Raw genomic sequence first — 57671 nt, 5'->3', positions numbered from 1 at the left:
GACTGGCTGGTGGAAGAGGCGGGGATTTTTCGCAGCCTGCACCCGCTGGCGGAGCGACAGATGTGACCAATTATGACAAAAGAGAGGGTCGACCCAACTCCCGACCTTAACAGCGCTTTTGCTCCCTGTCCGGCTTTTTTTGCGAATGAAAAATTATCTTTTTTTAGGGGTTGAATTGTTCTGCGTGCAGACCGATTGTGTAAGTAAGAGGTCACGGTGATGACGCCCAAGGGCTAGCCGAACGGCCTCTCGCGAGCTAGCTGAAATAAGGGATGAACTATGCAAATCCAAGTCAACAGTGATAACCATATTCAAAGCAGCATCCGACTGGAGGAGTGGGTACGTACTACCATTGAGAGCACGCTCGAACGTTATGAAGAGGACCTGACCCGGGTCGAGGTTCACCTGCGGGACGAGAATGGCGACAAGCCCGGTCCCCACGATATGCGCTGCCAGCTGGAGGCGCGGCCAAAAGGCCATCAACCGATTTCCGTCACCCACAAAGCCGACACCCTGGAGCAAGCGATCGACGGTGCGGCCGAAAAACTCGAACATGCACTGGAGCATTTGTTCGGCAAACTGCGGGGCAAACCACGTGCCGCTATCGTGCCGTTCGAAAGGGTTGCTGCGGACGCATTGCTGGAAGACGAGTTTCTCGAGAACGAACAGGCTGCGCAAAACGGCTGAAGCTTTATTTGATTTTTATTTTTCCAATGACAGCGGGCCTGCTTATGCAGGCCCGTTTTTGTTTGTGCATTCCACGATCCATGCCCCAAGACCCTCCATGTAGCAGCTGGCGTAGCCTGCCTCCGGCTGCTACAAAAGTGCGTTACGCGGTTCCCGGCAGTCAGTTCTCGCCGGACTCTTTTGCGTATGAGAATATTTATCATTAATATTGCGGCCTGCTTGGCTTCGTGACGTTCACGCAGCTCCACCTGTTTCAAGGCCGAAACATGAAAGTCAAAACCCGCTCGCTTCCCGTTTCCTACCGACTTGCCGTCACTTCGCGGGTGCTTGCCGCCGTGTTGGGCGGGTATGTCGTCGCGGCGTTGGCCAGTGTCAGCCTGACAATGTGGCTGCCCATGCCCCGCGCCGAAGCGGTAGTGACCGGCATGATGACTTCTTTTCTGGCGTACCTGTGCGCCGTGTTGTGGTGCTTCGCCTGCCGCAGTGCGTGGCAGGCGTGGTTGGGGGTGATCGTGCCGAGTGGGGTGCTGGCGGCAATATCCGGCGTGGCGTACTGGTTGGGGCAATCATGAAGGACGGATTTCGTCAGGCCATGGCCTGGCTCCATACGTGGACCGGGTTGATCTTTGGCTGGTTGCTGTTTGCGATTTTCCTGACCGGCACCCTCGCGTATTTCAAGGATGAGATCAGTCACTGGATGCAGCCGGAGATTCCCGCGCGATCGGTGTCTTCCGAGGCCAGTCTGGCCCTGGCGCAGGACTACCTGCAGCAGCACGCCCCAGGTGCCTCGCGCTGGCTGATCGATTTGCCGAGTGCCCGAGAGCCAGGCCTGTCGGTGCGCTGGCAACAGTCCCCAGCCAAGCGAGGCGAGCGCGGTCAATTCACCGAAAAACGCCTCGACCCGCAAACCGGCACCGAAGTGCAGGGCCGGGAAACCAGGGGGGGCGAGTTCTTTTATCGCTTTCATTTCCAGCTGCAAATGCCCTACCCCTGGGGCCGCTGGTTATCCACGATTGCGGCCATGGTGATGTTCATCGGCCTGATCACCGGGATCATCACGCACAAGAAAATCTTCAAGGACTTCTTTACCTTCCGCCCGCGCAAGGGGCAGCGTTCGTGGCTGGACGGGCACAACGCGGTGGGTGTTCTGGTGTTGCCGTTCCACTTGATGATCACCTACAGCAGCCTGGTGATTTTCATGTCGATGGTCATGCCAGCGAGCATTCTTGCGTCATACGAGGGCGATGTCCGGGCATTTTTCGATGACGTCTTCCCCGCTTCCAGCGTGCCTGAGCTCGCCGGGAAACCGGGTCAGCTGGCACCGATGGCACCGCTACTGGAGCGGGCTCGGGAGCAGTGGTCGGGCGGTCGCGTACAGCGGTTGACGGTGAACAATCCGGGAGACGCAAATGCCTCGGTGGTGCTGGTGCGTGACGGTGCGGACCGGGTGGTTCATGACGTGAGCAGTGCCGTGACGTTCAACGGCGTTACCGGGCAACTGCTCAGCTCCACCCCGCAGCAGCCGGTCGCGATGGCCATCGCCGGCAGTTTCTATGGCTTGCACATGGGGCGTTTTGCCAGCCCCGTGGTGCGCTGGCTGTACTTCATTTTTGGTCTGGCGAGCACGGCCCTGATCGGCACCGGGCTGGTGATCTGGCTCGGCAAACGCCAGCTCAAACATGCGAAAAGCGCCGTGATGCCGTTTGAGCTGCGATTGGTCGAAGTGCTGAACATCGCCAGCATGTCAGGCTTGACGGTCGCCGTGGCGGCGTTCTTTTGGGCCAACCGCTTGCTACCGGTCGAGATGACGAACCGGTCGGATTGGGAAGTGAACAGCTTCTTCATCGTCTGGGGCCTGAGCGTGATTCATGCGATGGTCCGCCGGGGTCGCACTGCCTGGATCGAACAGTTGGCAGTGGCTGCGTTGCTGTTCTGTGCCGTGCCGCTGCTCAACGCATTGACCACGCCGTACCACTTGGGTGCGACGCTGCCGCAAGGTGACTGGATGATGGCCGGCTTCGATCTGGCGTGTCTGGTCAGTGGCCTGTTTCTGGCGTGGGCTGCATGGAAAATGCAGCGCTCGGGACAGGTGCCAGTCGCGACCGAACAGCGGGCCAAACCGATCACCCTTGCGCGCGAGGCGAACTGAATGCTACTGGCCCTGATGCTCTGTTACGGCGGTTTTACTGCGCTGTGTTTATCCATGGATCGGCATCACACTGAACTGCTCGGTCATAAGCCGTCGGCCCGTCGTCGGCACGGGATGAAGATCGCCGGTTGGATATTGCTTGCCCTGTCGTTGTGGGCCGCCGTCTCGAAGACGGGTTGGTCGCTCGGGCTGGTCGAGTGGTCTGCAGTGTTGATGCTTAGTGCCTTGGTGCTGGTGCTGTTGCTGCCTTATCGCCCGCGTCTGGCGTTGTCGCTGGCCGGGCTGAGTCTGCTTGCCAGCCCCGTCGCGGCTCTTGCGCAGCAGTGATTTGATGATCATCCCCCCTCCCGAATCCAGTGAAGACGACGTCCGTGGGGGACGTGCGCATTTCCTGCAGGTGTTCCTTTCCCAGCGATCACAGATGGAAGCGTTGGTGAGTCGTCGTGTGGGCTGTCGAGCGACCGCTGCGGACCTGGTGCAGGACCTGTTCTTGCGCTTCTGGCGCCGACCGCTGGTGCAGGTCGAAGAGCTCAGCACCTATCTGCTGCGGTGTGCCGGCAACATTGCCATTGACCATTTGCGCAGTGAAGGCGCGCGAGTGCGGGTAAACGAAGGATGGCTGCCGGAGCAACCGGAAAGTCGCGGCAGTGAACCGCAAGCGGCGCTGGAAGCCGGCAACGATCTGCGTCATGTCGAGGCAGCGTTGCGGGCGTTACCTGAGCGTACGCGGCAGATCTTTTTGCTCAACCGTATCCACGGCCGCAAATACGCCGAGATCGCCAAGGCAATGGGGTTGTCCCAAAGCGCCGTAGAAAAACATATGATGCGCGCCCTCGAAGCCTGCAAGGCCAGCCTGCGGGAACCCGAACCGCGCACGCCAGGGAAAGCACCGTGAATCTCAAAGAACGCGTCACTCCGACGCCCGCACAGGAACAGGCAGCATTTGCCTGGCTGAGCCTGTTGCATGACCAGCCCAGCAGTGGTGATCAAGTCACCTTCAGTCATTGGCTGCAAGCCGACCCGGCCCATGCTGAGGCGTACGCCCAGGCACAAGTGGTCTGGGAGATGAGCGAAGCGCCGGCGCGCACCCTGGCCGATGAGGACGCGTTGGCCTTGCAGGGGTATCTGAACGCCATGAACCGTTCACGCCAGACCCGCGTTCGGCGTTGGTCCGGGGCGTTGGCGATGGCCGCGTGCCTGGTGCTGATGGTCGGCATCGGTGCGGGATGGCAGCCATCGCGCTGGATGGACGATCTGGGGGCGGACTATGTCTCGGCACCGGGGGAAATTCGCACCGTGACGCTGGCCGATCAATCCCAGATCACCCTGGACGCCGACAGCGCCATTGCGGTGGATTTCAGTCGTGGCGAACGGCATGTCCAACTGCGTCGCGGTGCCGGATTTTTCAGTGTGACGCACACCGGTGAGCCGTTTGTGGTCGACGCCGAAAAGGGCGAGGTACGCGTCTTGGGCACGCAGTTTGAAGTGCGCCTGCAACCTCGCGGCGCCCAAGTGACGGTGTTGTCCGGAAGGGTAGGGGTGACCGCGCAGAAGAACGCCGAACAACAGATCCTTACCGCCGGCCAGCAGGTGGCGTATGGCGAAGGCGCTGCGGAAAAATCCCATGCGGTCGACAGCGAAGCGCAACTGGCCTGGCGTCAGGGTTGGCTCAATTACTACAAGGCGTCGCTGGCCGACGTGGTGGAGGACCTGGGACGTTATTACCCGGGCCGGATCGTACTGCTCAACGATCAGCTCGCGGCGCGCCGGGTCAGCGGCAGTTTTCCCAGCAAAGACCCGATGGCCGTGCTGAGTTCATTGCAGGGGGTGCTGGGGTTTGAGCAGCATGCGGTAATGGGGCGATTGATTATTTTGCAGTGAAAAAAAGTCAAAAGATCGCAGCTTGCGGCAGCTCCTGCAGGGGGGCGCGTTTTCAAACAGTAGAGCTGCCGCAAGCCGCGATTTTTTGATCTTCCAAAAATATTTTCAACATTCTGATGAGGTAAAACCGATCGCCATCCGTGTAGTGACTGAAACTGCGAGTCATTCGCATCCGAAACAGTTTTACACAGGTCATGAGCAATGAAGTCCAGGGCAAAATCGGTGTCGGTCAAACAATGGTTGGGTGCTTCTGCACTGAGTTTCACGGCGCTGGCGCTCTTGCCATCGAGCATTGCAATGGCCGCCGATACCGGGACAGCGCAGCAGCGAACGCAATTCAGTTTCGCAATGACCGCCAAACCGCTGCCTCAGGCCCTGAGCGACTTCAGCCGGATCACTGGCATCAGCGTGGTCTACACCGATGAAGCGCCGTACGGCATCACCGCGCCCGCCGTGAACGGGCAGATGAGTGCCGAACAGGCGATGCAGCGTTTGCTCAGCCAATCGGGTTTCACCTTCCGTCGAACCGACGCGCACACCCTGGCCCTTGAACCCGTGCCCACCGATGGCGCGTTGAACCTGGGCGCGACCACCATCACCTCGGTGATGGATCAATCCCAGAGCTATCAACCCCCGCCGACCAGTTCGGTCATGCGGTCCTCCGCCTTGCTTCAGGAAATCCCCCAGACCGTCAACGTGATCCCGGCCCAGGTCATTCGCGATCAGGCGCCGCGTAATCTGGATGACGCACTGGCCAACGTCAGCGGCATCACTCAGGGCAACACTTTGGGCAGCACCCAGGACTCGGTGATGACCCGGGGCTTTGGTGACAATCGCAATGGCTCGATCATGCGCGATGGCATGCCGGTGGTGCAGGGAAGGGGGTTGAATGCCACGGTGGATCGGGTCGAAGTGCTGAAAGGGCCGGCGTCGTTGCTCTATGGCATCCAGGACCCGGGCGGGGTGGTCAACATGGTCAGCAAGAAGCCCGAACTTGAGCAGTACAACGCGCTGACCCTGCGCGGCTCGACCTATGGCGATGGCAAGAACGGCAGCGGTGGCAGCTTCGACAGCACGGGTGCGCTGGGAGATTCCGGGCTGGCGTACCGCATGGTGCTGGACCACGAAGACGAAGATTACTGGCGCAACTATGGTGTTCATCGCGAGACGCTGGTCGCGCCATCGTTGGCCTGGTTCGGTGAAAGCACCACCCTGTTGTTCGCCTATGAGCACCGCGAATTTCTCACCCCGTTCGACCGTGGCACGGTCATCGACCCGCGGGACAATCATCCGCTGGACATCCCCCGTGACCGTCGCCTTGATGAGCCGTTCAACAACATGGAAGGTCGCTCGGACCTCTATCACTTCGAAGCTGATCACGCGCTCGACGACAACTGGAATGCTCATTTCGGCTACAGCTGGAACCGTGAAACCTACGACGCCAGCCAGGTGCGCGTCACCGCTATCGACACCACCAAAGGCACGCTGACCCGCAGCATGGACGGCACGCAGAACGCGATCAGTACTGACCGCTTCACCACCGCCAGTCTCGAAGGCAATGTCAACGTGGCCGGCATGCAGCATGACCTGGTGTTCGGTATCGATGATGAGTACCGCAAAATCTATCGCGCCGACCTGATCCGCCAGAAAAGCCTGAGTAATTTCAGCTACACCAACCCGGTCTATGGTCGCGAAGTCGAAGGCACCACTGTCAGCCCCGCGGACAGTGCGCAGACCGATCTGCTGCGCAGCGATTCGGTGTTCCTGCAGGACTCGATCCACCTCACCGATAAATGGATTCTGGTCGGCGGCGCGCGCTTTCAGGCGTACGACCAGTACGCCGGCAAAGGCGTGCCGTTCCAGGCCAACACCGACAGCAACGGGCAGAAGTGGGTGCCGCGGGCCGGCCTGGTGTATCGCTACACCGATGCGTTGTCCTTCTATGGCAGCTACACCGAATCCTTCAAACCCAACTCCACCATCGCCCCGCTGAGTGGCAGCAGCACCGTGCTCGACGGCAGTATTGCGCCGGAAGAGGCCAAGTCGTGGGAAGTGGGCGCCAAGCTGGATATGCCAGGGCGTGTCACCGGCAACATCGCGTTGTTCGACATCAAGAAGCGCAACGTGCTGGTGGCCAATTTCGAAGGCCCCGTGACGATTTACAGCGCCGCCGGCGAAGTGCGCTCCCGTGGTCTGGAACTGGACCTGAGCGGTCAGCTCAGCGATCGCTGGAGCATGATCGGCAGTTATGCGTACACCGATGCCGAAGTCACCGAGGACCCGACCTACAAAGGTAAAAAACTGCAAAACGTGGCGAAAAACAGCGGCTCGCTGTCGGCTGTGTATGACTTCGGCACGATTGCCGGTGGGGATCAATTGCGGGTGGGGGCGGGGGCACGGTACGTCGGGGAGCGGGCAGGTAACGCGGTGAATGATTTCGACTTGCCGAGCTACACCGTGGCCGATGCCTTCGCCACTTACGACACTCGGGTCGAAGGTCAGAAGGTCAAATTTCAGCTCAACGTGAAGAACCTGTTCGATCGCACCTACTACACCTCAGCGGCAAGCCGGTTCTTCGTGTCGATGGGGGATTCACGGCAGGTGACATTGTCCAGCACGCTGGAGTTCTAACATCCATTGTGGGGGCGAGCCTGCTCGCGATGACGGTCGTACATCCAGCATTGATGTTGCCTGAGAGGGCCTCATCGCGAGCAGGCTCACTCCCACATTTGATCGGCGGTGAACACCAGATCCGCGTTCTACACACAGACCCTTTGGGAGCGAGCTTGCTCGCGATGACGGCCGGGCGAACACCATGGATCTCAGGATTACCGCAAAAACGCCTGCCGATACTCCCCAGGCGTTCCACCCAAGGACTGGCGGAATCGATTGGTGAAATGACTGGCACTGGAGAACCCGCACGCCAGTGCAATCTCTCCCAATGGCTGTGACGTCGTGCGCAATAATTCCTGCGCCCGGCTCAGTCGTCGCGCCAGCACATACTGATGCGGCGGCAAACCAAAGCTCTCGCGAAACATCCGCGCAAAGTGATACTCCGACAACGCGCACAACCCCGCCAATTGCCCAAGGCTGATGGCCTCGGCCAACTGGCTGTCGATGAACTCAATGAGCTGCCGACGCTGATGCGCCGCCAGCCCGCCCTTGAGTCGCAATCCTTCGCGCTTGCCGACCTGACTCAGCAGCACATGGCTGAGCATTTCGTGCGCCAGACTGCTGGTCAGCAGGCGTTCACCGGGTTCGTCCCAATTGAGCGAGATCAGTTGCCGAAATCGCCGGGCCTGAATGGGATCATCAAGAAAGGTGTGCTCGCGCAGCAGCAGTTCACGAGGTTCGCGGTCCAGCAGCGTGACGCAACCCAGCGCGAATTGTTCGGGGCTGAAATACACATGGGCCAGGCGAATGTCGCCGTTGATCACCCAGGCGGAAGGTTGATCCGCTGGCAGAATACACAGCTTGTCCGGAGCCCCCATGACACCGGGCCGGTCGCGGCGAAACGTCCCGGTGCCGCCAGCGATGTAGCAGGACAGCGTGTGATGGCTGGGCGCCTCGTAGTCCTGGGCGTCGTGATGGTTGCTCCACAAAGCTGCAGCCATGCCGTCACCGAGCTCGGCGCTGTGCTCGAGGCGAGCATGGTGCGAGCGGTTGAGGGCTTGAAAAACTTGCAACGATTCCAATGCGGGCATGATCACTTCTCTCTAACGCCTTGCATCCTACTCCGTAGAGCGTGCCTCGCCAGCCCGTCGCTCGACAAATGCGCAAGTTTTTGCAAGTGCGACCAGCGCCGACGCAGGACACTGATGCTCTACCGAGGAGCTTGCGCCATGAACCTTTCGTTGTATTTGCTGACCGTGTTGATCTGGGGCACCACCTGGATTGCCCTCAAATGGCAGCTGGGCGTGGTCGCGATCCCGGTGTCGATCGTCTATCGCTTCGGTCTCGCCGCGTTGGTGTTGTTCGCGATTCTGTTGCTCAGCCGTCGCCTGCAAGTGATGAACCGTCGCGGACATCTGATCTGCGTGGCGCAAGGGCTGTGCCTGTTCTGCGTCAACTTCATGTGTTTCCTCACCGCCAGCCAATGGATTCCCAGCGGTTTGGTCGCCGTGGTCTTCTCCACAGCCACCTTGTGGAATGCCCTGAATGCGCGGGTGTTCTTCGGTCAGAAAATTGCTCGCAATGTGCTGATGGGGGGTGCCTTGGGTCTGCTGGGATTAGGTCTGTTGTTCTGGCCTGAGCTCGCCGGTCATACCGCCAGCCCCGAAACCTTGCTTGGCCTGGGGTTGGCGTTGATCGGCACGCTGTGTTTTTCGGCGGGCAACCTGTTGTCGAGCCTGCAGCAGAAGGCGGGCCTCAAACCCCTGACCACCAACGCCTGGGGCATGGCCTACGGCGCGGCGATGCTGTCGGTCTGGTGCCTGGTCAAGGGCACTCCGTTCGACATGGAGTGGAGCACGCGTTACATCGGCTCTTTGCTGTACCTGGTCATCCCGGGCTCGGTGATTGGCTTTACGGCCTACCTGACGCTGGTTGGGCGGATGGGGCCTGAACGCGCGGCTTATTGCACGGTGTTGTTCCCGGTCGTGGCGCTGAATGTCTCGGCATTTGCCGAAGGCTATCAGTGGACCGCTCCAGCGCTGGCGGGATTGGTGATGGTCATGCTGGGCAACGTACTGGTGTTTCGCAAACCTGGTGTGAGCGTAAAACCGGTAGAGGGAAAGTTGGCATAAGCGCACGCTGTTTAATTATCTTTAACCAGCACGAGATAAATAAGGCCGAGAAACATGAATTCAATGTTATTTCGCGCCCAGTGGAAGCCGTTGCCTTGTATCGAACTGTCCATGTCGAACCATTCATTGAGGACAATAACGTAGAACGTGAAATAGACAAAAATAGCGGTGGTAAAACCGACGATGGCAAACTTCTTTGCGTCATGAAATTCATGACGCGGGGCATTGATATTTCGGTATAGCTGATAAGTGCCCACCAGGAAGCTGAGCGTAAACATAATCTCGAGCGTAATGACCGCCCAGTAAAACCGATGATGGAACAGTGTTGAAGTGACCGCGCGATAGCGGCGTGATTCGTTGCCGACGGTGTCGCTCATGCTGATGATGCGCCCGATGTAGTCGGAGTAGGCCGTGTAATCGGTGAAGTTGTTGGTCAAGGTGACCAATCCAAAGAGTGCGGCCATTAAAACAATCAGTACTTTGCTCCGCCTGATCGTGCAAAGGGTGGTGAAGTTGCTCATGCAAGTAATCTCCGAATGTACGTATTGTGCTTTTAGCGTTGTCGGAGTTTATAGCGGATGGCGTGTAAGTTGCCGGCGACTGAGTTGCAGGTTATGTCGCTGTTACTTGATCATTTGTTATGAAAGTCGTTGGTGAAGTCGGCACGCGCTTGAGCACGTGCCGTCGCCTTTATCAGCCTTTCCAGACCTGCGGATTGACCAGATCCTGTGGTCGCTCACCCAGCAGAGCGCTGCGTAGATTGGTAATAGCGCGGTTGGCCATTGCATCACGGGTTTCGTGGGTGGCTGAGCCGATGTGCGGCAGCGTGACAGCATTTTTCAGCTGGAAAAGCGGCGATTCAGCGAGGGGCTCTTTCTCATAGACGTCCAGCCCTGCGCCACGGATGCGGTTGTTTTGCAGCGCTTCGATGAGTGCCGGTTCGTCCACTACGGGGCCGCGGGCAATGTTCACCAGAATCGCGCTCGACTTCATCAATGCCAGCTCGCGATGGCTGATCAGGTGCTTGGTCTTTTCGCTGAGCGGCACCACCAGGCACACAAAATCGGCTTCAGCCAGCAACTGGTCAAGACTGCGAAACTGAGCGCCGAGTTCTTGCTCCAGTGCGGTCTTGCGACTGTTGCCGCTGTAGATGATCGGCATGTTGAACCCCAGCCGGCCACGGCGGGCAATGGCTGCACCGATGTTGCCCATGCCGACGATGCCCAGGGTCTTGCCGTGTACATCACTGCCAAACAGCGGAGCACCGACGCTGGCTTGCCATTGACCGGCCTTGGTCCAGGCATCCAGCTCGGCCACCCGCCGCGCGCTGCTCATGATCAAAGCGAACGCCAGGTCTGCGGTGCTTTCAGTCAGGACGTCCGGGGTGTTGGTGAGCATGATGCCGCGCTCATTGAAGTAGGCAACGTCGTAGTTGTCGTAACCCACCGAGACGCTGGAGACCACTTCCAGTCTCGCCGCATTTTCCAGTTGCGCCCGCCCCAGCTTGCGACCGACGCCAATCAGGCCGTGGGCGTGAGGGAGGGCTTCATTGAACTGGGCATTGATGTCGCCGTTTTTCGGATTCGGCACGATCACGTCGAAATCCTGTTTCAGGCTTTCGATCATGTCGGGCGTGATGCGGCTGAAAGCGAGTACGGTCTTTTTCATGAGAGGAGGCTCGTCGTGCTTGGAGAATGCCAAGCACGCTAACATTCTTCCCGGGTTTTGTGCGAGACCGTCGACGCAGATAAACCCTGTAGGAGCAGCCTGCGGCAGCTCCTACAGTAGCCGGTGGCATGACGGCTCAATTCGCCAACCGAGCCCCCGCCAGGCTTCCGCTCAATTCATACGCCGTCAGTTCCGCCTGATGCGCTGCCAGTATTTCCGGCAACGAGCCACGCAGGTACTCGACCCATGTCTTGATTTTCGCATCGAGGTATTGGCGCGAAGGATAAATCGCGTACAGGTTCAATTCCTGCGAGCGGTAGTTCGGCATCACCCGCACCAGCGTGCCATTGCGCAAACCCTCAATGGCCGCATACACCGGCAACACGCCAACGCCCATGCCGCTGGTGATCGCGGTTTTCATGGCGTCCGCCGAGTTCACCAGAAACGGTGAGCTATTGATGGTGACCATTTCCTGCCCTTCAGGGCCGTCGAAGGTCCATTTTTCCAGCGGGATGACCGGGCTGACCAGGCGCAGGCAAGCGTGGTTCAGCAGATCGCTGGGTTTGTGCGCGCAGCCGTTGGCTTTTACGTACGCCGGCGACGCGCAGACGATGCTGTAGGTAATGCCCAGGCGTTGCGAGACAAAACCCGAGTCCGGCAGCTCGCTGGCGAGCACGATGGACACGTCATAGCCTTCGTCGAGCAAGTCCGGCACGCGGTTGGCCATGGTCAGGTCGAACGTCACGTCGGGGTGGGTCTTGCGGTAGCGGGCGATCGCGTCGATCACAAAGTGCTGACCGATGCCGGTCATGGTGTGCACCTTGAGCTGCCCGGCGGGGCGTGCGTGAGCATCGCTGGCCTCGGCTTCCGCCTCTTCTACGTACGCCAGGATCTGTTCGCAACGCAACAGATAGCGCTTGCCGGCTTCGGTCAGGGCGATGCGCCGCGTGGTTCGATTGAGCAGTCGGGTTTGCAGGTGGGCTTCCAGATTGGAGACCGCGCGCGAGACGTTGGCTGTCGTGGTATCGAGCTGCACGGCGGCGGCGGTGAAGCTGCCAGCCTCGGCCACGTAGCTGAAGGCGCGCATGTTTTGCAAAGTGTCCATGGGGTGCTCTCGGGTTCGATGGCAAATTGTGACACGAAGTTTCAGGGTCTGAGACCCCCGACGAAGGGATTATCGCGTTAACGGTAACAAAGATTCACAAGAATCCCAGCTTATCGCCACTCCGGGCGCCCCCTAGAATTGCGCCCACCTCTGTAGGAGCCTCGTTTCACTCGACCGCTCCTCCAAGGGAATCCCCCTCAGCTCAGGAATTTGCAGCAGTGCCGCGTCGCATCAGCAGAGCGCTTCAGACGCTCAGTGTTTTGGCTCTATCCCTGACAATCAGCGGCTGCATCGGAACCGGCGGAATTGCCCCCCAGGGCAAGGCACTGGAGGCCAATTCACTGGCCACCGACGAAGCCATCCAAAGCGCCGCACAGGACGCTCACTGGCCCGCCACGCAATGGTGGCAGGCTTACGGCGACCCGCAGCTGAACCGCTGGATCGACCTCGCCCTGCAAGGCAGCCCCACCATGGCCATCGCTGCCGCCCGTGTACGTCAGGCGAAAGCCATGGCCGGCGTTGCCGAGTCCGCCGAGTCCTTGCACATCAACGCAGACTCCACCTTCAAACGTCACAACTGGCCCACCGATCAGTTCTACGGGCCGGGCGAGCTGGCGAACACCACGACCTGGGACAACAACGCCTCGCTGGGCTTCAGCTATGCACTCGATCTTTGGGGCCGTGAAAGCAATGCCACCAAACGCGCCGTCGACATGGCGCACATGAGCGCCGCCGAAGCGCGCCTTGCCCAGCTGGAACTGCAGAACAACATCGTGCGCGCCTATATCGAACTCTCGTTGCATTACGCACAACGGGACATCGTCACCGCGACGCTGACGCAGCAACAACAGATTCTCGACCTCGCGCAAAAACGCCTGGCGGGTGGCATCGGTACGCATTTCGAAGTCAGCCAGGCCGAAACCCCGCTGCCCGAAACCCATCGCCAGATCGATGCGCTGGACGAAGAAATCGCCCTCAGCCGCAATCAGCTCTCCGCACTGGCGGGCTTCGGACCGGGCCAGGGAACCCAGTTGCAGCGACCCACGATGTCGCTCGCAGCGGCACTGAAACTACCGTCGTCGTTACCGGCGCAGTTGCTGGGTCAACGCCCGGACGTGGTCGCCAGTCGCTGGCAGGTCGCGGCGCAGGCGCGGGGAATCGACGTCGCTCACGCTGGTTTCTATCCCAACGTCGATCTCGTCGGCAGCCTCGGCTACATGGCGACCGGCGGCGGGGCGCTGGAGTTTTTGACCGGCAAAAAACTCAACTACAGCGTCGGTCCGGCGATCTCGCTGCCGATTTTCGATGGCGGGCATTTACGCGCCGAACTGGGTGAAGCGTCAGCCGGTTATGACATTGCCGTCGCGCACTACAACCAGACCCTGATCAACGCGCTGAAAAATATCTCCGACCAGTTGATCCGTCGTGAGTCCATGGAAAAGCAGCAAACCTTCGCCGCCGAGTCGGTGGCGACCGCGCAGAAGACCTACGACATCGCAATGATCGCCTATCAGCGTGGGCTCACGGATTACCTCAACGTGCTCAATGCCCAGACGCTGCTGTTCAAACAGCAACAAGTCCAGCAACAGGTCCAGGCCGCGCGCCTCGGCGCTCATGCCGAGTTGGTGACGGCGCTCGGCGGCGGGCTGGGGGCGGGTAACGATGTGCCGAAAGACAGTCAGACCCAGGCACCGAAAACCCCGGTTCTATTACGTTGAACACACGATCTGTGGCGAGGGGATTTATCGGAATGCCGCACCACCCCGAACCACAATCTGTGGCGAGGGGATTTATCCCCGTTCGGCGGCGAAGCCGTCGTAGATCAGGTGAATGCGGTGTGTCTGGAAGAACAAGGTGCTTGGGTTTACGACGGCTTCGCCGCCGAACGGGGATAAATCCCCTCGCCACAGGTGGTGCGGCATTCTGATAAATGCCCTCACCACAAAATAGTATTCAACCTAAATTCGTTGAACAGGATTCCATGACTCCCTTGCCCGCACCACTGCGCTGGCTGTATTCCCTTGAATGGCGCCGGGGTTTCTTTGACTGGGCACGCAGCGACGGCGTGACCTGGGTGTACATATTCAAAGTGCTGTTCGCCGCTTTCCTGACCTTGTGGCTGGCCATGCGCCTGGAGCTGCCGCAGCCGCGCACGGCGATGATCACCGTGTTCATCGTCATGCAGCCGCAAAGCGGACAGGTGTTCGCCAAAAGCTTCTATCGTTTCCTCGGCACACTCACCGGCTCGGCGGTCATGGTCGCGCTCATTGCCCTGTTCGCGCAGAACACCGAACTGTTCCTTGGCTCGCTGGCGATCTGGGTGGGCATCTGTTCGGCAGGTGCAGCGCGTTACCGCAACTTCCGCGCCTATGGTTTTGTGTTGGCCGGCTACACCGCGGCGATGGTCGGTTTGCCTGCCTTGGCTCATCCGGATGGCGCGTTCATGGCGGCGGTCTGGCGGGTGCTGGAAATCTCGTTGGGGATTCTCTGCGCCACCGTAGTCAGCGCCGCGATCCTGCCGCAAACCGCCAGCGCCGCGATGCGCAATGCGTTGTACCAGCGCTTCGGTGTGTTCGCCTTGTTCGTCACCGACGGCTTGCGCGGTCGCAGCCAACGGGACGCCTTTGAAGCCAGCAACGTGCGGTTCATTGCCGAGGCGGTGGGGCTGGAAGGGCTGCGCAGCGTCACCGTGTTCGAAGACCCGCACATGCGTCGGCGCAACGGTCGCCTGAGTCGTTTGAACAGCGAGTTCATGGGCATCACCACACGTTTCAATGCCTTGCACCAGTTGCTCGAACGCTTGCGCAACAGTGACGCGGATCATGTGGTGGCCGCCATCAAACCGGGCTTGCAGGACCTCGCCGAAGTGCTCGACGGTTTCAGCGGTCGCGCGTTGACCAGCCCTGACGCTGTCCGTTTGGTCGCGGCCCTGAGCGCGTACAAAGAAGCGCTGCCAGCGCGTGTCCGCAGCCTGCGAGCAGCGTTTCAGGAGAGCGATCCGAGCGACGCCGAGCAACTGGATTTCCACACGGCCTACGAACTGCTCTACCGCTTCGTCGACGACCTGCACGGTTATGCACAGACTCACGCCTCCCTGGCGGATCACAGTCATGCTCGAGAGCAGTGGGATGAACCATTTACCCCGCAAACCAACTGGATGGCGTCGGCCGCCTCGGGGACTCGAGCGGCGTTCATTCTGGTAGTGCTCGGCAGTTACTGGGTAGCGACGGCGTGGCCGAGCGGCGCCACCATGACCCTGATTGCTGCGGCAACCGTCGGGCTTTCAGCCGCGACACCCAATCCGAAACGCATGGCCTTTCAGATGGCCTGCGGGACTTTTCTCGGGGCGTTGATCGGCTTCGTCGAGATGTTTTTCATCTTCCCGTGGATCGATGGTTTTCCATTGCTGTGCGTGATGCTGGCGCCGGTGATCGTGCTCGGCTCATTCCTGACGTCACGGCCCCAGTACGCCGGTGTCGGCCTTGGCTTGCTGATCTTTTTCAGTACCGGATCAGTGCCGGACAACCTCACGGTCTACAACCCTTACGCGTTCATCAACGACTACATCGCCATGGTGCTGGGCATGCTGGTGTGCGCCGCCGCCGGGGCGATCATTCTGCCGCCTAACAGTCGCTGGCTATGGCGTCGGCTGGAGCAGGATTTACGCGGGCAAGTGGTGTACGCCATCAGCGGCAAGCTCAAGGGCCTGGCCTCCGCTTTTGAAAGCAGTACCCGGGACCTGCTGCACCAGGCCTATGGCCTCGCAGCGGGTCAGCCACAGGTGCAGCGTGACTTGCTGCGCTGGATGTTCGTGGTGCTCGAAGTCGGTCACGCGATCATCGAGTTGCGCAAGGAGCAGGCGATTCTGCCGGTGCATCCGGCCTACGCCGAAGCCCAGCCGTGGCGTCAGGCGATCCGCGTCATGGGCCGTTCGTTGATGCGCCTGTTCCTGCAACCCAGCGCCAGTAATCTGGAGCGTGGACTGATCGCCGTCGATCATGCAATCAGCCGTGTGCAGGCCACCGACGAACCCTTCGCCCCGCACTTCGACACCTCGGCTTTACGCCGGGTGAAGAGCTACCTGCACTTCATCCGCACGTCGCTGCTCGACCCGCAATCGCCACTCGCCGCCTACGCGAAAAGTACCCCTCAAGGACTTGAACATGCCTCGTGAAATCGCCTTCCACGGCGTGTACATGCCGACCATGACGCTGATGTTCTTCATCGCAGCGGCACTGGCCTGGGCGCTGGACCGGTTCCTGTCCGGGTTCGACCTGTACCGTTTTTTCTGGCACCCGGCGCTGCTGCGCCTGAGCCTGTTTACCTGTCTGTTCGGCGCTTTGTCGCTGACCATTTACCACTGACTCTTACACTGAAGAAGGCCCTGATGAAAAAGCTTTTCAGCCTGCTCGCCACCTTGTTGGTACTGGCGCTGGCGATATGGATCGGCCGGACCCTTTGGGTACATTACATGGACACGCCGTGGACCCGTGATGGCCGGGTGCGCGCCGACATCATCAACGTTGCGGCTGACGTCACCGGGGAAGTGGTAAACGTGCCGGTGCGCGACAACCAATTGGTGAAGAAGGGCGATTTGCTCATACAGATCGACCCTGAGCACTACCGTATCGCGGTCAAACAGGCGCAGGCACTGGTGGCGTCACGCAAGTCGACCTGGGAGATGCGCAAGGTCAACGCCCACCGCCGCGCCGACATGGACAACCTGGTGATCTCCCGGGAAAACCGTGACGACGCCAGCAACATCGCCGACTCTGCCCTGGCTGATTACCAACACGCCCAGGCACAACTCGAAGCCGCCCAGCTGAACCTCAAACGCACCGAAGTACGCGCAGCGGTGGACGGTTACGTGACCAACCTCAACGTGCATCGCGGTGATTACGCGCGCATCGGCGAGGCAAAAATGGCCGTGGTGGATATGTACTCGTTCTGGGTGTACGGCTTCTTCGAAGAAACCAAACTGCCCCACGTACGGGTAGGCGACAAGGCCGACATGCAACTGATGAGCGGCGAAGTCATGAAGGGCCACGTGGAGAGTATTTCTCGCGGCATCTACGACCGTGACAACCCGGAAAGCCGCGAACTGATCGCCGATGTAAACCCGACGTTCAACTGGGTGCGCCTGGCCCAGCGGGTGCCGGTACGGATTCACATCGATGAAGTGCCGGAAGGGGTGCTGCTGGCGGCGGGGATTACTTGCACGGTGGTGGTCAACAACGGGCTCTGAATCACTGCATTCTTTCGGTAGGAACCGGAACATTGTGGGAGCCGGCAAGCCAGCTCCCACATTGGATCTCAGTCGTCTACACAATCAGGCCTGTAAACGTCTCATGCAAATGCCGCCACACCACCCGGCCATCAACCTGTCTTGCAAACACCACCGTCGACCGCCGATCTGTCTCCAGCCCCGTCGCATCCACTTGCCGCTCGCGATAACTCACCGTCGCGCCGCGCTCATGCTGATCAATCCCGCGCAACTCACTGAGCTCGATCCTGAACCCGTTCCTCATCCCGCCAGCCATCTTGAACAACGCGGTCAGTGCCTCTAAATCCAGCACCCGGCCCAACGGCGTAATCATCGAAAACCGGGGTGAAAAACGGGTCAGCAAGTTATCCAGGGCGTCGTTGCCCTGAGGAAGTGCAAACCATTGTTCGATCAGTCGGTGGGCTTCAATCACTTCATCAAAGTAGTCTTGGTAATCATTCATGTGGTTTTTTCCTGTAGGGGAGCGGGTCGGACAAGGGCCCTCACGTGCGTCGCATCGAAACGCAGGACGGCGAAAATCGGCAGTAACGTCAGGACTGCTGCGACCAGAAAACAGTGCCTGAAGGCATCAGGCAACTGGGGGTTGAGAGCACCCAGTAACGAACTCAATACCGCTGCGCCAAGGCAGAAACTCAGCTGGCGATTGATGTTCCACAACGCGCTGGCGTGGTTCATGCGATCAGCACGGATATCGATAAAGGCCAGGGTTTGCGCGCTGCTGCTGCACAAGCTGCCACCCAGTCCCATCAAGGCGTATGCGGTGACCGGTAACCATCCGTGAGGTTGTTCGATCAGCATCAACAAACCAATGCCCGCGCTCTGTAGCAGCATGCCGAACACCAGCAAGGGCTTGGGCCCCCAGCGATTAAAGCCCTGTTTGCCGACGACAATCGCAACTGCCGAACCCAGTGCCCAGGGCAACATCAACCCACCGATTTGCGCAGTGCCGAACCCCAGTTGATGCAGGTACAGCACAGCGATCAGGCTGGTGCCAATGAACACGCCGGGGACCAGCAAATACACGCACATCGCCAGGCGCAACGAAGGGCTGTGCAGCAATTGCAGATCGAGCAGCGCGGCGGGCTTGCGCCAACCATCGCGCAGGTACAGCCCGAATGTGACGGCGCTCAACAGCAGGCCGATCAAACCGAATTGACGTGTGCCAGCTTCACTCAACAGGCTCAAGGCAATCAGCAGCAAACTGAGGCTGGAGGCGGCCAGTAGCAGGCCACGGCTGTCCAGCGTCGGGCGATCGCTCGCGGGGTCGTCGACCTTCAACCACAGCGCCGCCAGCACCAACGCCAGCAACGTCAACGGCAGGTTCAGGTAAAACACCCAACGCCAGGACAGGGCCTGGACAATCCATCCGCCGACCATGGGTGACAGCGCCGGGACCAGCAACGCAACGGACAGCACCCACAGGGTCAAGCGGCTGCGCAGGTGCGCTGGACAATGACGAAACGCCAACGCCTGACCAACAGGAATCAACAACCCGCCGCCGAGTCCTTGCACCAGTCGCCAACCGATCAGCGCTTCAATCGAGTCAGCCCCTGCAACCAACAGCGAAGCGAGACCGAACAGCAGCAGTGATGCGAGTATCAAGCGCCGCTCGCCAACCCTTGCCGCCAGCCACACGCTCATCGGGATGATCAGCGTCAGACCCAGCATGTAGGCATTGCTGATCCAGGCCAGTTGGGTCACCGAGGCGTGCAGGTGTTGTGCGATGTCGGGGTAGGCGATGTTGGCGACAAACATGTTCAGCAGATCGAGGGCAAATCCCAGCAGATACACCAGCGCGACTTTCGAGCGATAGGACATGACGACTTCCCTGTGTTGATGCGTGCAGGGTAGGGCGCACGAAGCACTATGGAAACGCTGGTTTGGCTGCTAGTTTGTCAAAATTATTTTGACAGTGAGCATTCTCTGACATGGTCAGCCTGGACCGTTTTGACACCTTCAAGGCCGTAGTAGAGGCGGGGTCGCTGACGGCGGCGGCCGATCTGCTGGGGCAGACGCGCGCGGTGGTGAGCTTCAATCTCAAACGCCTGGAAGCCGAACTCGGTGTCACGTTGCTGACCCGCAGCACACGGAAACTGGCGCTGACCGATGCCGGCGAACGTTTTTACCAGCGCTGCGTGCGAACCCTGGACGAGGCCCGAATGGCCGTCGAGGAAGCCCGCAGCGAGCACCTGCAACTGCGGGGTACGTTGCGCATCACTACCACCGTGGAGTTTGCGTTGGCGCAGGTAGTGCCGGCGTTGACGGTCTTTCGTGAGCAGCATCCACAGCTGCACGTTCACCTGTCGACGTCCTCGACCCATGCCGATCTGATCTCCGAACGCTTTGATCTGGCGATCAGGTTGGGTCGCATGCTGGACTCCAACCTGCGCGCGGTGCAGTTATCGACCTTCGATATTTTCGCGGTGGCGGCGCCTGCCCTGATCGAGCGTTTTGCCCCGGCATCAACGTTGGCGGCACTGGAGCAATGGCCGACGCTGGGGCATGGGCGAGTACCGGAATTGACGGTGACAGACCCCGAGGGCGTGGAGCATCTGTACCCTCCGGGGCCGTGGACAACGGCGATCGTCGCGGACAACTCGGTCACGCTGCGGGCGTTTGCCTTGGCCGGGCAAGGCGTGGCAGTGCTGCCTGACTGGCTGGTTCAAGAGGATCTTCAGGCGGGGCGGTTGGTGCGCTTGCTGGCGGATCATTCGTTTGCCCGGCAAGGGGTGTATGCGCTGTACCCGGACACCCGGCACTTGCCGCTGAAGGTGCGGGCGTTTATTGATTTCATGAAGGCGTGGGGCTGATTGTTGCGGTGACTGTTCTGGCCCAATCGTCGGAATGCCGCCCAGACCAAGCCACGCTCCCACAGGATCGAGGGTGAACACATCCACTGTGTACGGCGCAAATCCCCTGTGGGAGCTAGCTTGCTAGCGATAGCGTCACCTCGGTCTCAAAGCTGCCCCTTCAACCCGAACCGCTTCATCAACCCAGCTTCCAACAACCCTTTTGGCAACAACCCCGCCAACAGCGGCAAAGCCCGAGACCCATTGCCCAGGCGAATCAACCGTGGCGGTTTGCTCTGCTGCACAGCCTTCAGCAAACCGGCAGCAAACTCACTGGCCGGCGTCGGCTTGTCCTGGGACGCCTTGGCCCGCGCCCGAATGCCTTCACGCAACGGCCACCATGGCGACTGCTCGGTGATCAACTGTTCGGCTTCGTGACCGGCATTTTTGGCGAAGCTGGATTCGATGGCCCCCGGCTGGACCTCCATCACACGAATACCGAATGGCGCCAACTCCATGCGCAAGGCATCGCTAAGTGCATGCACCGCGGCCTTGGACGCGCAGTACGCACCGGCAAATGGCGTGACGAGCACCCCGGACACGCTGCCAATGTTCACCACTAATCCTTTGGCGCGACGCAGCACCGGAAACAGCGCCCGGGTGACACCGACGATGGCAAATACATTGGTTTCGAACTGACGCTGCATCGCCGCAACACCGCCATCGAGCAGCGGCCCCATGGCGCCATAACCGGCGTTGTTGATCAGCACATCAAGCCCGCCACGCTCCTGATTGATCCGTGCGCTAAGCAACTCAAGCGCCGCGCCGTCATTAACGTCCAGTTGCACGGCGGTGAACCCGGCAGCGGACAGGAGGGCAACATCTTCCGCCTTGCGGGCGCTGGCCCAAACTTCGTAACCGGCCGCTTTAAACGTATCGGCGAGGGCGCGGCCAATGCCGCTGGAACATCCGGTAATCAATGCAACGGGCATGGCGCGGTCCTTGTGCAACGGGAGGAATGGGACGATCAGTCGGAGAAACTACCTTGCAATCGCTCGGCGCGAAACTCGAGGGTTTGCGGGCGATAACCCGGACGCAATGGCGGCATGGGCAAACAGTCTTCCCAGCTGGCACCGGCCTGCAGTTCGCCGGGGCCACGGTAGCGGGGCGCGGCGTATTGATTATCGGCCAGATTGACCGTGTCTCCCGGCGCGTACGCGGCGACTTTCCAGCGCAATTCCGTCAACGGTACATCGTTGCCGTTGTTCATTTTCAGCTGCAACGGGCGATCCGCCGGGCACTGTTCGGGCGCATAGGCAATGCGCAACTCAAGCCGCGCCAACTGCTTGACCTCGCGGTTGTCCAGCCAGATCACCCACGCCGCTACCAACCCCAATCCGATGGCGGCGGCCACAGAGACAGGCAAGGCTTTGGAGGGGTAGCGCAGTAACAGGATCAACCAGGTAATGACCAGCAGGACGCCGATGAACATCACGCAAACCTCGGGGGGAGAGAAGGACATCCTACCTAAGCGCAGGGGAGGTTGGCGATTGAAAAGGAAGGTCAAAAGATCGCAGCGTGCCGCAGCTCCTACATGGAAATGCATAACCCTGTAGGAGCTGCGGCACGCTGCGATCTTTTGATCTTGGTTAACAGACAAAAAAAGCCCCCGCCCAACCCGCTGCGGATAGGGGACGCAACGGGCTGGACGGGGGCTTCTTTTTTTGCCGATCAATTACTGCGCGATGGTTTTCACCGACACGCCGCGCTCGATCGGGTTGGAACGACCGTAGATATCTTCAAACCGCTCGATATCGTCTTCGCCCAGGTAGCTGCCCGATTGCACTTCGATGATTTCCAGCGAGATCTTGCCCGGGTTGCGCAAGCGGTGGACCGAGGCGATCGGGATGTAGGTCGACTGGTTTTCAGTGAGCAGGAACACGTTCTCATCGCAGGTCACTTCAGCGGTGCCGCTGACCACGATCCAGTGTTCGGCGCGGTGGTGATGCATCTGCAACGACAGGCACGCCCCCGGCTTGACCGAAATGCGCTTGACCTGGAAGCGGCCGCCCATGTCCACCGAGTCGTAGGAGCCCCACGGACGATAGACTTCACAGTGGGTCTGGGTTTCGCTGCGGCCCTGTTCGTTGAGGGTGTTGACCATCTGTTTCACGCCTTGGACCTTGTCCTTGTGCGCGATCATCATGGCGTCCTTGGTTTCGACCACCACGATGTTTTCCAGGCCGATCACCGACACCAGTTTGCCGTTGCCGTGGATCATGCAGTTCTTGCTGTCCTGGATGACCACGTCGCCTTTGGTGACGTTGCCGTTGGCGTCTTTTTCATTCACTTCCCACAGCGACGACCAGCAGCCGACATCACTCCAGCCAGCGGTCAGCGGCACGACGCAGGCGCGCTGGGTTTTTTCCATCACCGAGTAGTCGATGGAGTTGTCCGGGCAGCAGGCGAAGGTCGCGGAATCGATGTCGACGGTGTCGGCATCCTGCTCGCTGCGTTCCAGGGTCAGGACGCAGGTGTCGTAGATGTCCGGATCGTGTTTTTTCAGCTCTTCGAGGAAGCGGCTGGCGCGGAACAGGAACATGCCGCTGTTCCAGAAGTAACCGCCGGACTGGACGAACTCGGTGGCGCGTTTCACGTCCGGTTTTTCGACGAATTGCGAGACGCGGCTGATGCCTTCCGGCAGCAGCGAATCATTGGTCGACTTGATGTAGCCGTAACCGGTTTCCGGTTTGGTGGCGGGGACGCCGAACAGCACCATTTCGCCATTTTCAGCCGCAACGGTGGCCAGGGCCAATGCGCGTTGCAGGGCTTTCTGATCTTCGAGCACGTGATCCGCCGGCAGCACCAGCATCAATTCATCGCGACCTTCATTGACCAGCATCATCGCCGTCAGGGCAACCGCTGGCGCTGTGTTGCGGCCGAACGGTTCCATCAGGATGCGTTGGGTGTCGAGGTTACGCGCGCTCAACTGCTCGTTGACGATGAAGCGGTGTTCCTTGTTGCAGACCACGATCGGAGTGTCCATGCCTTCGAACACCAGACGCTCCAGGGTTTGCTGGAACAGTGTGTGTTCGCCGGTCAGGGCGAGGAACTGTTTAGGGAATTGCTTACGCGAAAGCGGCCAAAGACGTGAGCCGCTACCACCTGACAAGATCACCGGAATCATGTTGTTACTCCTTGAAAATCGTTTGGTTAGAGCTACGAACGCTGTGTCGTTTCACTCTTGTTTTTGTTTCGTGTCCCAACTGACACCTCAGTCCCTTGTAGGAGCGAGCTTGCTCGCGATGGAGGTCAACGAAAACGCGTGCATCCTGGATGTACGCGTTGTCCTTGAGCCTTTCGCGAGCAAGCTCGCTCCTACAGGGGGCATGGGTCAGTCAGGAAAATTCTTTAGCGCGTCGACACCGGGCGTTTTACCCAGACTGGCGACAGGCTGCTGCCGTTGCCGGTGACGTACAGCACCGCAGCTTCACCGCGTTCCAGGGCAACCGGCTTCACGTCGCCGACTTTGGTGGCGCCGTCGTACAGGGCCAGGCTGACTTTCACCGGGTTGATTTCACGTTCGCCACGACCCTTGGCGGCCACGGACGGGACCACTTCAGTCTTGCCATCGGCAGTCTTCAGGGTCAGGGCCTTGTCGCTCAGGTTCTGCACGCGAACCAGGGCTTTCTGCTTGTTCTTGAACGGCGGCTCTTCGATCAATTGCGGCGCGCCGCTGGCGTTGTTGACCAGGGTGTAATAGTGATCACCGGCCAGTTTCACCGGCAGGGACTGGCTGCCGACCTTGGCGCTGTAGTCACCGCCCGGCATGAAGCTGAAGTCACTGCTGGACAGCGGCGCGACATCGCTCAGGTTGGTGGTGCCGACGGTGGCGCTGACTTCAGCGTTACCGGCGTTGTAGATACGTACAAAGCTCGATCCTTTCGGTGCGGTCGGGCCGTAGAGCGCCGAGTCACCGCCAGCGAAGGCGTTCATGGACAGAACGCTGAAGGTGGCTGCCAGAGCAAAGGTCTTAGCGAGACGGCGAGGAGTAGTAGTGAAAGTCATGGTGTACCTCTCTTTCAGTTTTGCGCCCGGTCGGGCGTCTCGGATTTAGTGTTTGCGGCTACGTTTTGTTGGCGGGCGCCGGCTTGTTTAAGCTCTGCGACCCACTGCGGGTCGGCGTCACCGATTTCGTTGTTCACAGGCAGATAACGTTCAGGAAACTCCCAGATCAGCACCTGTGGCGGGCTGTTCTTGAAAGCATCGCTTTTCAGGTAGCTGAGCATCGGCAGAATCGGGCCATGGCCGTCTTCGGCGTAATTGACCACGTCGCTGTTCAGCGCTTGTTTGAGCGCACCCACAAAATTCCAGTTGGGGTTGGCGCTGTAGCTGGTGCCGATCAAGGCCACCGGCACTTCGGTGTTGGCGAACAGAGCGTCATCACCTGCAGGCTGATCAGAGACGGCCACGGTGTTGCGCTTCTGCAGCGGCTCTTGCGCCGGCATCAGGTTTTCGAACAGCGGGTCCAGCGGCAGGAACAGACGAAGGTCGCCCTTGTGGGTAACTTTCTCCGCAGGCTTGGTGACGAACTGCTGCGGCTCGCCGCTGAGCGGGAACTTGGCCTGAATGGTTTTCGCCAGGGTTTCGGCGGCGACCTGCGCGCCTTCCGGGGTCCAGTGGGTGTCGGTGCGCAGGAACACTTGCTCACCGTTCAGCTTGGCCTTATTGAACGGGCCCAGCAGGTCAGGGGCGAGGATCTTGTCGGCCGCCACACGAGCGTGGAAGTCCTGGTACAGGTTGCCGTGGATGCTCGAAGGTTTTACTTCACCCAAGTGCTCCGGGTACAAGCGCGCCTTGGCCGGCACGATCGCCATCACCAGTTTCACGCCTTTCTCTTTCAGGGTCTGGCGTACGCCTTCAACCAGCGCGTAGTTGCCTTGCAGGTTCAGCTCTTCGTTGACGATCGGGTTGAACTCTTCATCGCTGTAGAGCCACTGATCGCGACCGAGCACGACGCCCGGACGACCTTCGTTGAACAGTTTGAAATCCAGTGCAGCCCACAGGTTGGTACCCAGGCGCTTGATCGGGAATTCGTCGTCGTAGTGCGTCTCGACGGCCTTGGTCCAGCGACCGTTGAGTACCGTGGTTTCGGCATTGGTGCTGAAGCCCATGAAGCTGCGCGTGGACCACAGGCCCAGGACAACCAGCGTCACCATGAACAGGGCGATGTAGAAGATGCGTAATGAGCGGGTCATGGTCAGATCCCTCAGAACTGGAAGTAAAGGAACGGCGAGAAGCTTTGCGCCGAGAGTTTGAAAATCGAGGCGATGAACAGCAGCAGTACCAGCGTGCGCATCACGTAGCGCGACCAGTCAGCGGTCCAGTAAGCCGGTTGCACGGTGGCTTCAACGCCAACGGTGTAGCCCGGTTCGTGGATGCTGGCCGGGTTATCGCCCGGTACGGCTTTGATCATTCCCGGTGTTGCGGTGGCAGGGCCGTCGGCTTCGACGTTCACCACCGGCTTAGTCTTCTCAGGCGGCAGGTTGCTGTAGAAATCGCGGATGCCGAAGAACGCCAGGGTTGCGTACGCCACAATCAGCGTCGCGACTTGCAGGCCGGTGAGGCTGGCCTGGTTGAGTTCCGACAGCGACCATTCGCCGAAGCTGAACATCGCGCCATACATGCGGCCGGCGACGTGCAGGTTTTCCGAACGGAAGATCACCCAGCCCATGACCACCAGCAGGAACGTCAGCGCCCAACGGACCGGATTGATGCTGCGCGGCGAAGTGTTCAGGCCGAGCGCTTTTTCGATCGCCAGCCACATGCCGTGCCATGCACCCCACACGATGTAAGTGATGTTCGCGCCGTGCCACAGACCACCGAGCAGCATGGTCAGGAACAGGTTGCGATAGGTCATCAACGTGCCTTTGCGATTACCGCCCAGGGTGATGTACAGGTAGTCGCGCAGCCAGGTGGACAGGCTGATGTGCCAGCGACGCCAGAACTCGGTAATGGACTGGCTGATGTACGGCTGCTTGAAGTTTTCCATGAAGCGGAAACCCATCATCAAGCCCAGGCCGATGGCCATGTCGCTGTAGCCGGAGAAGTCGAAATACAGTTGCGCGGTGTAGGCGAGGGCGCCTAGCCAGGCATCACCCGTGGTCGGGTTCTGCAAGGCGAAGCAGTGATCGGCGACGACGGCGAGGGTGTCGGCGATGAAGACCTTCTTGATGAAACCCTGCATGAACCGCGTGCAGCCCTCGGAGAACTTGTCGAGGGTGTGTGTGCGGTTGTTGAACTGATCGGCCAGGTCGCGAAAGCGCAATACCGGGCCGGCGATCAGGTGCGGGAAAATCGCCACGAACGCCGCAAAGTCGATCAGGTTGCGGGTCGCCGGGGTATCACCACGGTAGACGTCGATGATGTAGCTGATGGACTCGAAGATGTAGAACGAGATACCGATCGGCAACAGCACGTGCGTCAGGATGAACGGCGACAGGCCGACCGACGTCATCATTGCGTTGATGCTGTCGACGCCGAAGTTGGCGTACTTGAAGTAGCCGAGAATGCACAGGTCGACCGCCACGCCAAGCAGCAGCCAGCGCTGGGCCGGTTTGGTCCGCACGCCTGCGGCGCCGACTTTGAGGCCGATCCAGTAATTCCACAGCGTAACCGCCGCGAACAAAGCCAGAAAGTCCACGCGCCACCAGGCATAGAACACATAACTGGCGATCAGAAGCAGCAGGTTGCGATAGCGTATTCCGCTCAGGTAATACATGCCGAGAAAGATCGGCAAGAACAGAAACAGGAACACGTTGGATGAAAATACCATCCCGATCTCTCCATGTTTAACCAACAGTCAAGGGCCAACGGCCCCCCCAAACCCCCCACAGAAAACCGGAGGGCAACACACAAAACTGAAACCTGACACTGACCCTGTAGGAGCTGCCGAAGGCTGCGATCTTTTGATCCTGATCTTTAAAAGCAAGATCAAAAGATCGCAGCCTTCGGCAGCTCCTACAGGGTGGCTGTGTTGAGTCTAAGAACCCTTGCCTTTTTCATTGGCCGGGTCGTAGACCTTGGTCAGGTCACCCCCGAGGCGGAAGGTCTTGAACGGCTGCATCTCGTGCTTTTTCTCAAGCACATCCGGCGAGCAGGTGTAGAGCGTGCAGAACGGTTCCAGCCAGGCAAATTTCGAGTCGACCTTGAGGTCGGTCATGTCCTGTTCCTTGCCGTTCTTCTCTTCGAATTCGTCCGGGTCGTTAACCCCGGCGAGCACCCGATCACCCAGGCGTTTCAACGCGCCGTTGTTTTCCTGACGCAGATCCACACCGTTGACCTGGGCAAAACTGGCGATCATTGCCAGCGGTGGCAGGGCGTAGTTGTGGTAGGCGAGGGCGCGCTGCTGACGCTTGAGTTCGTTCGGCAGGTAGCCGTCGGCGTCGACCTGATTGACGCCGACCTTGTATTCCTTGACGGCCCAGTCGAACAGGTCACGGCGGTTGGTGGCGACGGACGTTGCCATCACCGACCAGGCGGCCCAGTACGAGTGGTTGTTGGTTTTTTCCAGCGGCAGGTTGTCCCAATCGCTGACCACCTGATCCGCCATTTTGCTGAACCAGGCTTCGATCAACTGCGACTCTTGCTGATGGTTGGCCAACGGATGCGAGTCGGAGAACTTCAGGCGGATGTACGAAGAGGCCATGCTGCCCAGTGCCCATTTGCGCATGGACTTGCCGGTGTGGTTGAAGTCCTTGGACATCAACGCATCCGACTTGGCCCAGGCCGTCAGCCAGTTGAGCGTGCATTCCAGTTGTTCCGGGCGACCGTCACGCATGTACTGCATGACGCGCTTGCTGGTGCCGCGTTCCATCTTGGTAATGTCGGCGGTGGTGTCGCGAAAGGCTTTTTCCGACTGCACGTTCAGGGTCGAACGGGCCTTGTCGGAACCTTCGTACTTGCTGCGGAATTGCAGCGAACCGGTGTACGGCGTCGGCATCGCATCACAGCCTTTGCTGCTGTCGCCGGTTTTGACTTTTTCAATCGGCGCGAAGTAGCCCTGTGGCGGGCGCAACGGCGCGGCAGCCTGGGTGGCGCCGGCGAACATCGCCAGCGTTAGCAGCGATGGCGCGAGTAAATTTTTCAACGTTCGGTTTCGCATGGCAGACCTCATTGCCCGACCTGAGCGGTACGTTGCTCAGCACTCGGGAATACGTTGCGTTTGCAGATTTTCGCTTCGACCTTCTGTGGCGCGGCACCTGCTTCAGGGCCCTGGACTTCGACGGCGAGCAGATTCTGCGAGGCCCAGTCTTCGTCCGTGCGCAACTCGAAGGCAAAACGCCCATCGGTGTCGGAAGTTTCCGGTTTGTCGATTTTGATGTCCTCGTGGCGACCGTTCATGTACCAGAGGGTGGCTTGCAGGGTTTTCACCGATGGATCGGCGAAGCGGATGTCTACCTGGTGACTGCTGTTTTGCAGGTTCAGGTTCTTGCTGTTGACCATCAATTCGTTCTTGCCCGGTTTCAACGTGGTGCTGCCGGTCATCTGTGCATCCTTTCCTTCGCAACCGTTGTCCAGCAGCGCCATCATCTGGCGGTAGATGGTTTCCTGGTCGAGGCGGTAGAGCGGCGAGAATTCCCAGATCAGAATCTTCGGTGGCTTGGTCTGGAATTCTTCGCTGCCCAGGTACTGCAGCATCGAACCTTCCAAGCCACCGCCGGGGAACGCCACGTTGAGGATGTCGGCGCCGATGGCCTCTTGGAGGAAACCGGCGAAGTTGTAGTTCTTGCCACTGTGACTGGTACCGACCAGGGTGATTTCCGGATTGCCGGAGTCACTGAACAGATCGCCATCGGCGGCTTCGCCTTTGGGTTCTGTGGTGAATTGATCCATGTACTGGATTGCGTAACTGGTGCCGCAGAGTTGACCGGCCATATTGTGTAATGTTCCGGTCTTGCCCATGCGACCCGACCTGTGGGTCTCGAATTCGCGTTTCGGAATGTCGGCGTAGGCCGGAATCTGCTTGACCTTTTCAGCCACGATTTTCGCCGTACGCTGGGCGCCATATGGCGTCCAGTGCTGGTCGCCGCGGAAGTAGAAATCGTGGGCGGGCAGGGTGTCTGGCAGCGATTCGTTGGTCAGCGGCGACAGGTCCGGCACCACGTAACCCATCTGCGCGAAACGCCCGAGCATGGTCTTGTAGTTCTTCAGCGCCTTGTCGAAATCGAACTTGGCTTTTTCTTCCGGATTGAGCTTGTTGCGGTTCACCAGACCACGGGTCGGCTGGTAAACCACCACCAGTTCCACGCCTTTGCTCTTGAACGCATCGTGCAGTTCTTTCATGCGTTTGTAGCCGGCCGGCGTGGTGTCGAATTCGGTGCGCAAGTCTTCTTGCGTACGGAACAGCCAGTCGCCCTGAGCCTGCACCAGCGTGGTGAAGTTCTGCTGATAGCGCGTGGTGTAGTTCTTCGCGTCGTGCGCTTCCGGGCACAGGTTGCAGCACGGATCAGCGGTGAATGTCGGCGCTTTAACTTCATCGGCACGGACGCCATTGCTGGCCGCGAGAATCCCGAGAGTCAGGCCTGACAGGCTGAGTAATTTGATCAAGTGTGGGTGCATAAAATTATCCTCAGTCCTGCATTTCGGTCTGGCGTTCGACAGGGTCGATCAGCACGGCTTTCTGCTGGCGTACCAGCAGGTCGAGAATTTCATCCTGGCGCTCACCGAGAATGCCGTTGAAGCTAATGCCGCTGGATTTGGTCGGGGCGAGCATGGACACGCGATACAACTCGACGCTCAGCGGCGAGTCGATGGACAGCGGTCCGCTGCCGTTACCGGCCAGTTCACCGCCGACGATAATCAGCGACACCTGGGCGTCGAACGGGTCGAGCTTGATGTCCCGGTCGGTGTCGGTCAGGTCTTTGATGTGGCCGTAGACGCCGGTCAGGCCGTTGGCCAGGGACAGGTTTTCGTAGAGGCGAATGTTCACGCTGTTACGAATACGGATGCCGTGACGACGGTTGCTGATGACCTTGTTGCCGTAGATCAGGTTGTCGGCACTCTCGTAGAGGGTGATGCCGTCGGTGTGGTTCTTGTAGATCTCGTTGTAGGCGATCAGGTTGTTGACGCTGTTACGGTCGATCACCAGGCCCGACAATTTGTTGTCGAAGCTGCGGTTGTTGAAGATGAAGCTGTCGTTGACCTCACGGGAAATAATGATCCCGTGCTTCTTCTTCGTGCCGTACACCGTGTTGTCCGCAATGATCAGACCGTGTGAACGGTCGTGCGGGTCGATGCCGTAGACGATGTTGTCTTTGTAGGTGTTGCCCTTGACCACGAAGCCGGTGGTTTCGTAGCAGTAGAAGCCGTACCACATGTCCGAGAATTCGGAGCCGACGATCCAGCCGGTCGGTTCAGGACGCTTGAGCACCTTGGCCATGTTTGGCGTGTATTGAGAAATACTCACGCCGTACGACTTACTGTTGGCGTAGCCGAAACTGGCGATCTTGCTGTTGGCGATGTAGGTCTCGGTGCCGCCCCAGGACAGCAGGAACGGACGGAATTCCTTCGGCGACTTGAACGTCGCCGGACCGTTGTCCTTCTCGCGCCAGCCAGTGATTTTGGTATCGCGCACAAACAACTGGCCGTCGTTGACCAGGAACGAACCGGCCTCTTGGGACAGGCGCAATTCCTGGGTCTGCTTGTCGATTTCCAGGATGCCTTTGTTCCCGACCACGATCGGCAACTTCGCCAGGTAAACCCCCGGCGAGGTTTCGCTGAAGTACTGCTTGGGCACTTTCTTCGCCAGGTCCTTGAGGTTCATGTAGCCGTCGTCGATGAAAATCGCCTGGGGAATGCCGTGCTGACGCACTACCCACTCGGCCATTTTGTTATCGCCGCCGATGAAGTCCTTCAGGGCGTTTTCCTGCATCATCCGGCGCACACTGATTTTGCCGGCCTTGGTGCGCACGACTTTCGCGGCGATGGCTTCGGCGGTGTAGCCGGAGGTATCAGGCAGTGTTGGCTTTGCAAGCTCCAGCGGCGCGGTTGGCGCGCTGGTGACGGTGTAGGTCTTGGCCTGTTGCAGCTCTTTGCCGAGGGTTACAGGCTTGGTCGCCGGCTCCACGTTGGCGAAGGCAGCCGAGCTTGCCAGCAGCATCGCGCCGGCCAGCAAGGTGATCGAACCTCGCTTCGGATTATTCATGTCGGGCACTCCCTTCGCGGTTCGCATCAGAAGCGCCAGATCACGTCGATGAATGCGCGGTGCATGTACGAGTCAACGCCTTTGCCGTAGGCATCGCCTGGCTTGAAGACACCGCCACGCAAACGCACCAGGGCAGAAGGCTCATCGATCGACTGGCTCAGCGAAGCAGGCAGCAAGCCTTGCTTGAAGTACTTGGTGACCACCACGTCCATTTCCTGGCCGAGGTCCTTGTTGCCGTCTTCCAGCGGCAGGGACGTGCTGGAGAGGATGGCGCCGGTCACGTCGTCGGTGTCGTTCTGTACGGCGTTGATGCCGTTGCTGCCGACCGGCTTGTTGCCGTCGACACGCCAGAATTTGTGGTAGATCACACTGGCGTCGTATTCGTCGTTGAGCATCCACGAACCGAACAGGGAAGCGCTCTGCATGTTGTTCATTTCGCCGCGGAAAGCCTCGCCGAAACGGTGAACGCGCGAGCGGGTACCGGTGTAGTTCGAACGGTTGCTTTCCAGGCCATTCTGTTCGTAATCGGCACTGGCACGGGCATACGCCGCACCGACTTGCCATTGCGGATCGAGGCGCAGACGCACACCCAGGTCGGTGGCCCAGCCATCGACGTTACCACTGGTCTTGGCTTGCGCAGGCGCGGTGCCGTCAGCGTTCAGCGGGTTGACCTTGTCGCGGTCGCCGCTCATGCCGGTGACGCTGCCCCAGTAGTTGACGGTGTTGGTGTTGCGCCAGTTATAGGCATCGCTGTCAGCGGTGAGGCCGATCCAGCTGAGGTCGCCGTTCTGTTTCTTGTCCAGGGAATCAGGTGCCACACCCGGTTCTGCGTAGTCGAGCTTGCCGTCATCGTGGGTGTGATGACCGCGAATGCCGACCCAGTTGCCCGGGGTCCACTGGTACGCCGCATCGGCGTAGGCATGCAGGCGATCCTTGTCTTTTGGCGCCAGCTCCTTGAGGTCGGTGCGGTATTCGCTGAAGCGTTCGGCGACACCGGCGTTGGCACGCAACAGGGTGGTGTCGAACGTCCAGTTCAAGGCTTCGATGTTGGTGTCGCGCCATTGGCCGTCGTCGTTGCGCAGGCGCTGGCGGCCGAGCTTGAGCATCTCGCCAGGGTAGGGCGTAAGGCCGCTGTAGCCGACCCAGAACTCACGCATCGCCAGGTAGTTTTTCTTGGTCTTGCGATCACCGTTGTCGGTGGTCTGGGTGCCGTCGCTGTCGGACTGCTGCAGCGTGTCGGTCTCGATGATGTCGGTCGACGTCACCGCCTGACCCATCGCATAGGCGCTCCACGCGCCGCTTTCGCCATACACCCAAGGGCGCAGGTCGAGGCCGACGCCGTTGACGTCGCCGCCTTTTTGCGTGCCCAGGTCGGTATCGTCTTCGGATTGGGCGGTGACCTTTACATCAAGGCCGTAGTTCTGGCTTTCAGTCAGGGCCGCGAGGGTCGGGCACGACCACATCAAGGCGAATGTCAGGCCAATACCGGCCTTAACGAATGGATTCAACTTCATAGGGATTCCTCGCCGTCTTCTTCTTGCAGGGCATGCAGATCCAGCGTGTTCTGGCTCAAGGCACCACGAACGGCCTGTTCTTGTTTCAACAGGCGTTGGGCCTCGGCGAGCTGGGCAGGCGGCAGTTGGGCTTCGAGTGTTTGCGCAAGCTCGGTGGCTTGCGGGGTGTCTTGAGCCTTGGCGAGCTGGCTGAAGACATACGCGTTGAGCGGGTTGGGCTTGGTGCCTTTACCTTGGGAAAACAGCTGGGCAATGGCGAAGTCGGCGCTGTTCTGGCCGTTGCGCGCAGCGGTCAGCAAGTGGTCCAGCGCTTTCTGCGAATAAACCTTGCCCAGGTAACCACGGCGATAGATCTGGCCGAGGTAGTAATCGGCGGCGACTTCGCGGCCAACGGCTTTCTGGAAGTGTTCTTCGGCAGCCTTGGCATCGGCCGGCACCATTTTGCCTTCGTAGTAAAGCTTGCCCAGCAACAGCTCGGCGCGCGGCTGATCGGCGGCGCGGCCGTTGTCCAGGTACTTCATCATCGTGTCGACGTCGCCGAGTTCGGGGAAGTCGTAGAGCAGTTGGGCAAGGCTGACCCACGACGCCGGGTAGCCAGGGGCGATGCCTTCGAGCAGCGACTGCGCGGTTTTTTCGTCGGTGGTGCCCAGGGTCGGGTCGCCGAGTACGCGAGCGACGCTGTCCACGCGCTGAGCGGAAACGGTGCCGCGAGCGTGAGCCGCTTGCATCTGCTTGATCAGCTCGGCTTGCAGCTCGGGCTTGGCTTGTTTCTGATAAACCGTGGCCAGCTCGACGTAGCAGATGTCGGTGGTGTTCAGCGCGGCTTTGCAGATGGTTGCGACTTCGTCCAGGTGCTGGTCGTAAGTGCCTTGGGTGCGATACAGCAGCACTTGGGCGAGACCCGCTTCAGGCTTGCCTTCGGCGCGCCATTGGCTGATCTGCTGCTGGGCGTTGATGTTCGGGAAACTGTGAGGGTATTGCAGGTACAGCATGGCCAGCGGGATCAGCGTATTGCCTTCGCCATTGGCCGAGGCCTTTTTCAACAGGACTTCGGCTTCGTGCTGTTCGGCTTCGGTCGAACCCGGTTTGGCGACCAGCAAGCGACCCAGGCGAGCCTGGGCTCGTGGCGAGACATCGGCGGCGGCGCGGTAAGTCGCTTCGGCCTGCCGGATCTGCGCCGGGTCACGGCTGTCGACCTGGATATCGGCGAGGCCCACCTGCGCTTCGCTGTAGCCGAGGTCGGCCAGTTGCTTGTAGTTCTGCTGCGCCAGCGCGGTGTCGCCGCGCTTGAGGGCTTCATTGGCCAGGCGCTGGTCGGGCAGGCCGGCGCAACCGGCCAGGCTGACGGCCAATGCCAGTGCACACATCGCACCCCTGTGGGAGCCAGCCTGCTGGCGATTCAAGCGGCTCGGTGCATCAGACAAACCGCAGCGATCCCATCGCGAGCAGGCTCGCTCCCACAGGGATTGCGGTGTTCTGAGGATAAGTGGAATCGTCACGGGCATGTCCTCCGGTTACAGACCAGCAGCCATGGCTTTGTCGATCAGCCAGTTCAGGTTCGGGCCGCGGTCGCTGTTCACTTCAACCGGGCGACCGGCGAACTTGCTGTCCAGTGGTTCGTCAGGCTGGATCAGCACGCGGATGTCGGAAGACAGATCAGCGCTTTTCAGGCTGGTGCTGCTGACGATTTTGCCGGTGCGGGTCTTGTCTTCGCCGGCAATCTGGAAGCTGACGTTGGTGCCTGGACGAACGTCGCCGAACTGGCGATAGGAGAAGCGCGCTTCGACGTTGGCTTCGCTGTTACGCGGTACCAGGTTGAAAATCACATCGCCCTTGCTGGCGTACTGACCGTCGGCAACCAGTTGCTGCGCCACGGTGCAATCGCACGGCGAGGTCAGGGTGCCGGTCATTTGCTTGCCGAACAGCTCTTCAACCTTGGCCGGTTGCAGCTGGTCTTCGTCCAGATGACCTTTGAGCACGTCGAGCATGCTGGTGCTGAACGTCGCCAGCGGTGCGCCTTTGGCGGCAACGCCGTCTGCCTTGATCAGGCTTTGCACGGTGCCGTCACGCGGCATGGTGATGTTCATGCCCGGCACGCTGACCAGACCGGCCTGGGCGTGGCTGACGAAGTACATGCCGTACACCGACTTGAAGATGAAACCGAACGCGGTCAGGCCAACCAGGAAAATCGCCAGGCTGAAAGTCACTGCACGCAGACGACCAAACGGCGTCATGCCGTGGCCGCCGTCCTTGACCTTGCGCGCCTTGGTGAAGTTGTCGCGCTGCAAGGTCGCCAGCACTTCACCCATGCTGACGATGTCGCCGGCCAGGTGCGAGGTGATCAGGTGACGCAAGGTCGAGATGTCCTGCTGTTCCAGGTTCTGGAACTGGCAACCGGCGCGACCGGTCTGGCGATCATAGGAGCGAACCTGCAACTCCACGTCCATGGCCAGGCCGAGGTTATCGATGACGAACTGCAGGCGAGCCTTGTGCACATCGCCGATTTTCAGCGGCAGCTGACCGGCGTTGAAGGCCAGGCCGCCAGCGGAAAGGTCGATCACTCGAGCTTCAACCGGGGTCCGGTCAGGACCGAAGAAGCGCAGTTTGGCCGGGATTTTCACTCGGGCGTGTTGGCGCTGGGCTTCAGATTCGTGCACTACGTTGGCGTTGACGGCGGTATTCATAAGGGGCGATTTCCTGGTTAATTCAATAAGGGGGCGGTCAGACCATCATCAGCAGCACGGCGACAAAAATGCTGCCGGCGGAGAAGGTCATGGTCCGAGACGACCAGGTGTTGAACCAACGTTGAAAGCTGGCGAGATCACGGGTCAGGGAAGTGGGCTGGCGAGTCCAGGATTGTTGATCGAGGCGGAAGAACACGTAGATCTTCACCAGCGCGCCGACAATCTGGTTGTAATAGAGAATCGCCGGGTAAGCCGGGCCGATCTTGTGACCGGAGCAGGACAGCAGCAGGGTCAGAATCAGGCGGGTGATGCCGATCCACAGCAGGTACGCGAGGATGAACGCAGTGCCGTATTTGAAGCTGGCGATGATCGCGACGGTCAGGCCGAGCAGCGAAGTCCACATCGACACGCGCTGGTCGAACAGCACCACCGAGGTGAACAGACCGAGGCGTTTCATCCCCAGGCCCAGGGCACGGGAGTTCTGGCGCAGGTTGTTGCCGTACCAGCGGAACATCAGTTTGCGGCTGGCCTTGATGAAGCTTTTTTCCGGCGGGTGTTCCACGGTGTTGATCGCGGCGTCGGGCACGTAGAAGGTGTCGTAGCCCAGACGCATCAGGCTGAACCAGCTCGACTTGTCGTCACCGGTCAGGAACTTGAAGCGGCCCAGGCGCCAGTGCTGTAGCGAGTCGCTTTCGACGTCGGCAATGAATTCCGGGTTGGTCACCACAGTGGCACGGAACACCGACATCCGGCCGGTCATGGTCAGCACGCGTTTGGACAAGGCCATCGAGCACATGTTGATGTGGCGCTGGGCGAAACGCAGTTTGTGCCATTCGCTCATGATGTAGCCGCCGCGTACTTCGCAGAACTCGTTGGTGGTCAGGCCGCCGACGTTGCCGAACAGCTGGAACCACGGCACGGTCTTGCGCACGGTGCCTTCGCCGAGCACGGTGTCGCCATCGATCACGGCAACCACGGCGCGGTCGTCCGGCAGGTGGCGGGAGATGGCGCGGAAACCGTAGGCCAGGCCGTCGCGTTTACCGGTGCCGGGAATGCGCACGAAGTCGAGCTTGACCCGGTCCGGCGGATTCATCCGCGACCAGAGGCTCTTCACCAGCTTCTCATCGGACATTTCCACGATGGAGCAGACCATCGTGGTCGGCAGACCGCAGTCGATCGCTTCGCGGATCACCGAGGCGTAGACCTGCGCTGTGGTCAGCGCGTCGATACGGAAACTGGTGACCATCAGGAACACGTGGGACGGGTCTGCCGCTTTGCCCAGCTTGCGCACTTTGCGTCGCAGGTGCGGGTAGACCACGTACAAGAACAGCATGCCGCGCAGGAAGTGCGTGGCACCCATCGAGTAACGCCAGATACCGACGATGCCGATCAGAAAGATGAAGTCTTTCGATTCGGAGTCGAAGGTGGACACAGGCAACGCCATGGCGATGCCCATCAAAATACTGAGGTAAAACAGCCAACCGGCGGCCTGTAGTAGGCCGTTCTTTAGCCTGTGCATAATCGGAATCCTAAAGTCAGTTGCAAGCTCCTTGCCCGTGTAGGAACACAGCTTGCTGGCGATGGCGATTTCAAAACCGTCATCGCCGGCAAGCCGTGCTCCCACAGGTTTTAACGGAGACGGGATTCCGTGTTACCAGCAGATGCCTTCGGTGCGACCCGCGACGCTGGTGGCTTGGGACATGAAGCCGACCAGGTCGATCACTTGCTTGCCGTGCGGGGCGTTCTGCGCCAGGGCGCGGAATTTCTCGTCACGGTTGCCGAGGATGATCACGTCGGAATTGTTGATGACGTCGTCGAAGTCCGAGTTGAGCAAGGACGAGACGTGGGGGATTTTCGACTCGATGTAATCCTTGTTCGCGCCGTGAACACGGGCGTATTCGACGTTGCTGTCGTAGATGCTCAGGTCGTAGCCTTTGCCGATCAGCATTTCGGCCAGGTCCACCAGCGGGCTTTCGCGCAGGTCATCGGTACCGGCCTTGAAGCTCAGTCCCAGCAGGGCGACTTTGCGTTTGTCGTGGCTGGAAACGATGTCGAATGCGTTCTGCACTTGCGACACGTTGCTGCGCATCAGCGAGTTCAGCAGCGGCGCATCGACGTCCAGGGAACCGGCACGGAAGGTCAGGGCGCGAACGTCCTTTGGCAGGCACGAGCCGCCGAAGGCGAAACCTGGACGCATGTAGTACTGGGACAGGTTCAGTGTCTTGTCCTGGCAGACCACTTCCATCACTTCACGACCATCGACGCCGACAGCCTTGGCGATGTTGCCGATCTCGTTGGCGAAGGTCACTTTGGTGGCGTGCCACACGTTGCAGGTGTACTTGATCATCTCGGCAACGGCGATGTCCTTGCGGATGATCGGAGCGTCGAGCTCTTCGTACAGCGATTGCAGAACGTCACCCGAGGCTTTGTCGAACTCGCCGATGACGGTCATTGGCGGTTGGTCGTAGTCGGCGATCGCGGTGCTTTCACGCAGGAACTCAGGGTTCACTGCAACGCCGAAGTCGACGCCTGCTTTCTTGCCGGAGCAGTCTTCGAGGATCGGGATGACAACGTTTGCGACAGTGCCCGGCAGAACGGTGCTGCGAACCACGATGGTGTGGCGGGTGGTCTTGTCACGCAGGACAAAACCGATCTCGCGGCACACGGCTTCGATGTAGTTCAGTTCCAGGTCGCCGTTTTTCTTGCTCGGCGTACCGACGCAGATCATCGACAGGTCAGTGTCGCGGATGGCTTCTGCGAAGTTGGTCGTGCCGCGCAGTTTGCCGGTCTCGATACCCTTCTGCAGAAGTTCGCCCAGACCCGGTTCAACGATCGGCGATTTGCCGGCGTTGATCATATCGATCTTGTCTTTGGCTACATCAACGCCAACGACGTCATGGCCCCGTGCAGACAGGCAACCGGCACAGACTGCGCCAACGTAACCCAAACCAAATATGCTGATGCGCATCGCAATTACCTCTCTATTTTCAAGCCGGTATTAACCAGGCCATTAGATGGCCGGTATTAATGGTGTTCAGCGGTCTTAGTGCACTCGCAAGTGCCGCAGTTAAGCGCCACAGTGCCGCGTGCAGGCATATAAGTTCCGAGTGACTAAATAAGTGCACTCAAGATGTGCGCAACCAGGCTTTATTATTATGAAGTGCCCTGTTATGCAGCTGATCCTCGAATCGGAGGACCGCTTGTGCAAAGGTCGTGCGCGCTCAATGGCGGGCGAAAAGCCCGTAGATCAAGCGGTTGGGTGCTCTGGCGAGCACGTTTATAAGGGCGCAGCCTTGGCCTTTTAGGGGATATGAGTGCTGCGTATCTCCTTTCCTTCAGATGTTGTCCAAATGAGGGATTAATCAGCGTTAGTTAATGTGACAACTTCGCTATCTGAATCTCTTATCTGCGTAAGTTATCTCGTACAACCTCACGGATAATCGTTACCGGTGGTATGAGCGACGCATTTGGACATAGTTCCGGTCCGCCCATCGTGAAACCTGAAATTTCTTGAAATATTGAGAAAGATGGCACTGCTCTCATATTGATAGCACGTGTGGTTTCGCCCTTTATATATAGGCGGATAATCGGCGGGGATAGTTTTGTGCCACTACTGATAAAAATTTTCAGTGCCACTACTGAAAAAAATCACCGAAGTCGAGTGAAACAAAAGTTAGAAGATTGCGCGGTGGATTTTTGGCGCCAATAAGTCGGCGAATTTGACGGGGAATTGTCAGACGATCAATCGATGGCGCACGAAGCTCGTGCGCCGATCCGGGGCGTCACTCGGGCGCGTGATCGCGAAGAAATACCAGGTGGTCCGGTTTCGACTGTTCGGCGCTGTAGCGATAGCCTTGAACGTCGAATTGCTTGAGGGCTGCCGGGTCGTTGATGCGTTCATCAATGACGAAACGGCTCATCATTCCGCGGGCTTTTTTCGCGTAGAAACTGATGATCTTGTACTGGCCGTTTTTCAAGTCCTTGAAGTCGGTATTAATGATGCGAGCGTTCAGGGCGCTGCGTTTGACAGCCGAGAAGTATTCGTTGGACGCCAGGTTCAGCAGCACGTCATCCCCCTGATCTGCCAGGGCTTCGTTCAGCCATTCGCTGATTCGCGTGCCCCAGAAGGCATACAGATCCTTGCCGCGTGCGTTCGCCAGTTTGGTGCCCATTTCCAGTCGATACGGCTGCATCAGGTCCAGCGGGCGCAGCAGTCCATAGAGCCCGGAGAGCATGCGCAGGTGTTGCTGGGCGTAATCGAAATCGTCTTCGCTGAAGGTTTGCGCGTTCAGCCCGGTGTACACATCTCCCTTGAACGCCAGCAATGCCTGCTTGGCATTTTCCGATGTGAACGCGGGCGTCCAGCTGCCGAAGCGCGCGGCGTTGAGCCCGCCGATCTTGTCGGAGACGTGCATCAACTCACTGATCTGCGCGGGCGTCAGGTCGCGCAATTGCTGGATCAGCTCCTGGGAATGGTCAAGGTATTGCGGTTGGGTGAAGCGCTGGGTCGCCGGCGGTGTTTCGTAATCGAGGGTCTTGGCGGGGGAAATCACCATCAGCATGAAGTCGTCTCCTTTAATCGTGGGGGCGATTCTAGGGGGTTGTCTCTGTTGACTCCAGCTATGAGGGTGATAGGTGATCGGTGGTGTCATGGAAAAGATCGCGGCCTTCGCTTCGCTTGACGGCTCCTACAGGGGGCCTGATCGTTCCCACGGGATTGAGGTGTATCTGTGGGAGCTGTCGAGCGCAGCGAGGCTGCGATCTTTTGATCTTCCCGATATATAGTGCCGCGCGGGTTTTGTTATGGAGACATCCCATTGCGTATCGTTTTTTTCTGCTTCACCTGGCTTCTGAGTTTCGGTGCCCTGGCGGCGCCCGGCGACGTGGCGACGCTGGATCGCAGCACCTGGCCTGAACAGCTCGGCAGCCCGACCCTGTTCGATGTCGCGTCGCGTGCCGAGATCCTCATGTTCGCGCGTGTCTTGCTGGCCAGTGAGTCAATGGATGAGGCGGGCCTGGCGCAGCGCCTGGGGCTGCGGACCGTTAATGTGGATGCCATCAACAGCCTGCGCCAGCGACTGTGGCAGCGTTTGTTGACCAACTACAACTTTGCCCAGCAGAGCTGCGACCAGGATGCGTCCTTCTGCTTCCTCGTCGAAGACATGGCGACGCTGCGTGAGCAAGCCGCCAAATTCCAGGTCAGCGACGACAGCTATTACATCAAGTGGGCCGAGCCGAGCCGCTTGTTCCATGCGCAGTACCTGGACGAGCAACTGCGCAAGGCTGCGCTGTTTCCCCAGACCAGCAGCGAAGTCGATCGTTTTGGCGACTACGAGCGAAATGGCGATGACATGCATGACCGACTGTTTCTGCTGACTTTCGACAGCGCCGCCAACGCCGCGCCGGACAACACCGACTGGGTCGCGGACTACCTTCGCAAGTCGAACATGAACGGCACGTTCTTCGCCCTCGGCAAAGACATCCAGGCGCGCCTCGCCGGCCGCCCGGAGACCAGCTTGCAGGCAACCTATTCACAGCAGTGCATCGGCGTGCAGGGCTGGGAATTTCGCTCCCACAGCCATTGGCAGGACTGGCAGGACTCGGTGCGACGCAGCGCCGATCTGGTCAAAAACAAATTGCCGGAGAATTACGTGCCGCTGTTTCGCCCGCCCGATGGTCAGCGACGCTCGGACGCGGCAGGATTCTTCGAGGCCCAGGGCTTGCGGGTGGCGCTCTGGGACATCGATGCCCAGGACGGAGCAGGCAAGCTGAAGGCCAGTCAAAGCGCCCAGCGGGTGCTGACCTTGATGCTGCTGTGGCGGCACGGGGTGATTAATTTCAATGTGAAGCAGGACGGCGTGAAAACGGCGCTGCCCTGGCTGATCACGCAAACGGCGCCCAGCGGGATCGGTTGGGAAGACTGTCAGGACGGTTTTCGTTGAACAGGACAAAAGCCCGTAAACATTGGGCGAGGGGTGAATTTCTGGTGAGATTCGATGCAGGCGGACTTCCGACTTTAACGGCACATTGCCTGCACGCCAAGGGCTATTCGTCACTCTGAAAAATAAACTTCAAAAAAGCGTCAAAGTGCTTTTTTCTGTCATGGGTTTTGGAGTATTACGAAGACAGACCGCCGAAACCTGCAACACAGGTGGCGTCTCCCAAGACCCAGTTTGTGTGCGCAGTTCACTTGATCCCTCGCAGGTGAATTCGGTAGTCACTTCGAGGCGCAGCACCGCCGAGGTATTGCGTCGAATGGCTCCCACAAAGGTGACCGAGTATGGATGATCACGGACGTAGTTCTTCCTCCAACCAGCCAATCCTTTATGTACTCGATACCAACGTATTGATTCACGATCCAAACGCCCTGCTTAACTTCGAAGAACACCACGTCGCCATCCCGATGACCGTGCTTGAGGAGCTGGACAAGCTCAAGAGCGGGCATCACAGCGTGGCTGCTGAATGCCGTCAGGCCATTCGCCTGATCGACAAGACGCTGGGCGATGCCAGTCCTGAAGACGTCGAGCTTGGCGTACCGATCCAGCGCGGTAAAAGTGGGCCCAAGGGTTTGCTGTCAATTCTGATGAGCAAGCGTGCTGAGCCGAACATCATTCTTCCCGAACACCTGAACGACAACATCATCATCAACCAGTTGATCGACTTGCACGCGCGCGAGCCGAAATTGCCCGTGGTGCTGGTGACCAAAGACATCAACATGCGCCTCAAGGCCCGTGCCTGCGGGATTGCGGCCGAGGACTACAGCACCGACCAGTTGGTCGACGACGTGTCGTTGCTGCCCAATGGCTATCACAACATGGACGGCTCCTTCTGGGACCGTGTGAGAAATGTCGATACCCGTCAGGATCATGGCCGCACCTGGCACCAGGTGCAGTTGATCGACAACCTGCCGGCGGTGCACATCAATGAATTCATCATCGACGAACAGGGCTTTGTCGGCTGGATCAAAGAGATCGATGAAGACAAGCTGCTGATTCTCGACCTGCATCAGGAACCCCTGTTGCACCAGGAAGCCTGGGGCCTGAAACCGCGAGACATTTATCAAAGCCTGGCGCTGTATGCCTTGCTCGATCCGGATATCCACCTGGTCAACCTCTCTGGCGCGGCCGGTTCCGGTAAAACCATTCTGGCGCTGGCGGCTGCGATCGAGCAGACCATGGTCAGCAAGCGCTATCGCCGCATCATCGCGACGCGCAGCGTGCAGGGCCTGGACCAGGAGATCGGTTTCCTGCCTGGCACCGAAGCGGAAAAAATGGAGCCATGGCTGGGCGCTATCACCGACAACCTTGAAGCCCTGCACATGGATGACGAAAACACCCATGGCAGCGTCGACTACATCCTCAGCAAAGTGCCGTTGCAGTTCAAATCCCTCAACTACATCAGGGGCCGCAGCTTCCAGCAAAGCCTGATTTTGATCGATGAATGCCAGAACCTCACGCCGCACCAGATGAAAACCATCATCACCCGTGCCGGCGCCGGTTCCAAAGTGGTGTGCCTGGGCAACCTGGCGCAGATCGACACTCCTTACCTGTCCGCGACCAGCTCCGGGCTGACGTACCTGACTGAACGCTTCAAGGATTTCCCGAACGGGGTGCACATCACCTTGCAAGGGGTCCCACGCTCGATTCTGGCTGAATACGCCGAAACGCATCTGTAAGCTTCATTACCCAACCGGGCGGCCTAAAAGCCGCCCGGTTTTTTATCTACCGTATTTATCCATGCGCTTAACGTCCTTCAGGCATTCCTTGTCTATATTTTTCCGAGATGAAAAATACACATCTCCATATTTCCTTAACCAAGACAGTAGGGTTTAGAGCGAGTTATTTTGGGAACTTTTCTATTCGTTGGAGATGCGAATTGACTCTGAAGAAAAAATATCGCGATACTTTATATGTAATAGCGCACCGAAAAATATTGCGCTAGCCCCAGAGACAACAAGTACGCCTCCGATTGAAACGAATGTTGATAGCCACGCACCAAAAACTGGCCCGCTAATCATAAATATCAACATTAAACTGCGGGTGGTTGCTGATACGGTTCCTAAACTAGATAAAGGGCAGTATTTCTGTAGGGTTACGCCAAACCCTAAAGATGTCAGACCATATGCGTAACCTGCAATGGAAAACAGTAGTATGAGTATTGCTAGTGTTGCCAAATTACCTGGTTCAGTTAATAAGCCTGCCGTGGCTACCATTATACCGAATGCAAATAGGGAGAGCGTCGAACAGAAGAAGATTCTTTGGGGGTAAACCAATTTGAAGCTCAGGCCCGCAATAATTCCACCTAGTGCGGTAGAGCTAACGATGATTCCAAATGCGTATGCATCAAGCCCTATGTTTTTTATATGTAGACTAAGTAGCGAGTCATAGCATCCCAGTACGGCAGTTTGGACCAAAGCACAGATAAAGAATAGTTGTGTGGATGGGCCGGTGCTTAATAATACTTTCAGGGCTTTTAAACTCCCAAAGGACCGTTTCTCAGATTCGTGTATCTTCTTCTGCCGGTTACTCATGGAAAGCAAAATCACACAGAATATCCCTAACAGTGAAAAAAGCGCAGAAATCAAAAAGCCGTACGCCTTGTCTGACATGCTTGCAACAACACCTGCTGTTAAAGGTGAACAGACCTTGATAAATTGATCCATTACCGTGATCAGTGAAATATTACTGACTAGGTCTTTATTTGTAAGCAACTTTCTCGTCAAGATGATTTCTGCCGCACCAGAGCCAAGATTCGACATTCCCTTAAGGCAGACTAATGTTAAAAAAATAGATTCAGAGTTTGCTCCAAATAGAAGGCAGGCAATGATAAATCTAAAGGTGAAGCTTATTAATAAAAATTTTACTGGGCTAGTATGGTCTGCTAATGCACCGATTAATGGTCCCAAGAAAAGTGTTGGTAATCCATACAGTGCTGCTGCATATCCCAAAGTTTGTGGCGAAGCGTCATATGCAAATGTAAGTACAGTAAAAATCAAAATGAAGTCTACCCAAAGTGTTACAGAGCTACTAAATCGTACTCCACATAAATAGCCGTACCCGTTCACCTTGGGAAAACTCACTGCTCTATCCCCTTGGTGTGGTACATTACGTTATCTACAATAAACGTGGATATATTATTGGTTGAGCAAAATAACTCAAGATCTGAAAGTTTGTTTATAAATCCTTTGCCTTTGAAATTTAACGAGGTGTTACAAAGAACGCTGACCCCTGACTGCTTTTTGAACTCCAGCAATAGCTCATACATTTTAATGTTGTCTTGAAGGCTGACAGTTTGAACTCTTGCTGTTCCATCAATGTGAGTAATTGCTTTGAGTCGTTTGTCAATTACATGATGAAACGACAGCATGAATTTACTTTGAATACAGTTTTCAAAGTAAAGCTTAGCATCCTCCTCTATGCAAATAGGAGCTACTGGACGATAGTGCTCTCTTTTTTTTATGGAGTTTAGTTTTTCAGTGGTGTTCACAGAAAATGGTGCCGCTATTATTGATCGATTACCTAGAGCCCTCGGTCCTATTTCACAATTTCCCTGGACCCAACAAATGATCTCTCCAGCAAGAAGCGCTTTGCACACGCGTTCAAGCACCAATGGACTTGACGAAAATGAGGACTTCTTTGCGTAATTGAAAATAAAAGGTTGTCCTGAATAAACGGACCATTCAAGTTTTGATTTGCCAGTTAATAACTTTTGCGCAATGGCAGACGCCCCGATGCCGACACCGGTATCATTTGTGCATGGCGGAACAAAAACTCCTTCGAATAATTCGGAGGTTTCCCATTTCTTGTTCCATTCACAGTTCAAGCCACAGCCGCCAGCTATTAAAAGTGGAAGCTTCTCGGTAATGTTTGCGCTGATGAAGTCATAGAACTCGTTAAAGAGTTTATCTGATAGCTTTCTAGCTAAGTCGCAGAATTTAATTGTGCATACACCTATGTTGTAATAGCCGCTATCCTTTAGGTCGAGTTTGTTGAGTGTGTCAATTGCTGAGTCGCAGTTTATTATGTAGTCAATAACCTTTGACTCGAATGCGTCTGGCTCGCCGTTTTTTCCAAATGCAGCCAGCGCCATCATTTTTCCCGCGTCACCAAGTCTGCAATAACCTTTTTTTAGATTAAAAGTTGGATCGGCCAAACCATAGGCAAATGCATATCGAAGACCTGGTCCTTGCATAATATTGCCTATAGTTTGAATCGTCATGTCTGGGTTGATTTTGTAAAAGTTTCCTATAAAACCTTCCCAAAGTAATACATAGCAAGATGTTGTGTCCGCATAGGGGGATAACGCATAAGAGGCGAGTATGTGGGATATTTCATGGCTACAGTTAACCCACGTTATATTTTTCTCCCCGAAACTGCAGGTAGTTTGTTCGAAATTAAGGCCAAGATAACCGCCTTCAGTTGGGTGATTTCTGGGGTCTATACCTTCAGCCCATCCGCTTACAGCGATTGCGTCCAGATCTTCTATGTTTTGAACTGCGTGAATTATTGCAGAGCTCAGGGAAAGAGGGGCGTACCTATTGCCGCCATTCTTTTCCGATTCATAGCTGAACAATAATTTTCCATTTTCAATGAGACATACGTGGCCGTCGTGACCAGTATTAATACCTAGTATTTTCATCGCTATTTCCTTATGGGTTTTAACCAAAATAGGTACATTTCGCTAAAAAAGTTTGGGTTAAGGTTTTCAAACAACTCCCACGCGTAAAAAAGAGAATCCATGTTCGAGTTCTCGTTGAACTTTCTAAGCGCAGGAGATTTTCTTTGCCCTCCATTTTCAAAACCTGCGAACTCACAATTTAAAGTTCTTACAAGTGAGTGGATGTCTCGGGTTGTGAACGATTTTTCTAGTGGGTTAAAAAGTAAATCCATACACCCACTTCTACTGAAGAAGTCTTGTGAATTAACTATTTCATTTGTTCTTTTGTAATTGTAGTTTTGAATCGCCAGGTTTCGTATTCTTTCTAAATTGCATGGCGCATAGAGGATTTCGTTTTCAGACGCAAGGTTAGTCAAGTCTGCTATAGGAGTTCGAGCGTGTGCGCTATACAGTCCTATTTTTGCAATGCCACCATCTTCGAGGGTGGACAGAATCGCTTGGCATCCTTTCAAAGGATCTTGTAAGTGATGCAAAACTCCAATGCACTCAATAAGACTAAACCTCATATTTAAAGAGGGGGTATTGTTTAGATCGCCATGGATGAATTCCAGATTTAGAATTTTGTATTCGTCTCTCTTGCTCGTCGCATATTGCAAGCTTGCTTGACTGACATCCAGTCCTATAATTTTCGCGTGAGGGTAAGTTAAGGCAAGTTGAATTGCGTGTCGTCCTGTTCCGCATCCTGCAACTAATATGTTATTGTTTGGAGTTGCTTGCTTTAAGTTGAGTGTCTTGAAAAGTTGATCAAGTGTCGATTCGGAATGTTTTGGTTTGGATGTCCATGTTGGATACGGATTTGATTCATAAAAATCTTGGATAAGCGTTTTGTTTTTCAAGAGAGCGGACGGGGTGATTTCTTTTTTTTGTGTTGTGGGGGGGCGGTCGTCTAATTGATGTGGGCTTTTTAATGAGTTTATGATTTTCTCTTCTGAGTAAGACTCCAATATTAATAGAGCATCAGTTTCTATTGCTGATGACTCTTTTAGAAGTTTTGATTTTAGTTTTTCAACGTTCGACAGTTCTTTTTTTTCAGCAAGGTAAATGAAGTCATTTAACGTGCATTGCTTTTTTAACGCGGTAAGGAACGCTTGGTGTGTTTTTTTGTAGTTGTTGCTGAGTATGGATGCTATAAATTCCTGTCTTATTGCTATAATGGCTTTCTCTATGGTGTGGTTCGAAATAAGGCAGTTGCTCAGAAGGCTTAGTGCAATCTGATCTGATTCGATAATGTCCAGCACAAGTGCGGGGTAGTCTTCCTGTGTATGCGTAGTCTTTGCAGGTTTTAGTGCTAGCTGTGAAAAATACACTCTGGCTAGTGCTTCATTATCTATTCCTTCGGTATTAAAAAGTACCGCTAGGCTGGCGAATGTTGCGGCATCAAATGAGGTAAGGTGGATCGACTGAAGTAGGTCAAGATAGTTAAAAGCAATAGTGCTTTTTGTGAAGCCTTCTATTTTTGTGGCTGATTGGTATGTCGAGATTGCTGCATTGATTTTTCCGTTTTTTTCCTGAACTAATGCTAGATTTTGATGAAATTTAAGTTTGTCCGCTGCTAAAGGTGCCGGTAGGTCGCAAGCCAGCTTGTAAAGGTACTCTGCTTTCTTATTGTCGCCCAGTTCCTCGGATAAAGCCGCCAAATTATTCAGTGCTTTTACGTTGTTTGAATTATTTTTTATACTTAGTTCGTATAGCCGTGCCGCTTCTTGAAGGTCGTTGTTCTTGAAGCTGGAATCCGCCATTCTTCTGTTTTTCTCGGAGTGTTCTTCTTTTTTCAATGCGTCATCGTGCATGTGAGCACCTAATGATAATTTTGTTTATGTTGTGGCCTTCAACAGTTTTACGACTCCAGGACTAAGAGGGTCTTTCAAACCATGTCCCCCTGCTAAAACAAACAATGAATGCTCTTTGAATCCATCGATCTTTATAAGGTTATTCAGTAAGTCATCTATAAAGTATCCGGTTAACCAAGTGTTAAGATTGTGAGCGGTGGCTACGAGGTTGAATGTCTGAGATAAATGTCCAACATCCATTAAAGCCGATCGGTAGGCGCGTGAGTGCGGGTATTTCCACCAAAGTTTATCAAAGCGCGAACTCATTACTATCAGAAAACCCGCATCCACTGCGAAGCTTTGATGACATAAAATTTGTGATAGGTCGGCGTTTATTCCACTATCCAATTTTGTTAACACATGTTGGTGGGACCTATAGTGATAGATGCCGCGCTCTAGGTTGCTAATATTCAAAGCAACCAAGTAGGCCTCTGTTGCTTGTAAACATCCTGCACTTGGTGAAGATCTGCGATAACCAACGGTCAAAACGCCGCGTTCTGCGAGATTTTTTTTATGCGAGTCACCGTGGACTTTTCCGAATGTAGTGAAAAGTATGTTGGATACAATTTCCAGCGGAACAGGCTCTCCATTGAAATTTCGACTTGTAATCCTCTCCCATAACGCTTTTTTCAAGCTATAAGAATCGATTACATTGCTGTTCCAAGGGGGGAGTTTGACTAGTTCTCCTTCGCGCTCAGTATCAAGATTTGGGGCGCTTTCGGCGATGCTTTCGCAAAAACTCACATAGCCTGTCTCTTTATTTTCTTCTGTGTTTGCTAAGTCGTTCGGGAAGTTATGCTTGCTTCCAAGATGAAATATTTTTGAAATAAGATCCCAACCCCAGGGACCATTTGTTTTTTGTATTTTTTTATGTTGCTCGGCTTTTTCTCCAATTAGTAATATTCCTGCTTCAATCAGTATTTCATCCTCGGGTTTTGATGTGTACGGCATACCAATTGATTCGTTTAGCTCGAAAATTCTGTCAAGGTAACGTCGATCGAATATTTCGTACTGTTCACCTGTTTCCAGGTTCCATAGTCCGAAGACTCCTTCGTCTAAGGTGATTGTTAGGTTTTCATTGACTTTAAACTCACCCATCTTCACATTCTCCGCGAAAATTGTGCCGAGAGAGTGTGGTGGCTCCCTCGGCATTGGCCGAAATTAATTGACCAGTTTTGATTCCAGTTTCGCAGGCGTAATTAGGATGTTGTAAGCGTTGTTGGAAAGAGCAGTCAGTCGAGTTTGCAGATTTGCTTTGCGCATAATAAGAACCTCTTAATTTGTTTGAGTTGAAGTCATTTGACTTCATTTGCGAAGCTATTCACCTTGTAATTGGTAGTCAATAACTCGGCTTGTAGGAGGGTTCGTGTTTGGTGGGTTTGTACGTCCTACGGCAAACTCCTACATAATGCTAATTTTTTAAGGTAATCAGATTATTGCGGACATACACTTCAACCACACTTTCTCCGATGTATTCAGAGAAGGCCTTAATTAGTAGTATTTTGTTACGTAATGGCCTCATAGGGAGTTCAACCAATACCAGAAAAATATTGGCCAAAAAGAGGAGAAGAATCCTCATCTATGAATGCCAGAACCTCACGCCGCACCAGATGAAAACCATCATCACCCGTGCCGGCGCCGGTTCCAAAGTGGTGTGCCTGGGCAACCTGGCGCAGATCGACACTCCTTACCTGTCCGCGACCAGCTCCGGGCTGACGTACCTGACTGAACGCTTCAAGGATTTCCCGAACGGGGTGCACATCACCTTGCAAGGGGTCCCTCGCTCGATTCTGGCTGAATACGCCGAAACGCATCTGTAACCGCGTCACCAGAACCGGGCGGCGCCAAAAGCTGCCCGGTTTTTTTATGCCCAATACAAATCCCTTGTAGGAGCGAGCTTGCTCGCGATGGAGTGTCAGTCGACACCAATGCGTCTGACACTCCATCGCGAGCAAGCTCGCTCCTACACAGGGACTGCGGTGATCGGATAATCTTGCGTGCGAAAAATTGACCCGCAGGTTTACAATCGAGACTCCTGATCAGGAGTAACCCTGTGCTGACTCATCTCGATTCCCAAGGTCGCGCCAACATGGTCGACGTCACCGAAAAAGCCGTGACTTTCCGTGAAGCGACGGCCCAAGCGCTGGTGCGCATGCTGCCCGACACCCTGCAGATGATCGTCAGCGGCGGTCACCCCAAAGGTGATGTGTTCGCTGTGGCGCGTATTGCGGGTATCCAGGCCGCGAAGAAAACCAGTGATCTCATTCCTCTGTGCCATCCGCTGATGCTCACTGGCGTGAAAGTCGAACTCAGTGCCGAGGGCGACGACGCCGTGCGCATCGTGGCGCGTTGCAAGCTGTCCGGGCAGACCGGTGTCGAGATGGAAGCGCTGACGGCAGCCAGTGTCGCGGCGCTGACGATCTATGACATGTGCAAGGCCGTTGACCGTGGCATGACCATTGAAAGTGTGCGGCTGCTGGAAAAAGTCGGCGGCAAGAGCGGGCATTTCCAGGCGGATCAGTCATGAACGTCACTGTGAAGTTTTTCGCTCGTTATAGAGAAGCACTGGGCGTCGACGCGGTGAAGGTGGAAGGCGATTTCGCTACCGTCGACGACGTGCGTGCGCTGCTGGCTAAAAGAGATGGCGCTGAGGTGTTGAGCGAGCAGAACCTGATGTGCGCTCGCAACGAAGACCTCTGCCAGCTCGACGAACCCGTCAGCGATGGCGATGAAGTGGCGTTTTTCCCGACCGTGACCGGGGGCTGAGCATGGCGATTCGCGTGCAGTCCACGGCGTTCGATCCGGGCGCTGAAGTCAATGCCATGCACGCCGCCAACGTTGGCGTAGGCGCGGTGGTGAGTTTTGTCGGCTATGTTCGCGACTTCAATGACGGGCTGGATGTGGCCGGGATGTTTCTCGAGCACTACCCGGGCATGACCGAAAAAGCCCTGGGCAAGATTGCCCTGGAAGCCGGGCAGCGCTGGCCACTGCTCAAGCTTGAAGTGTTGCACCGCATCGGCGCCCTCGAGCCAGGTGAACCGATTGTTTTTGTGGGCGCTGCGAGTGCCCATCGCCAGGCGGCGTTCGACGCCTGCGCGTTCGTCATGGACTACCTGAAAACCCGCGCACCGTTCTGGAAGAAAGAAAACACCAGTGACGGGCCGCGATGGGTGGAAGGGCGGGACAGTGATCATGCTGCGGCGGGGCGCTGGAAACTGTGATTCCCGCGGCGCATTCAAGTTAGTCATCGCGAGCAGGCTCACTCCTACAGTTGATCTTCGTCGTACGCAAAATTTGTGTTCATGAAGTTCAACTGTAGGAGTGAGCCTGCTCGCGATAACGCCATCTGCAACACCAAAAATCTCCCTGACTCACCTCCCGACCATCGGCCGGTACTTCCTCATACCCCCCGATTGACGATCAGTACACAAAAGTCCAGTATGGAATTCCAAGTACAAAAAAGACTTTTCCTCCCCGTTTGATTTTTCATTCTGTCTTGCCAAACCAACAACAACTTTGCGAGAGAACGAATATGAAGAAATTTCCCCTCATCACCGGTCTGGCCCTGAGTCTGTTGGCGTGCAGCTCTGTGTTCGCCGCCGAGAAAACCTTGCGCATCGGTATCGAGGCGGCCTATCCGCCGTTCGCCTCCAAAACCGATAAAGGTGAGATCGTCGGTTTCGACTACGACATCGGCAATGCCCTGTGCGCGCAGATGAAGGTCAAGTGTGTGTGGGTCGAAGGCGAGTTTGACGGTCTGATTCCTTCTCTTAAAGTGAAGAAAATCGACATGGCGCTGTCGTCCATGACGATCAACGAAGACCGCAAGAAGTCCGTGGACTTCACCCACAAGTACTATTTCACCTCATCGCGCCTGGTCATGAAGGACGGTGCGGTGGTGGATGACCAGTACGCCAGCCTCAAGGGCAAAAATGTTGGCGTGCAACGGGCGACCACTACGGATCGTTTCGCCACCGAGGTGTTCGAGCCCAAGGGCGTTAACGTCAAGCGCTACAGCAACAACGAAGAGATCTACATGGACCTGGCGGCCGGCCGTCTCGACGCCATCTTCGCCGACACCATCCCGCTGAACGACTTCCTCTCGATGCCTCGGGGCAAGGGTTATGCCTTTGTCGGCCCGGAACTCAAGGACCCGAAATACGTGGGCGAGGGCGCCGGGATTGCGGTGCGCAAGGGCAACACCGAGCTGGTCAGCGAGTTGAACACCGCCATCGACGGCATTCGCGCCAACGGCGAATACCTGAAGATTTCCGAGAAGTACTTCAAGTCGGATATCTACGGCGACTGATCAAAAGCATCGCCAGCAGGCTGGCTCCCACAATTGGCCGCATTCCAAGGTTGGAGCCAGCTCAGGCGGTGGTCTGATGCTTCACAGTTGAACGCATTCCAAGGTAGGAGCCAGCCTGCTGGCGATGAGGCCCTTGGATCATCCAAATCCCTGGAAGTAGCCCGACGTTAATCCCTTCTTAACCGCCCTGTCGTTTATTCCCCGAATCTATCCACGCCCCCCGGGCTCTCAAGCTCGGGGCCAGCGTGTAGACTTCCGGTCAATCGATATTCAGAAGGGAAACGCAATGAGCGAGGAAACGATGCGGTTGGGCCGTGAGCGACGCTACCTGGTGTTGCTGGGCATCATCTGCCTGGGGCTGATCGGCGGCGCGCTGTACATGCAAATTGTCTTGGGCGAGGCGCCATGTCCGCTGTGCATCCTGCAGCGTTATGCGTTGTTGCTGGTTGCGATCTTCGCCTTCATCGGTGCGGCGATGAGCACCCGCCGCAGCATCACGATCCTTGAAACCCTGGTGGTGATCTGTGCGTTGGCCGGTGTAGGTGTGGCCGGCCATCACGTCTACACGCAGTTCTACCCGACCGTCAGCTGCGGCATCGACGTCTTGCAGCCGATTGTCGATGGTTTGCCACTGGCGAAAATCTTCCCGCTGGGCTTTCAGGTCGATGGCTTCTGCTCCACGCCGTATCCGCCGATCCTCGGTCTGTCGCTGGCTCAATGGGCGCTGGTCGCCTTCGTGCTGATCGTCATCCTGGTGCCGGTTCTGACGATGCGTAATCGCAAAGCGCTGCGCTGAGTTCTTCAGCGACCTCAAAGTGCCCTGCAAAAATGCCCCGGTCCTCGTTGAGAGGGCCGGGGCATTTTTTGTGCGCCAAAGCACGTTTCAGGGCTCAGGTAAAAAGAGCGTGATGTGCGACAGCGAACAGTGCGACAGGTGTGCGACATGTTGTCACAGAGCGAGTGTCGCAAGGCATTTCAAAAGTGCAGATTGGTGCACATCCATGGCGCTGAATTGGCCTGGTTCCAGGCAGAACTCCAATAACCCTGAAACCCCGTAGCAGGCAGTTTTAACAGGGCCTGGCGAATTGCCAGAGCCCTTGTCATATGGGGGCTACGCCAGGGTGTCGGGTAGGTGCAACGCCTCCGATGCTGTCTGAACTGAGCAAGGAACACCTACTATTTTTGGTGTTTTTGTTGAGAATCAATTTCGATACCATGGCGCACTTTTGCACAAACCGTTAATGATTGTTGCTGGAATGGATAAAAATTATTTCGGGATGAGACATGGTTTATAAAACGTTACATATCTACAATCGCCCGCACTGAATTCCCGGCACTGCTCATCCCTGAGCAGAAATAGGGTGTCGAGAGGCCGGTTGGCTTTGTACGACGCCCAGGTGTCGGTGCCTTCCAATTATCCGCACCAAATGGAATTGGTCTGTAACAAGGCCTTTGACCACGAATTCGAATAAGAACTCACCGCTGGCCCAGGATTTGTCGAGCAGCGTCTGACGCGCGACGGGCAGCCCTTATTCAATCCAAGAAAAATGCCAACCCTTGGCAGGGTGAAGTGTTGGCGATCAAAACCCAACTGCATTGCGCAAGCTGCTTTAGAGGTCGTGAGATGAGTAAAAACAGGTACCCCAGACTACTAGGCTTATTGCCGCTGATCGGCGCGTTGCTGCTGTCAGGCTGCAACATGACCTTGCTCAATCCAACCGGTCAGGTTGGCCTGGAGCAGCGAAACCTGATCATCACCGCAACGTTGCTGATGCTGTTGGTCGTGGTTCCGGTCATCGTCATGACCTTCCTGTTCGCCTGGAAATACCGCGCGACCAACACTGACGCCGTGTACACGCCGAAGTGGTCGCACTCCACCAAGATCGAAATCGCGGTGTGGGCTGTTCCAGTGCTGATCATCATTGCTCTGGGTTACGTCACCTACGTGTCGACCCACGCTCTGGACCCTTACAAGCCGCTGGAATCCGACGTCAAGCCGATCACCATTGAAGTGGTCGCGCTGGACTGGAAGTGGGTGTTCATCTATCCGGAACAGGGCATCGCCACGGTCAACAAGATCGTGTTCCCGACGAATACCCCGGTCAATTTCAAGGTGACGTCGGACTCGGTGATGAACTCGTTCTTCATTCCAGGCCTGGGCGGCCAGATCTACGCGATGGCCGGCATGCAGACCAAGTTGCACCTGATTGCCAACCGTGACGCTGAAATGGAAGGCATCTCTGCCAACTACAGCGGCGCAGGTTTCACCGGCATGAAATTCAAAGCGATCTCGACTTCCCAGGAAAATTTTGACGCCTGGGTAAGTGAAGTCAAAAAGGCACCTAAACAGCTGGAAAAAGCTGAATACGAAGCCCTTACCAAACCAAGCCAGAACAACCCAGTCGAGCTCTACTCCTCGGTTACGCCGAACCTGTTCCAGTTCATCGTCGACAAGTACGAAGGCATGAAACCGGGCAAGCCGATGCACCACGAGAAGAAAGAGAAAGAAGTGGCCCATATGGAAGGGATGGACATGAGTTCGCATTCAGCTGCCGGGGCAGAGGAGTAAACGATGTTTGGTAAATTAAGTTGGGAAGCGGTCCCGTTCCACGAACCGATCGTGATGATTACCATCGCCATGATCGCGCTCGGTGGTCTGGCACTGTTCGCTGCAATCACCTACTTCAAGAAGTGGACCTATTTGTGGACCGAGTGGTTGACCTCGGTCGACCACAAGAAAATCGGCGTGATGTACATCATCGTCGCCATGGTCATGCTGCTGCGTGGTTTTGCCGACGCCATCATGATGCGTACCCAGCTGGCCATGGCCACCGAGGGTTCGCCTGGCTACCTGCCGCCTGAACACTATGACCAGATCTTCACCGCTCACGGTGTGATCATGATCATCTTCATGGCGATGCCATTCTTCACCGGCCTGATGAACCTTGCAGTGCCGCTGCAGATCGGTGCCCGTGACGTTGCCTACCCGTTCCTGAACTCCCTGAGCTTCTGGCTGCTGGTGTCCGGCGTTGTGCTGATCAACCTGTCCCTGGGCGTCGGCGAATTCGCCAAGACCGGTTGGGTTGCCTATCCGCCGCTGTCGGGCCTGCAATACAGTCCTGGCGTGGGGATGGATTACTACATCTGGGCGCTACAGCTATCCGGGTTAGGTACGACGCTAACGGGGGTCAACTTCCTGGCCACCGTGCTGAAAATGCGTACCCCTGGCATGAAGCTGATGGACATGCCGATCTTCACCTGGACCTGCACCTGGGCTAACGTCCTGATCGTGGCTTCGTTCCCGATCCTGACCGCTACCCTGGCACTGCTGACCCTTGACCGTTACATGGATTTCCACATTTTCACCAATGAACTTGGTGGCAATCCAATGATGTACGTCAACCTGTTCTGGGCCTGGGGTCACCCCGAGGTTTACATCCTGATTCTGCCGGCGTTCGGGATCTTCTCCGAAGTCATCTCCACCTTCACCGGCAAGCGTCTGTTCGGCCACCACTCGATGATCTACGCTTCCGGCGCGATCTCGATCCTGGGCTTCATGGTCTGGCTGCACCACTTCTTCACCATGGGGTCGGGTGCCAGCGTCAACGCCTTCTTCGGTCTGGCGACGATGCTGATTTCGATCCCGACGGGGGTGAAGCTATTCAACTGGCTGTTCACCATCTATCAGGGCCGTCTGCGTTTCACCAGCCAGGTTCTGTGGACCCTGGGCTTCATGGTGACCTTCGCCATCGGCGGCATGACCGGCGTACTGCTGGCCATTCCGGGTGCTGACTTCGTACTGCACAACAGCCTGTTCGTGATCGCTCACTTCCATAACGTGATCATCGGCGGCGCGGTATTCGGTTACATCGCAGGCTTCGCGTTCTACTTCCCTAAAGCGTTCGGCTTCAAGCTGCACGAAGGTTGGGGCAAGGCAGCATTCTGGTTCTGGATCACCGGCTTCTTCGTCGCGTTCATGCCGCTCTATGTACTGGGCTTCATGGGTATGACCCGTCGTCTGAACGCCACCACCAACCCTGAGTGGGTGCCGTACCTGTACGTCGCCATGTTCGGCGCGGTGATGATCGCTGTGGGCATCGCCTGCCAGCTGATCCAGCTGTACGTCAGCGTGCGTGACCGCAACAAGCCAGAAAACATGTGCGATCACGGTGACCCGTGGAATGCCCATACCCTGGAATGGTCGACCTCGTCGCCACCACCGTTCTACAACTTCGCTGTGCTGCCAAAAGCAGAAAGCATCGACCCGTTCACCGAGGCCAAGGAAAACGGTACCGCGTACCAGGCTCCAGCCAAGTACGAGCCGATCCACATGCCAAACAACACCGCTACGGGTGTGGTTATGGGCGCGCTGTTGACCGTGTTCGGTTTCGCGATGATCTGGCACATCTGGTGGCTGGCAATCGTTGGTCTGGTTGGCACCGTGGTGTATTTCACTATCCATGCCGCCCGTGACGATCAGGGCTACATGGTGCCGGTGGATGTCATCGAGCGCATCGAAGCCGAGCAGCACAAACGTCTGGTAGCGGCCGGGAAAATCCCAGCCAACGCCACCCGTGTTGAAACCTCGTTGGAACAGGCTTAAACCATGTCGAACTTAGTGACCAATGCTGGACACACCCATGTCGATGGACATGGGCACGATGACCATCACCACGACTCGGGCGAGATGACCGTATTCGGTTTCTGGCTCTACCTGATGACCGACTGCATTCTGTTTGCGTCGATCTTCGCGGTGTACGCGGTACTGGTTAACAACGTAGCGGGCGGCCCGTCGGGCGCCGACATTTTCGAGCTGCCGTACGTACTGGGCGAAACCGCTCTGCTGCTGTTCAGCTCGATCACCTACGGCTTCGCCATGCTGGCGTTGTTCAAAGGCAAGAAGACACAGGTCCTGGGCTGGCTGGCCATGACCTTCCTGCTGGGCGCCGGCTTTATCGCCATGGAGATCAACGAGTTCCACCTGCTGATCTCCGAAGGCTACGGCCCTAGCCGCAGCGGCTTCCTGTCCGGGTTCTTCACCCTGGTCGGCACCCACGGTCTGCACGTGACCAGCGGTCTGATCTGGATGGCGATCATGATGTACCAGGTGCAGAAAAACGGCCTGACGGCGACCAACAAGACCC

50 protein-coding genes and 1 pseudogene (2 of these 51 only partly in view) are annotated in these 57671 nt (G+C 57.0%); 25 read left to right on the top strand and 26 right to left on the bottom strand.

Going from position 1 to position 57671, the window contains the following annotated elements; translation table 11 throughout:
* The 8 genes from AC3ZVB_RS19585 to AC3ZVB_RS19550 form a co-directional block, all read left to right on the top strand.
* Nucleotides 1–66 carry the 3' portion of a LysR substrate-binding domain-containing protein gene (locus tag AC3ZVB_RS19585; RefSeq protein WP_194691363.1) on the top strand. The gene continues 882 nt to the left of window position 1, outside the view, so only the last 66 of its 948 coding nucleotides appear in the window; its start codon lies off the left edge, out of view; its stop codon occupies nucleotides 64–66.
* A 213-nt stretch (nucleotides 67–279) separates the two neighbouring features.
* Nucleotides 280–687, top strand: a complete 408-nt coding sequence (locus AC3ZVB_RS19580; protein ID WP_149657528.1) for an HPF/RaiA family ribosome-associated protein — start codon at nucleotides 280–282, stop codon at nucleotides 685–687.
* Between the two features lie 266 nt (nucleotides 688–953).
* Complete coding sequence (locus AC3ZVB_RS19575) at nucleotides 954–1259, top strand: DUF3649 domain-containing protein (protein ID WP_162437293.1); 306 nt, start codon at nucleotides 954–956, stop codon at nucleotides 1257–1259.
* Entirely contained in the window at nucleotides 1256–2836 is a 1581-nt protein-coding gene (locus AC3ZVB_RS19570) for a PepSY-associated TM helix domain-containing protein (RefSeq protein ID WP_162437294.1), read from the top strand. Before AC3ZVB_RS19575 ends, AC3ZVB_RS19570 begins: the two co-directional genes overlap by 4 nt.
* A complete protein-coding gene (locus AC3ZVB_RS19565; protein WP_162437295.1) occupies nucleotides 2837–3163 on the top strand; it encodes a DUF3325 domain-containing protein in 327 nt (108 codons plus the stop codon).
* Between the two features lies 1 nt (nucleotide 3164).
* Nucleotides 3165–3731, top strand: a complete 567-nt coding sequence (locus tag AC3ZVB_RS19560) for an RNA polymerase sigma factor (protein ID WP_490147485.1) — start codon at nucleotides 3165–3167, stop codon at nucleotides 3729–3731.
* Nucleotides 3728–4717, top strand: a complete 990-nt coding sequence (locus AC3ZVB_RS19555; protein WP_490147467.1) for a FecR family protein — start codon at nucleotides 3728–3730, stop codon at nucleotides 4715–4717. The genes AC3ZVB_RS19560 and AC3ZVB_RS19555 overlap by 4 nt, the downstream gene beginning before the upstream one ends.
* Before the next feature lie 201 nt (nucleotides 4718–4918).
* The gene (locus AC3ZVB_RS19550) at nucleotides 4919–7348 is read left to right on the top strand and encodes a TonB-dependent siderophore receptor (protein ID WP_490147466.1); all 2430 of its coding nucleotides are present in this window, start codon (nucleotides 4919–4921) and stop codon (nucleotides 7346–7348) included.
* A gap of 197 nt (nucleotides 7349–7545) precedes the next feature.
* Here the strand turns inward: AC3ZVB_RS19550 and AC3ZVB_RS19545 are convergent, their stop codons facing one another.
* Nucleotides 7546–8421: an AraC family transcriptional regulator gene (locus AC3ZVB_RS19545; RefSeq protein WP_162437299.1), complete on the bottom strand. Its 876-nt coding sequence runs from the start codon at nucleotides 8419–8421 to the stop codon at nucleotides 7546–7548.
* A 138-nt stretch (nucleotides 8422–8559) separates the two neighbouring features.
* Between AC3ZVB_RS19545 and AC3ZVB_RS19540 the strand changes: the two genes are divergently transcribed.
* Entirely contained in the window at nucleotides 8560–9462 is a 903-nt protein-coding gene (locus AC3ZVB_RS19540; protein ID WP_490147465.1) for a DMT family transporter, read from the top strand.
* Between the two features lie 11 nt (nucleotides 9463–9473).
* Here AC3ZVB_RS19540 and AC3ZVB_RS19535 read toward each other — a convergent pair whose 3' ends face one another.
* From AC3ZVB_RS19535 to AC3ZVB_RS19525, 3 genes are all read right to left on the bottom strand, one after another.
* Nucleotides 9474–9983, bottom strand: a complete 510-nt coding sequence (locus AC3ZVB_RS19535) for a DUF2165 family protein (RefSeq protein ID WP_162437301.1) — start codon at nucleotides 9981–9983, stop codon at nucleotides 9474–9476.
* 172 nt (nucleotides 9984–10155) lie between these two features.
* The gene (locus AC3ZVB_RS19530; RefSeq protein ID WP_490147464.1) at nucleotides 10156–11130 is read right to left on the bottom strand and encodes a 2-hydroxyacid dehydrogenase; all 975 of its coding nucleotides are present in this window, start codon (nucleotides 11128–11130) and stop codon (nucleotides 10156–10158) included.
* Nucleotides 11131–11266: 136 nt separating this feature from the next.
* On the bottom strand, nucleotides 11267–12235 hold the full coding sequence (locus tag AC3ZVB_RS19525; RefSeq protein WP_162437303.1) for a LysR family transcriptional regulator: 969 nt from the start codon (nucleotides 12233–12235) through the stop codon (nucleotides 11267–11269).
* Between the two features lie 218 nt (nucleotides 12236–12453).
* Here AC3ZVB_RS19525 and AC3ZVB_RS19520 point away from each other — a divergent pair, with 218 nt between their 5' ends.
* Nucleotides 12454–13953: an efflux transporter outer membrane subunit gene (locus tag AC3ZVB_RS19520; RefSeq protein ID WP_490147463.1), complete on the top strand. Its 1500-nt coding sequence runs from the start codon at nucleotides 12454–12456 to the stop codon at nucleotides 13951–13953.
* Nucleotides 13954–14025: 72 nt separating this feature from the next.
* On the opposite strand, the gene AC3ZVB_RS19515 is transcribed toward AC3ZVB_RS19520, so the two are convergent.
* Entirely contained in the window at nucleotides 14026–14157 is a 132-nt protein-coding gene (locus tag AC3ZVB_RS19515; protein WP_490147462.1) for a hypothetical protein, read from the bottom strand.
* A 59-nt stretch (nucleotides 14158–14216) separates the two neighbouring features.
* On the opposite strand from AC3ZVB_RS19515, the gene AC3ZVB_RS19510 reads away from it, so the two are divergent.
* Genes AC3ZVB_RS19510 through AC3ZVB_RS19500 form a run of 3 tightly spaced genes read left to right on the top strand, consistent with a single transcriptional unit; the run spans nucleotide 14217 to nucleotide 17480 of the window.
* Complete coding sequence (locus tag AC3ZVB_RS19510; RefSeq protein ID WP_490147461.1) at nucleotides 14217–16409, top strand: FUSC family protein; 2193 nt, start codon at nucleotides 14217–14219, stop codon at nucleotides 16407–16409.
* Nucleotides 16399–16599, top strand: coding sequence for a DUF1656 domain-containing protein (locus AC3ZVB_RS19505; protein WP_162437306.1), 201 nt, complete (start codon nucleotides 16399–16401; stop codon nucleotides 16597–16599). Before AC3ZVB_RS19510 ends, AC3ZVB_RS19505 begins: the two co-directional genes overlap by 11 nt.
* Before the next feature lie 23 nt (nucleotides 16600–16622).
* On the top strand, nucleotides 16623–17480 hold the full coding sequence (locus AC3ZVB_RS19500) for an efflux RND transporter periplasmic adaptor subunit (RefSeq protein ID WP_490147460.1): 858 nt from the start codon (nucleotides 16623–16625) through the stop codon (nucleotides 17478–17480).
* A 76-nt stretch (nucleotides 17481–17556) separates the two neighbouring features.
* Here the strand turns inward: AC3ZVB_RS19500 and AC3ZVB_RS19495 are convergent, their stop codons facing one another.
* A complete protein-coding gene (locus tag AC3ZVB_RS19495) occupies nucleotides 17557–17961 on the bottom strand; it encodes a DUF4440 domain-containing protein (protein ID WP_490147459.1) in 405 nt (134 codons plus the stop codon).
* Nucleotides 17958–19337, bottom strand: a complete 1380-nt coding sequence (locus AC3ZVB_RS19490) for an MFS transporter (RefSeq protein ID WP_490147458.1) — start codon at nucleotides 19335–19337, stop codon at nucleotides 17958–17960. Before AC3ZVB_RS19490 ends, AC3ZVB_RS19495 begins: the two co-directional genes overlap by 4 nt.
* A 110-nt stretch (nucleotides 19338–19447) precedes the next feature.
* On the opposite strand from AC3ZVB_RS19490, the gene AC3ZVB_RS19485 reads away from it, so the two are divergent.
* Nucleotides 19448–20329 carry a LysR family transcriptional regulator gene (locus AC3ZVB_RS19485; RefSeq protein ID WP_490147457.1) on the top strand — a complete coding sequence of 294 codons (882 nt, stop codon included), beginning with the start codon at nucleotides 19448–19450 and terminating at the stop codon, nucleotides 20327–20329.
* 146 nt (nucleotides 20330–20475) lie between these two features.
* On the opposite strand, the gene AC3ZVB_RS19480 is transcribed toward AC3ZVB_RS19485, so the two are convergent.
* From AC3ZVB_RS19480 to yaaA, 15 genes are all read right to left on the bottom strand, one after another.
* Entirely contained in the window at nucleotides 20476–21300 is an 825-nt protein-coding gene (locus AC3ZVB_RS19480; RefSeq protein ID WP_162437311.1) for an SDR family oxidoreductase, read from the bottom strand.
* Nucleotides 21301–21335: 35 nt separating this feature from the next.
* A complete protein-coding gene (locus AC3ZVB_RS19475; RefSeq protein ID WP_194691350.1) occupies nucleotides 21336–21800 on the bottom strand; it encodes a multidrug transporter in 465 nt (154 codons plus the stop codon).
* A 243-nt stretch (nucleotides 21801–22043) separates the two neighbouring features.
* Nucleotides 22044–23495 carry a mannose-1-phosphate guanylyltransferase/mannose-6-phosphate isomerase gene (locus tag AC3ZVB_RS19470; RefSeq protein WP_162437313.1) on the bottom strand — a complete coding sequence of 484 codons (1452 nt, stop codon included), beginning with the start codon at nucleotides 23493–23495 and terminating at the stop codon, nucleotides 22044–22046.
* A gap of 224 nt (nucleotides 23496–23719) precedes the next feature.
* Entirely contained in the window at nucleotides 23720–24376 is a 657-nt protein-coding gene (locus tag AC3ZVB_RS19465) for an alginate O-acetyltransferase AlgF (protein ID WP_162437314.1), read from the bottom strand.
* A 14-nt stretch (nucleotides 24377–24390) separates the two neighbouring features.
* A complete protein-coding gene (locus tag AC3ZVB_RS19460) occupies nucleotides 24391–25566 on the bottom strand; it encodes an alginate O-acetyltransferase (RefSeq protein ID WP_490147456.1) in 1176 nt (391 codons plus the stop codon).
* A gap of 11 nt (nucleotides 25567–25577) precedes the next feature.
* A complete protein-coding gene (locus AC3ZVB_RS19455; RefSeq protein ID WP_162437316.1) occupies nucleotides 25578–27143 on the bottom strand; it encodes an MBOAT family O-acyltransferase in 1566 nt (521 codons plus the stop codon).
* A gap of 207 nt (nucleotides 27144–27350) precedes the next feature.
* On the bottom strand, nucleotides 27351–28472 hold the full coding sequence (locus tag AC3ZVB_RS19450; RefSeq protein ID WP_194691348.1) for a mannuronate-specific alginate lyase: 1122 nt from the start codon (nucleotides 28470–28472) through the stop codon (nucleotides 27351–27353).
* A gap of 8 nt (nucleotides 28473–28480) precedes the next feature.
* Nucleotides 28481–29929, bottom strand: coding sequence for an alginate O-acetyltransferase (locus AC3ZVB_RS19445; RefSeq protein WP_162437318.1), 1449 nt, complete (start codon nucleotides 29927–29929; stop codon nucleotides 28481–28483).
* 10 nt (nucleotides 29930–29939) lie between these two features.
* Nucleotides 29940–31514, bottom strand: a complete 1575-nt coding sequence (gene algG, locus AC3ZVB_RS19440; protein WP_162437319.1) for a mannuronan 5-epimerase AlgG — start codon at nucleotides 31512–31514, stop codon at nucleotides 29940–29942.
* A 26-nt stretch (nucleotides 31515–31540) separates the two neighbouring features.
* Nucleotides 31541–33028, bottom strand: coding sequence for an alginate export family protein (locus AC3ZVB_RS19435; protein WP_162437320.1), 1488 nt, complete (start codon nucleotides 33026–33028; stop codon nucleotides 31541–31543).
* Nucleotides 33025–34527, bottom strand: coding sequence for an alginate biosynthesis TPR repeat lipoprotein AlgK (gene algK, locus AC3ZVB_RS19430; RefSeq protein WP_162437321.1), 1503 nt, complete (start codon nucleotides 34525–34527; stop codon nucleotides 33025–33027). The genes AC3ZVB_RS19435 and algK overlap by 4 nt, the downstream gene beginning before the upstream one ends.
* A 15-nt stretch (nucleotides 34528–34542) precedes the next feature.
* A complete protein-coding gene (locus tag AC3ZVB_RS19425) occupies nucleotides 34543–35712 on the bottom strand; it encodes a PilZ domain-containing protein (RefSeq protein ID WP_490147455.1) in 1170 nt (389 codons plus the stop codon).
* Nucleotides 35713–35749: 37 nt separating this feature from the next.
* Nucleotides 35750–37231 carry a mannuronan synthase gene (alg8, locus tag AC3ZVB_RS19420; RefSeq protein ID WP_162437323.1) on the bottom strand — a complete coding sequence of 494 codons (1482 nt, stop codon included), beginning with the start codon at nucleotides 37229–37231 and terminating at the stop codon, nucleotides 35750–35752.
* A gap of 132 nt (nucleotides 37232–37363) precedes the next feature.
* Nucleotides 37364–38680 (bottom strand): nucleotide sugar dehydrogenase, encoded by a 1317-nt coding sequence (locus AC3ZVB_RS19415; RefSeq protein ID WP_162437324.1) that lies wholly within the window; start codon nucleotides 38678–38680, stop codon nucleotides 37364–37366.
* An 814-nt stretch (nucleotides 38681–39494) separates the two neighbouring features.
* Complete coding sequence (gene yaaA / locus AC3ZVB_RS19410) at nucleotides 39495–40274, bottom strand: peroxide stress protein YaaA (protein WP_490147454.1); 780 nt, start codon at nucleotides 40272–40274, stop codon at nucleotides 39495–39497.
* 255 nt (nucleotides 40275–40529) lie between these two features.
* Between yaaA and AC3ZVB_RS19405 the strand changes: the two genes are divergently transcribed.
* Both AC3ZVB_RS19405 and AC3ZVB_RS19400 read left to right on the top strand, forming a co-directional pair.
* Nucleotides 40530–41654 (top strand): polysaccharide deacetylase family protein, encoded by a 1125-nt coding sequence (locus AC3ZVB_RS19405; RefSeq protein ID WP_490147453.1) that lies wholly within the window; start codon nucleotides 40530–40532, stop codon nucleotides 41652–41654.
* A 338-nt stretch (nucleotides 41655–41992) separates the two neighbouring features.
* Nucleotides 41993–43387 (top strand): PhoH family protein, encoded by a 1395-nt coding sequence (locus AC3ZVB_RS19400; protein ID WP_162437326.1) that lies wholly within the window; start codon nucleotides 41993–41995, stop codon nucleotides 43385–43387.
* 180 nt (nucleotides 43388–43567) lie between these two features.
* Here AC3ZVB_RS19400 and AC3ZVB_RS19395 read toward each other — a convergent pair whose 3' ends face one another.
* The 4 genes from AC3ZVB_RS19395 to AC3ZVB_RS19380 are packed head-to-tail and all read right to left on the bottom strand — an operon-like array spanning nucleotide 43568 to nucleotide 49316.
* Complete coding sequence (locus tag AC3ZVB_RS19395; protein ID WP_490147452.1) at nucleotides 43568–44791, bottom strand: MFS transporter; 1224 nt, start codon at nucleotides 44789–44791, stop codon at nucleotides 43568–43570.
* Nucleotides 44788–46350 (bottom strand): carbamoyltransferase C-terminal domain-containing protein, encoded by a 1563-nt coding sequence (locus tag AC3ZVB_RS19390; RefSeq protein WP_490147451.1) that lies wholly within the window; start codon nucleotides 46348–46350, stop codon nucleotides 44788–44790. The genes AC3ZVB_RS19395 and AC3ZVB_RS19390 overlap by 4 nt, the downstream gene beginning before the upstream one ends.
* 2 nt (nucleotides 46351–46352) lie before the next feature.
* Nucleotides 46353–48179 (bottom strand): class I SAM-dependent methyltransferase, encoded by a 1827-nt coding sequence (locus AC3ZVB_RS19385; protein ID WP_490147450.1) that lies wholly within the window; start codon nucleotides 48177–48179, stop codon nucleotides 46353–46355.
* A gap of 24 nt (nucleotides 48180–48203) precedes the next feature.
* On the bottom strand, nucleotides 48204–49316 hold the full coding sequence (locus AC3ZVB_RS19380) for a SagB/ThcOx family dehydrogenase (RefSeq protein ID WP_490147449.1): 1113 nt from the start codon (nucleotides 49314–49316) through the stop codon (nucleotides 48204–48206).
* Between the two features lie 473 nt (nucleotides 49317–49789).
* Between AC3ZVB_RS19380 and AC3ZVB_RS19375 the strand changes: the two are divergent.
* The 9 genes and pseudogenes from AC3ZVB_RS19375 to AC3ZVB_RS19335 all read left to right on the top strand — a co-directional run.
* Nucleotides 49790–50038 (top strand): annotated as a pseudogene (locus AC3ZVB_RS19375) (PhoH family protein); the annotation flags it as partial.
* Between the two features lie 233 nt (nucleotides 50039–50271).
* A complete protein-coding gene (gene moaC / locus AC3ZVB_RS19370; RefSeq protein ID WP_490147448.1) occupies nucleotides 50272–50745 on the top strand; it encodes a cyclic pyranopterin monophosphate synthase MoaC in 474 nt (157 codons plus the stop codon).
* Complete coding sequence (moaD, locus tag AC3ZVB_RS19365) at nucleotides 50742–50984, top strand: molybdopterin converting factor subunit 1 (RefSeq protein ID WP_162437328.1); 243 nt, start codon at nucleotides 50742–50744, stop codon at nucleotides 50982–50984. The genes moaC and moaD overlap by 4 nt, the downstream gene beginning before the upstream one ends.
* Nucleotides 50985–50986: 2 nt before the next feature.
* Entirely contained in the window at nucleotides 50987–51439 is a 453-nt protein-coding gene (gene moaE, locus AC3ZVB_RS19360) for a molybdopterin synthase catalytic subunit MoaE (RefSeq protein WP_162437329.1), read from the top strand.
* Between the two features lie 311 nt (nucleotides 51440–51750).
* On the top strand, nucleotides 51751–52527 hold the full coding sequence (locus AC3ZVB_RS19355) for an ABC transporter substrate-binding protein (RefSeq protein WP_162437330.1): 777 nt from the start codon (nucleotides 51751–51753) through the stop codon (nucleotides 52525–52527).
* A 286-nt stretch (nucleotides 52528–52813) separates the two neighbouring features.
* Complete coding sequence (locus AC3ZVB_RS19350) at nucleotides 52814–53323, top strand: disulfide bond formation protein B (RefSeq protein WP_194691340.1); 510 nt, start codon at nucleotides 52814–52816, stop codon at nucleotides 53321–53323.
* Nucleotides 53324–54151: 828 nt separating this feature from the next.
* Nucleotides 54152–55096 carry a ubiquinol oxidase subunit II gene (gene cyoA / locus AC3ZVB_RS19345; RefSeq protein ID WP_162437332.1) on the top strand — a complete coding sequence of 315 codons (945 nt, stop codon included), beginning with the start codon at nucleotides 54152–54154 and terminating at the stop codon, nucleotides 55094–55096.
* A gap of 3 nt (nucleotides 55097–55099) precedes the next feature.
* Entirely contained in the window at nucleotides 55100–57130 is a 2031-nt protein-coding gene (gene cyoB / locus AC3ZVB_RS19340; RefSeq protein WP_162437333.1) for a cytochrome o ubiquinol oxidase subunit I, read from the top strand.
* 3 nt (nucleotides 57131–57133) lie between these two features.
* Nucleotides 57134–57671, top strand: the 5' portion of a protein-coding gene (locus AC3ZVB_RS19335) for a cytochrome o ubiquinol oxidase subunit III (RefSeq protein WP_045062707.1). The gene runs 89 nt beyond the window's last position; the window shows 538 of its 627 coding nt (coding positions 1–538); the start codon lies at nucleotides 57134–57136; its stop codon lies off the right edge, out of view.

This window comes from Pseudomonas sp. MDV22-iso1, assembly GCF_058145095.1.
Note: the sequence above shows the minus strand (reverse complement) of the source record. Positions and strands in the feature narration are given on the sequence as shown.

Coding starts and splice junctions, on each gene's coding strand:
- moaE (WP_162437329.1), top strand. CDS start 50,987: ATGGCGATTCGCGTGCAGTCCACGGCGTTCGATCCGGGCGCTGAAGTC.
- AC3ZVB_RS19435 (WP_162437320.1), bottom strand. CDS start 33,028: ATGAAGTTGAATCCATTCGTTAAGGCCGGTATTGGCCTGACATTCGCC.
- AC3ZVB_RS19580 (WP_149657528.1), top strand. CDS start 280: ATGCAAATCCAAGTCAACAGTGATAACCATATTCAAAGCAGCATCCGA.
- AC3ZVB_RS19540 (WP_490147465.1), top strand. CDS start 8,560: ATGAACCTTTCGTTGTATTTGCTGACCGTGTTGATCTGGGGCACCACC.
- AC3ZVB_RS19505 (WP_162437306.1), top strand. CDS start 16,399: ATGCCTCGTGAAATCGCCTTCCACGGCGTGTACATGCCGACCATGACG.
- AC3ZVB_RS19470 (WP_162437313.1), bottom strand. CDS start 23,495: ATGATTCCGGTGATCTTGTCAGGTGGTAGCGGCTCACGTCTTTGGCCG.
- cyoB (WP_162437333.1), top strand. CDS start 55,100: ATGTTTGGTAAATTAAGTTGGGAAGCGGTCCCGTTCCACGAACCGATC.
- AC3ZVB_RS19350 (WP_194691340.1), top strand. CDS start 52,814: ATGAGCGAGGAAACGATGCGGTTGGGCCGTGAGCGACGCTACCTGGTG.
- AC3ZVB_RS19530 (WP_490147464.1), bottom strand. CDS start 11,130: ATGAAAAAGACCGTACTCGCTTTCAGCCGCATCACGCCCGACATGATC.
- AC3ZVB_RS19535 (WP_162437301.1), bottom strand. CDS start 9,983: ATGAGCAACTTCACCACCCTTTGCACGATCAGGCGGAGCAAAGTACTG.
- AC3ZVB_RS19425 (WP_490147455.1), bottom strand. CDS start 35,712: ATGAATACCGCCGTCAACGCCAACGTAGTGCACGAATCTGAAGCCCAG.
- yaaA (WP_490147454.1), bottom strand. CDS start 40,274: ATGCTGATGGTGATTTCCCCCGCCAAGACCCTCGATTACGAAACACCG.
- AC3ZVB_RS19445 (WP_162437318.1), bottom strand. CDS start 29,929: ATGCACCCACACTTGATCAAATTACTCAGCCTGTCAGGCCTGACTCTC.
- AC3ZVB_RS19385 (WP_490147450.1), bottom strand. CDS start 48,179: ATGCACGATGACGCATTGAAAAAAGAAGAACACTCCGAGAAAAACAGA.
- AC3ZVB_RS19380 (WP_490147449.1), bottom strand. CDS start 49,316: ATGGGTGAGTTTAAAGTCAATGAAAACCTAACAATCACCTTAGACGAA.
- algG (WP_162437319.1), bottom strand. CDS start 31,514: ATGAATAATCCGAAGCGAGGTTCGATCACCTTGCTGGCCGGCGCGATG.
- AC3ZVB_RS19570 (WP_162437294.1), top strand. CDS start 1,256: ATGAAGGACGGATTTCGTCAGGCCATGGCCTGGCTCCATACGTGGACC.
- AC3ZVB_RS19500 (WP_490147460.1), top strand. CDS start 16,623: ATGAAAAAGCTTTTCAGCCTGCTCGCCACCTTGTTGGTACTGGCGCTG.
- alg8 (WP_162437323.1), bottom strand. CDS start 37,231: ATGCACAGGCTAAAGAACGGCCTACTACAGGCCGCCGGTTGGCTGTTT.
- AC3ZVB_RS19565 (WP_162437295.1), top strand. CDS start 2,837: ATGCTACTGGCCCTGATGCTCTGTTACGGCGGTTTTACTGCGCTGTGT.
- AC3ZVB_RS19450 (WP_194691348.1), bottom strand. CDS start 28,472: ATGCGAAACCGAACGTTGAAAAATTTACTCGCGCCATCGCTGCTAACG.
- AC3ZVB_RS19480 (WP_162437311.1), bottom strand. CDS start 21,300: ATGCCCGTTGCATTGATTACCGGATGTTCCAGCGGCATTGGCCGCGCC.
- AC3ZVB_RS19465 (WP_162437314.1), bottom strand. CDS start 24,376: ATGACTTTCACTACTACTCCTCGCCGTCTCGCTAAGACCTTTGCTCTG.
- AC3ZVB_RS19550 (WP_490147466.1), top strand. CDS start 4,919: ATGAAGTCCAGGGCAAAATCGGTGTCGGTCAAACAATGGTTGGGTGCT.
- moaD (WP_162437328.1), top strand. CDS start 50,742: ATGAACGTCACTGTGAAGTTTTTCGCTCGTTATAGAGAAGCACTGGGC.
- AC3ZVB_RS19415 (WP_162437324.1), bottom strand. CDS start 38,680: ATGCGCATCAGCATATTTGGTTTGGGTTACGTTGGCGCAGTCTGTGCC.
- cyoA (WP_162437332.1), top strand. CDS start 54,152: ATGAGTAAAAACAGGTACCCCAGACTACTAGGCTTATTGCCGCTGATC.
- AC3ZVB_RS19475 (WP_194691350.1), bottom strand. CDS start 21,800: ATGTTCATCGGCGTCCTGCTGGTCATTACCTGGTTGATCCTGTTACTG.
- AC3ZVB_RS19510 (WP_490147461.1), top strand. CDS start 14,217: ATGACTCCCTTGCCCGCACCACTGCGCTGGCTGTATTCCCTTGAATGG.
- AC3ZVB_RS19495 (WP_490147459.1), bottom strand. CDS start 17,961: ATGAATGATTACCAAGACTACTTTGATGAAGTGATTGAAGCCCACCGA.
- AC3ZVB_RS19545 (WP_162437299.1), bottom strand. CDS start 8,421: ATGCCCGCATTGGAATCGTTGCAAGTTTTTCAAGCCCTCAACCGCTCG.
- AC3ZVB_RS19400 (WP_162437326.1), top strand. CDS start 41,993: ATGGATGATCACGGACGTAGTTCTTCCTCCAACCAGCCAATCCTTTAT.
- AC3ZVB_RS19355 (WP_162437330.1), top strand. CDS start 51,751: ATGAAGAAATTTCCCCTCATCACCGGTCTGGCCCTGAGTCTGTTGGCG.
- AC3ZVB_RS19490 (WP_490147458.1), bottom strand. CDS start 19,337: ATGTCCTATCGCTCGAAAGTCGCGCTGGTGTATCTGCTGGGATTTGCC.
- AC3ZVB_RS19485 (WP_490147457.1), top strand. CDS start 19,448: ATGGTCAGCCTGGACCGTTTTGACACCTTCAAGGCCGTAGTAGAGGCG.
- AC3ZVB_RS19390 (WP_490147451.1), bottom strand. CDS start 46,350: ATGAAAATACTAGGTATTAATACTGGTCACGACGGCCACGTATGTCTC.
- AC3ZVB_RS19460 (WP_490147456.1), bottom strand. CDS start 25,566: ATGACCCGCTCATTACGCATCTTCTACATCGCCCTGTTCATGGTGACG.
- AC3ZVB_RS19575 (WP_162437293.1), top strand. CDS start 954: ATGAAAGTCAAAACCCGCTCGCTTCCCGTTTCCTACCGACTTGCCGTC.
- AC3ZVB_RS19515 (WP_490147462.1), bottom strand. CDS start 14,157: ATGCCGCACCACCTGTGGCGAGGGGATTTATCCCCGTTCGGCGGCGAA.
- AC3ZVB_RS19525 (WP_162437303.1), bottom strand. CDS start 12,235: ATGGACACTTTGCAAAACATGCGCGCCTTCAGCTACGTGGCCGAGGCT.
- AC3ZVB_RS19455 (WP_162437316.1), bottom strand. CDS start 27,143: ATGGTATTTTCATCCAACGTGTTCCTGTTTCTGTTCTTGCCGATCTTT.